Genomic DNA, 57,671 nt, shown 5'->3' on the forward strand with positions numbered 1-57,671 from the left:
GAGGCTTTGTTTGTATTAGTGTCTGTATCTGTATAATGTCTAGCAAGTTCAATATAAATGGTATTGGTAAGGCTTGATAGTTTTTGCTTTTTGTATGGAAGATTATTGTAGTATTCGTTATTGAGATCTTTAAATCTGGCCACAATTAGTTCGATATTTTTTGATGATAATGTGAGTGAAGGTGTATTTTTATTTGAATAATAAAATGGAAATTGCTCAAGCTTACTCTTAGCAAAATGAAGTTCGTAAAAGTCTTGTGTATGAAAGAAAATATAACCTTCAGGCTTACTGTTAAATGTCCAGTAATGTGTTTGTCCTGGTTTTAGAAAAAATACGCTTCCAGGATTTACATTATAAGTATCAAAGTCTATTTCATGGATTCCAGAGCCTTTTGAGAATATTACGCAAAGATAAAAGTCATGTTTATGTGGTTTATGAAAGAAAGCATTGTTGCGTTCTAAATGAGTTTTTAAATCATTACTATAAAAATCAGACATAGGAACATCTTGTTCAAATTGCTGTATATGTAATACTGGAATAATCTTCATAATGCATTGATATGTCCTAAAAGTACAAAAAATAGCGAATTATCTATGAGTATTTAATGAAGATAAGTGTTTAATTTTGTATAGTAATATTTTAATTAATAGTGATGAGATTAATAACAATAGCAAAAGGAAAATGCCCTAAATGTGAGAAAAGTAATATTTTTAGTACCAGAGGTAATTTGTTGTTATTTCAAATTCCGCAGATTAAAGATACGTGTGAAAATTGCAACTTTAAATTTGAAAGAGAACCAGGTTTTTTCTTTGGAGCCATGTTTGTTAGTTATGGTATCGCAATAGTACAATTTGTGGTAGTTTTTATACTGTCCTTTGTTGTAATTGGTTTGTCGCCTTTGTATTCTTTTTTCGCTGTTGTATTAGCCGCAATGTTGTTTAGTACACTTAATTTTAGATTATCAAGAATTATCTGGATTCATTTATTTACAAGTCCAAAGCAGTAAGCCTGCGGTTCTAGTTTTTTTAAAAACCATTAATCCAATGTTTCGCGATTCATAATATTAAGACTCGGTAAAACACTTACATAGTGAAGTTTACCAGTGTTATCAAGAATAACATTGTATGGATAATGCGGACTGTTAATATATAAGTGGTATTACAATTCGTCAATTATTTTTTCAATCAATGTAGTTGTAGTTTCGTAAGAGAGGCCTTCTCCCTTAGCATAATCTATAGCTTCCTTAGCTTTTTTTAATGCAGTAGTGTAATTCCCTGTTTTATATAATAAAGCTGCATGCGTATCAGTGTTATAATAATTTGCTTCTAAGTCTGTAGAGCGTTCAATAATTTTGATTGCTTTTAATAGAGATTTTATATCCTCGTGATCTTCATAAGCATGCCAAGCGAGAGAATTTAAGTTAGAGGAGCTATCCCAGATGTCTTCAAGAACAGAATCGCTAAATTCATTTGTTAACCCATGCATATCATCTGTATCGTAATATGTCGAATTCGATGAGCTAATCGTTGTTGCATCAGAATTATTCATGTGTTTTCTAATGAGAGCTTCCATTTCTTCTTTACTCATTGCGCCTTCTATTTGTTCTAAATTTGAACTATTTTTAATGAATAAATAGGTCGGCATTGCGGTGATTCCTAAGGCATCATCAATTTTGTTTTTATCGACATCAATCTTGTAAAAATCAACAGTATCACTGTACTCGGATTCTAGTTCTTTTATAATTGGATCCATACGTTTACATGGGCCACACCAAGTTGCATAAAAGTCTAAGACAATTAAACGATCATTTTCAACTAAAAGTTTCGATTCTGCATTGGTGTCATCTAGTTCGGTTTGAGAAAAAGCTGAAATGCCAGTCATGCAAATAAATAATAATGTTAGAGTGTTTTTCATGGTTTGAAAGATATATTCAAATATTGATGTTAAATAATTTTTTTTCAATACCCAATAACTGGTATTTTCTTAAATAGAGAGAAAATTCTCGATTAATTGTGCGGTTTACTCTTTAAATTGTAGATTTTCTTGTGAATTTATTCTTCCATTCGATTAAAATTAAAAGTGACAGGTCATTATTTAAAGCAAGTGTTTTAGTGAAACGTAATTTTTCTAGTTTCTTTTTCCCATAATTCTGAAATATAATAGTGTTCTTGAATTTTAGAATCTACCTTCTGAAAGGTCGGATTGTTAATCCACATGGGTTACATGACCAATCTGACTTGATGTAGCAGAAGGTTTTGATTCATTATTTTAATAACCCGTTAATTTTTCGTTTTAAGCGATTCATGATGTTTAGGCTTAAGACTCCACTTACATAATGTAGTTTGCCGGTTTTATCAAGAATAACATTATATGGATAATACGGAATTCTCAAATCCCTAGCTAAAACCGATCCTCTTGGAATGATTGTAAAATCAAACTCATGCGTTTCTAAAAAGGTTTCTAAAGATTTGTTGCTATCCAGAGCAACAGCTAAAAACACAACGTCCTTGCCTTTAAATTTTTGTTTCAAGTCATTTAAATCTGGAATTTCTGCGACACAAGGTTTGCAATGTATAAACCAAAAGTTCATTAGGACGACTTTCCCTTTTAAGCTTTCTAATGTATGAATGTTTCCATTGAGATCTTCTAATTTGAGGGCGCTTAATGTTGTGCCTTTCAATTCTTTTCTGGCAGCTCTTTCAACTTTGTCTTTTTCTTTAAGTCGTTTTACTAAGGCCTTTTCTTCTTCTTTTGTAAAGGTTTTTTTTGGTTTGCTTTGGCCAATAGATAGGTTAAGTGTAAATACTAATATAAGTATTGAGATTGTAGCTTTCATAGGTTATCCATGTATGGATTCTGATTTCCCGTAGCTTTTAATAAGTTCGCCTTCAAACTCAACAAGTGCCGCCCATCGTTTATCAACGTCAATATCTTTACCATATTTTCTAGCAAAGCTGATAAATGTTGTATAGTGTCCAGCTTCGCTCACCATTAAGTCGTAATAAAATTTAGAGAGTTCTTCGTCTTTAATACGTTGAGATAAGAGTTTGAAACGTTCACAACTTCTAGCTTCAATCATTGCTGAGAATAATAAACGGTCTACCATGCTTTGGAGGCGATTTCCGCCTTTATTCATAAACTTATAAAGCTCATTTACATAATGGTCTTTTCGTTCTCTGCCTAGGGTGTAGCCTCGTTTTTTGATAATCTCATGTACCATTTGAAAGTGCTCTAATTCTTCTTTGGCTAATTCTAATAAATCAGTTACCATATCCTCATATTGCGGATTATGAGTAATAATAGTGATGGCGTTAGTTGCCGCTTTTTGCTCACACCATGCGTGATCGGTTAAAATCTCTTCAATATTTTCTTCCGCAATTGTTGCCCAACGCGGATCGGTTTCAAGTTTGAGATGAAGCATGCTCATGGTTTATGTTTTTGATAAAGATACTTATAAAAGCCTTTTTAATTGTTTGAATATGTGTTGAGCACTTCTTACTGCACCTTCCATCTTTCCTGAAGCATAAGGACTTGTTTCTGTGCCAGCAATAAAAAAGCGGTTATCTAAATAACTATTTTGATATAGTGGATGACCATTATTTTGTTGTGGCATTATGAATTCATTGTAACTTGTAGTTGTATAGGCTTCGTCTTTCCATATTAATTCTTCATAGGACAAGAAATCTAAGACTTGATTACCATAATAACTTTGCAGCTGATTTAATGCCATTTCTTGCCTTTCATCTTTTGTGTATTCATAAAATGAATTATCCATGAACCCAGCTAAAGCATGTAAAGTGCCACCTGAACTAGAATGATCATAGAACTCTTGTAGCGGACTAGCGTTACTGTAAATAGTTCCGCTTGTTTTATCGCCTTTCCAGAATGGGGATTTAAATGTGAAACCAACTTTAATTGAATCATGCATCCATGTATGCGTGTTTTGCATTATTTCTATTAATTCTGATGGTAAAGCAGGTTCGATTGCAATAGTTTTTAATAAAAGAAAAGGTGGTAAGGTCGAAATGACTCGTTTACATTCAAATTCATAGTTATTAGATATTACCGAAATGTAACCCTCTTGCTTTTGAATCTTTTTAATAGCACAATTAGTAATAATTTGATGGTTGTCTAATGTCTTGGCTAAAGTTTGAATAACAGTTTCTGTTCCATTTGCGATACGATAACTTGCCGAACTATTAGGGGGTAATCTCACTATTTGCGCTGGATTCGCTTTGTTAGGTTCGTAAATAGCAGTAGGTCCATAATGTTGTTCGAAAACATCTAATTCTAATGATTTTAGAAGACTAAAAAACTCCGAATGCTCTTTTGTAAACCAAGTTGCTCCAAGGTCGATTGGTGCTTGGTTTTTATTCTGTTTGGTGTGAATGCGTCCACCAATGCGACTTCGTGCTTCAGTAATTGTAACTGAAACCTTAAGTTGTCTTAAATAATAAGCAAGTGTTAATCCTGTTAATCCAGCACCTACAATTAAAATATCTGTTTTTCTGTGTAGCATGAATAGGCTATCGAGCAATTTTTAACGAAGATAGCTATATAAATTCTATAGTATATATGTTAATTAACAAGGTTCTAACACAGTGAGATTTGTATTGTTTATATCTTAAACATGAATTTAAACTAATACAATCAAAATCATGAAAATCAAAACAATTACTAAACTGCTTTTGTGTGCAGTGCTATTATTTAGCGCAGACACATTTGCTCAATTAAACGCACCTCAGGGTAGCCAGCAAGCTACTGTTTCGCAAAAAATAGGTATATCCGATGTTTCAATTACATATTCAAGACCAAGTGTGAACGATCGCGAAATTTGGGGAAAACTAGTCCCTTATGGTATGAATAACTTAGGTTTTGGAACTTCCACTGCTGCGCCTTGGAGAGCTGGAGCCAATGAAAATACTACCATTACATTCTCTCATGATGCTAAAGTTGAAGGGCAGCCAATTGAAGCGGGAACTTATGGATTGCATTTTGAAGTCAAACCAGATAACACAGCGACTTTAATTTTATCTAAAGATGCAGATTCTTGGGGAAGTTTTTTCTACGACCAAAGTCAAGATGCCATGCGTGCAGATATAACGACTACAACTGTTACTCATCATGAATTATTGACTTTTGTGTTTAATGATGTTCAAGCTAATTCTGCGACAACGACATTAGCTTGGGGAGAAAAAGCGTTTCCTATTACTATTTCTTTTGATGTAACAGCTATTGTTTTGGCTGATTTTAGAGCCAAATCCAAAGGACAAGCAGGTTTTCAAAGACAAAACTGGGAGCAAGCAGCTAATTTTGCACTTAACAATGGAGGTGATTTAAACGAGGCCTTAGGCTGGATAGATAGTGCCATAGCAGGGAAGTTTTTTAGCCAAAAAACATTTAATAATTTACAAATTAAGGCTCAGGTCCTGAATAAACTTGGTAGGGATGATGATGCCTCAGAGGCCATGGATGAAGCATTGTCGATGGCTACTATTTTTCAAGTGCATCAATATGGTAGAACCCTGATTACCAATGGAAAAATGGATAAAGCATTTGAAGTGTTTTCCTTGAATGTAGAAAAGAATAAGGGTCAGTGGCCAGTACATTATGGTATGGCAAGAGCCTATTCGGCAAAAGGAGATTATAAAGCAGCTCTTAAGCATCTTAATAAAGCATTGGTCAATGCGCCAAACGAAGCAAGTAAATCGAGGGTGCAGGCCAATATCGATAAGGTTAAAAAAGGAGAAGACATAAATTAATTCAAAAAAACCAAATGTTTAGGATAGCTCAAGTGAGGTCTATAAAACTATAGGTACATTGTGATATTTCATCAATCAACTAAATCGATCAAAAACATTTAAAAGATGTTTTAAGCTCAACTTTTTTTAAAAGAAGTTGAGTTTTTTTTATGAAATATAATTCCAGATATTCTTGTATTTACTAAGTTCACGATAGGTTTTTAGAATTGCTTTATGTTCAGATGAACTTAACGAAGGATCGCTATTTAATACACGTTTCGCATGAAATCGAGCGTTCTGTAAAATGTCCTTATCCTTAATGATATCGGCTATTTTTAAATTTAGAACACCACTTTGCTGTGTTCCCATAATATCTCCTGGTCCACGAAGCCTTAAGTCGACTTCTGCAATTTCGAATCCATCACTAGTACGTGTCATGGTTTCTAATCGTGTTTTGCTATCCTGACTTAGTTTGTATCCAGTCATTAAAATACAATAGCTTTGTTCTGCACCACGGCCCACGCGACCTCTAAGTTGATGTAATTGTGCTAAACCAAAGCGTTCGGCACTCTCAATAATCATAACAGAGGCATTGGGAACGTTTACGCCAACCTCAATAACTGTAGTCGCAACCATAATTTGTGTTTGCCCCTTGACAAAACGTTGCATTTCAAAATCTTTATCTGCAGGTTTCATTTTGCCATGAACAATAGAAATTTGATAATTTGGTTGTGGAAATTCTCTCACGATACTTTCATAGCCATCCATTAAATCTTTATAGTCAAAAGCCGAACTTTCCTGAATTAAGGGATATACGATATAAATTTGTCTGCCTTTCTCAATTTCATCACGCATAAATCGCATCACTTTTAGACGATTTTTGTCGAATCTGTGAACCGTTTTTATGGCTTGTCTTCCAGGAGGTAATTCGTCAATAATTGAGATGTCCAAATCACCATAAACAGACATGGCTAAAGTTCTCGGAATTGGCGTTGCCGTCATCACCAAAATATGTGGAGGAGAGGTGTTCTTTTTCCATAATTTTGAACGTTGTGCAACTCCAAATCGATGCTGTTCGTCAATAATTGCAAGTCCTAAATTCTTAAATTTTACCTTATCTTCGAGCAAGGCATGCGTTCCAATTAAGATTTGTAATTCACCATTTTCGAGTGATTCGTGAATTTTTCGCCTTTCTGAAGTGTTGGTTGAACCAGTAAGAAGTTTAACGCTGATATTCAATTCTTTAGATAGGTCATGTAATCCTTGGTAGTGTTGGACTGACAAAATTTCAGTCGGCGCCATTAAGCAAGCTTGGAAACCGTTGTCAAGCGCCATTAACATTGACATGAATGCAACTATGGTTTTTCCCGAGCCTACATCACCTTGCAATAATCGATTCATCTGTGCATTGCTCCCTAAATCTTGTCTAATCTCTTTGATAACTCGTTTTTGAGCGTTGGTTAAATTGAAAGGCAAATGTGCTTTGTAGAAGGTGTTAAAATAATCGCCAACCGACTCAAATGGAAAGCCCTTTATTTTAGATTTATGTATCAGGTTTTTTAAAATTAACTGCAGCTGAATGTAGAATAATTCTTCAAATTTTAATCTGAATTCTGCACGTGATAATAGCTCTTGATTTTTCGGAAAATGAATATTAAAAAGGGCATCGCTTTTTGATAATAATTTGAGTTCAGAAATTTGGTTTTCAGAAAGCGTTTCAGAAAAGCGTCCGTTAGTTTCTAAAAATAAACTTTGCATAATTTTGGTCAATACGCGATTGGTAATTCCTTTATTAGCTAATTTTTCAGTTGATGGATAAACGGCTTGCATCGATGATCGCAAACTTTTTTCGTGCTCACTTTGTAGCTCTAATTCTGGATGCGGCATATTAAAGACACCGTTGAACCAGTTGATTTTTCCGAAGATTACATAAGGTGTATTGAGTTTAATGCTATCGCGAATCCATTTTTGGCCGCGAAACCAAACCAATTCAATAGTCCCTGTATCGTCTTGAAGCTTGCCTACCAAACGTTTGCCGCGTTTTTGAGCGATTTCTTTAAAACCTGTAATTTGACCAACAATTTGAACCTCTGAGCTGTTACGTTGTAATTCGTTGACTTTGTGGTATTTGGTGCGATCTAAATACCGATTTGGAAATAGGTTAATCAAATCCTGATAGGTGTGTATCCCAAGTTCGCTTCGAAGTAAATCGGCACGATTAGGTCCTACGCCTTTAAGGTAATCTATAGGGGTTTGTAAATTAACGCTCATCTAGTCAAAATTATCACTTTTTTCTAACGTATTATTATCAATTATGCTTTTTTGGAATTATTATAATCTATACATTGTAGAAAAATATTTTAAGTCTTATGAAATTAGCTAATTTGAAGAAGAGTATTACTGCTTTAAGTGCTTTGCTTGTTGTGTTGTTTGTCGTTAATTGTAGCAGTGAAGATGATTCTGGCGGGAATTCTAGTTCACCGACCATATTAGTCACGGGATCTATTGGTGCTTTTGGTGAAGTCAGTGTTTTAAGTAGTTCGCCTTCACAAAGCATTCAGGTTAAAGGAGATAATCTGAGTTCAAATTTATCTATTTCGGCTACAGCTAACTTTGAGGTTTCTATAGATAATGCGAGTTTTTCTAGTCAGCTGACAATTAGTAATGATATTGCTAATGCTGGAAATCAAACAGTCTATGTGCGGTTTTCGCCTTTTGTTAGTGCTTCAGGAGCTATTTCGGGAGAGATTTCTATGCAAAGTAATTCGGCAACTACAAAAACAGTCAGCTTGAGCGGTATAGCATTGAGTTCAACTCCAATGATTAATGTAAATGTGTCCAATTTTAATTTTGAAGATACTGCTGTTTCTCAGCAATCGGCTTCATCTACGCTTTTTGTAAATGGAAATAATTTAACTGCAGCAATTGATTTAAGCGTTACAGAAGGTTTTGAGATCTCTTTAGATGGCACTGCGTTTTCGACTGTACTTGAATTACCTTCGGAAACGGCTAATGATCAAACTACAATATTCTTAAGATTTGCACCAACTACCATTGGTAATGTATCCGGAACGTTGAGTTTGGTTAGTTTTGATACCGAAACTGTTGAAGTAACGTTGTCTGGTGAAAGTACGCCTGTGATTTCTAACTATGTAACTTTTAATCAAGAACGCTTGGCGTTTGGATCTGGGTTTAATCAAACGGCTACACAAACCTTTAATTTACATGATGATTTAACGAATATTGAAGCCATTAAAATGTATGTAAAACTAACCTGTCCATCTGGTGGTTGTGACGAATGGGATGTATATGCTAATGTGAAAGTAAAAGATGATGCTTCTGGAGAATTGTATGAGTTAGGTCGTTATATTACACCGTATTGGAATGATAATAGTCAGTTGGAACGTGGTTTTGAGTTTGATGTGACCGATTTTAAATCATTACTCACTGGATCAACCGAATTAAGAATTAGAACAGAATGTTGGAATGACAGAGGTTATGAAGTGACAGTTGATTTTGATTATATTGAAGGAACACCAGATTATCCATATTATGCGATATCAAGAGTTATTGCTTACGATAATTGGTCTACTTCTGGGGTGCCTTATGGTGTTAGTCACGCTTTTGATTTGGATAAAACAATAGCCATTCCTTCAAATGCTGAAAGCACGCACTTAAGAACTATAATCTCAGGCTGGGGACAAGCATCACCTTCTGATGGAGATGGAAGACCTTGTGCTGAATGGTGTTATAGAGCTCATGACGTGAAAATTAATGGCGCTAATATGTTTCAACACGATTTGACGCCTCTTGGTTGTGCTTCTAATCCTGTAAGTAATCAAGCGCCTGGAAATTGGCAGCCAGATAGAGCAGGTTGGTGTCCAGGTATGGTTGTTCCAGTTAGAACTGACGATTTTGCTACTTCTATGGCTGGTAATTCATTTGGATTTGAATATCAGTATGAAGGCGGTTGGACGAATGATAATCAAAATGGAAATGCCTTTTACGCAACATCTACCTTTGTGGTTGTGAAAAGTAATACGCCGATTGAAAAGCCTGTAGTGACAGAATAATTGGTCTCATCTTTGCTATAATCTATCTATGAAATTAGTTGTTCAATTTGTTTTTCTTTTGTTTTTCTTCGGAAACGCTAACGCTCAGCAAACTGAGTATGTTGATTTTAAAACAGCTAAGGTTAACTTATTTAGTGTTCTGTCGGATTTGGATGAATTTGGAGGTGAAGTTAGTTTTACTTTCAGAATACTTAAAGATGTGGATTCGATTTATCTTGATGCTAAAAACTTTCAGCAGAGAGCTATCTCATTAAACGGTAAAGCAAAATTGCATGATTATGATGGAAAGCACATCATTGTTAAGGAAAAATTCAAGTCTAATTCTACTCATACTTTAGATATTAGTTGGGTTACGCATCGCCCTAAAAAGGCTATTTATGCATTTGGTGATCAAATATGGACACAAGGTCAAGGAAAGGATATCAGTAATTGGTTACCAAGTATAGACGATGTAAATGATAAAATTGAATTCGATTTATCCGTTACTTATGATAATGATTATGAGGTTATAGCTAACGGCAAACTTGTAAGTAAAGAGGTTGGTGAGAAATTTACAAAATGGCATTATGATATGCAAAAACCTATGTCGAGTTATCTCGTTGCACTAGCCATTGGTAAATACAGTAAAACAATAGAAACCTCTAAAAGTGGTATTCCTTTAGAATATTACTATTATCCAGAAGATTCATTAAAAGTAGAGCCGACGTATCGCTATACGAAACATATGTTCGATTTTCTAGAAGATGAAATCGGATTTCCGTATCCATGGCAAAATTACAAACAGGTTCCTGTAAAAGATTTTTTGTACTCAGGAATGGAGAATACAAGTCTCACGATATTTTCTGATGGTTTTGTAGTGGATTCTACAGGGTTTAATGATAAAAATTATATCACGGTCAATGCGCACGAATTGGCGCATCAGTGGTTTGGAGATTTAGTAACCGCAAAATCTAGTAACCATCATTGGCTTCAAGAAGGTTTCGCAACGTATTATGCTTTGCTTGCTGAACGTGATATATTTGGTGATGATCATTACTATTGGCAACTGTTTGAAAATGCACAAGAATTAATTGCTCAAGAGTCTGCAGGGCAAAGCACATCGTTATTAAATCCGAAATCAAGCAGTGCAACTTTTTACAAAAAAGGGGCTTGGGCTTTACATGTTTTGAGAGAACAAGTAGGAGACAGCGCTTTTAATTCGGCTGTAAAAACCTATTTAGAAAAACATCAATTCGCTAATGTTGAGACTACTAATTTTATGTCTGAAGTTGAAACCGCTAGTGGTATAGACTTAACTTCTTTTGTTAACGAATGGCTCATAGAAAAGAAGCTTCCGGAAGACGCGATGGTGAATAGTTTAGAGCAATCGCCCTTCATGCAAGAGTACTTTATGGTCGATTGCGAAGTGTATACATCCAAATGCAAAGACTATTTGTCATCTTATATTTCCGATAAGGCAAAAGTAAAGGTGATTAGTCAGATTCCAAATAAAATTGATGCTAGTGCATTTCAGAATAGTATGGAAGTCCGACAAGCTATTGCGCGATATGTCGGTGAGATTCCTTCGGAATTAAAATCACAATACGAGTCGCTTTTAGATGATAAATCCTATATTACTGTTGAGGCAGCATTATATAATTTATGGGCTAATTTTCCGCAAGAACGCATCAAATACTTGCAGAAAACCAAGGATATTATTGGTTTTAACGATTGTAATGTGAAATTACTTTGGTTAGCATTACATTTAAATACAGTTGAATTTCAGCCTGAAAAGAAGCAAGAGGTTTTAAAGGAAATCATTAGTTATAGTTTGCCAAATCAACATTTCGAATTGCGTATGAATGCATTTAATTATCTGAAATTACTTGGCGGATTTGAAACTCAATCCATTGAAAGTCTTTTGGATGCGACTAAACATCACAACTGGCGATTTTCAAAATACGCAAAAAATCTATTACTAGAATTAGAGCAAGAGGATTCGTATAAAGCTATAATTAATACGTTAAAAGAAAAATAAACATGAGAGCACTGGTGATATCTGGAGGCGGTAGTAAAGGTGCTTTTGCAGGAGGCGTTGCGCAGTATTTGATGGAAGTTCAAGGTCGTGAGTATGATATGTTTTTAGGGACTTCTACCGGAAGCTTATTGGTAAATCATTTGGCATTAGGAGATATTGGTAAACTATATAATGTGTTTACTAACGTGCAGCAACATGATATTTTTAGTGTAAGCCCGTTTGTGCAGCGTAAAAAAGGCGATCGTGAATTCGTGTCAATTGATTTTGTGAATTCCATCTGGCAATTCATTAGGCGTAAGCGCACCTTTGGAGAAAGTAAAGCATTGAAGCGCCATATAAAACGTAATTTCACAAAAGAAGAATACGATAAAATTAAGGCGATAAAGGAGGATGTTGTAGTTACTGTCTCTAATCTTTCGATGAATCGTGTAGAATATAAATCCATCAATGATCATACGTATGAAGAGTTTTGTAACTGGATTTGGATTTCGTGCAATTATATTCCGTTTATGTCACTGGCAACCGTAAATGGTTATGAGTATGCAGATGGAGGTTTGGGGTGTGTGATTCCTATTCGAGAAGCTATTTTGCGAGGTGCTACAGAGGTAGATGCTATTGTTTTAGAAGCTGAACAAATGGAGCGCACGAAAATTTTAGGAAAAAATCCATTTTCTTTAATGATGAACTTATTTGGTCATTTATTAGATCAGGTAGAGAAAAACGATATTGTCATTGGAAAGCTTGCGGCTAAAAATAAAGGGGTAAAATTAAATTTATATTATACGCCAGTTAGTTTAACTGAAAACTCTTTAATTTTCAGTAAGCGATTAATGACGAAATGGTGGGCGCAAGGTTTTGACTATGCTAAAAAGAAGCATGATGAAGATGCTAGCTCAGAATAATTTACCAAATATTTGATACTTCTTCTTTGATGAATGATAGGGCTGCGTCGCTAGGAGATCTCTTGTCTATCATGTCTGTTAAAATGACTTCGCGAAGCTTATCAGCAGAATCTACTTTATCAGATAAATTCGCTTTTCTAATCATTTGTATTGTGGCATTTTTAGCAGTAGAAGTTATGCTCCAACACTGGTCTGTAACATAGATTTGTTGTGCTAAATTATGATCGAATTCTTGTTCAATATTTGCTATAAGTAAAGATTCATAATCCTTTTTGCTTGAGGAGGTTGGATGCACTCTAACTAGTAGCTTGGATGGTTTTGTTCTTTCTAAAAAAAGAGATATGCGTTCGTAGGCCTGAAGACGAATAGGTAGACTGTCTTTTTGTAAATCTTTTTGGATTAAATAGTCACGACGTTTGTTTTCATTTTCTACATGTTCTCTAAAAAACAAAAAGGCAATTGCTCCAGTAATTAGGGCTGGAATTATAAACATTAATAGATTAATTAACTGTTGTTCCATAGTTGGGTTTATTTCTTTTGAACTGTAAACTTAATAGTTTTAATATCGGTTCTTACTTAAAATTATTGTAAAAATTAAATAATGATATTTTTATTTGTGCAAAATATAAAAATAAAGTATGGCTTTAAGTTTCGGTATATGTTATTGTTTAATCTGTTTTAACATTTACCACCTAAATACATACAATCTTTTAAATCTTGCATTGACGTAAAAGGCACTTTTGCTTTATGATAGAGATAAGTTCTAGAGAGTTCTTTAGATAAATTATGATCATCTACATTAACGTCTATATCATCCATAGTAAACTGACATGGATGCTCGTAACCTGCAGCGTGTGTTATTTCTATGAACTCTTTTCTAAAGGTTTTGAAGTATTGTGCTAAACGCTCAGATTTTAATGGAATATCAATTCCGTGTTGTAACCATTTACTTTGTGTAGCAATTCCACTCGGACAACGATTTGTATGGCAAATTTGTGCTTGAATACAACCAATACTCATCATGGCTTCTCGAGCAACATTAATACAATCGGCTCCCATAGCAAATGCCATGGCTGCTTTGGCTGGAAAGCCTAATTTCCCACTACCAATAAAAACAATACGCTCAGAGAGACCTTTATTTTTAAACATTTTATATAAATCAGTAAAACCATAAACCCAGGGTAATGAGACGTGGTCAGCAAAACTTGGAGGTGCTGCACCTGTTCCGCCTTCTCCACCATCAACTGTTATAAAGTCTGGGCCTTTACCGGTTTTAAGCATAAGATCAGCCAGTTCTTTCCATTGGTCTAATTTACCTATTGCGGCTTTGATACCGACAGGCAAGCCTGTTTCTTCAGCGATTTCTTCGATAAAATCGACCATTTCTGGAATTGTCGAAAACGCCGTATGGTTAGGAGGAGATAATACGGTTTTGCCAATTTCTACACCTCTAATTTCAGCAATTTCCTTTGAGATTTTAGCTCCTGGGAGCACACCGCCTTTTCCTGGTTTTGCGCCTTGTGAAAGCTTAATTTCGATAGCACGAACAAACGGATTATCTTCAACCAGTTTTTTCAATTTCTCCATAGAAAACCCACCATCATCTGCACGAACACCAAAGTAACCTGTTCCGAAGTGAAACACGACATCTCCGCCATTGGTGTGGTATGGTGAAAGGCCGCCTTCTCCGGTATTATGATATGCGCCAGCTATTTTAACGCCTTTATTTAAAGATTCTATTGCTTTAGCTGAAAGCGAGCCAAAACTCATTGCAGATACGTTAATTATAGATGCTGGACGATAGGGTTTCTTTCGTTTATTAAATTCTCCCATCACTTTAGCGCATGGTAGAAAGCAATGATCGATAGTGTTAGGATGGTTTTTGCCAGTTTTGTATGGGAACATCGCATTATTAATAAATATGTGCTGATGTGCATAGATATTTGTATCTGTACCAAAACCTTCGTAATTGTTTTCACCTTTTGAAGAGGCATAAACCCAACCACGTTCAATACGATTAAACGGTAATTCCTCTCTGTTACTGGCTACGAAATACTGGCGGATTTCTGGTCCAATACTTTCAAACAAATAACGCAAATGTCCAACTATGGGGAAATTATGACTTATAGTATGTTTTTTTTGAAAAAAAATATCACGGATAGCAACTATAATTAAAGCAATAATAATCCACATCCACCACGTAATATTTGAAACAAAATTTAAAAAAGTATCCATAGAATTTAATTGTAGGGTAAAAGTTTTTTTGTCTAAATAAAAGTCCAATATGTGTACCTCAATACTATTGTGACCAACATAACTAATTGTCTTTTTATTGATTTAAATAATCCAATGCTAAATGTGTCATGGTTTTGACACCTAGCAGTAGCCCTTTGTCATCAATCTTAAAATCTGGCGTATGATGTGGAAAAGCTTCTGTGTTTCCAGGTGTCATACCACCTAAGAAGAAATAAAATCCAGGGATCACTTCTTGAAAATAAGAGAAGTCTTCACCGCCAGTTGTGGCTTTTCTTAAACGCACATTTTTAGCGCCAGCGACACGTTGCATTGTTGGAAGCATTTGATCGACTAAATCAAAATCGTTATACGTAATAGTCGTGTTATTTTGAAATGTAATGGTAGCTTCACCACCATAGGCTTTTGCGATATCTCTAGTCATTTCGGTCATACGACGTTCAATAAGTGCTTTCATATCTGGGTCTAAAGTTCTAACGGTTCCGATTAATTCTGCAGTTTCAGGAATGATATTAAAGCGTGTTCCAGCTGTGATTTTCCCAACAGTAATCACTGCAGCTTCGTCTACTAATTTTGACTCTCTACTAATAATAGTTTGCAAACCATCTATGATTTTAGCTGAAATTAGAATTGGGTCAACACCTTGCCATGGTCTTCCACCATGGGTTTGCTTGCCTTTTACTTTAATGACAAAACGTTCTACAGAAGCCATGATGCCTCCTTTTTTGTAGTAGATAGTGCCAACCTCATAGTTAGAGCGAATATGCAACCCGAAAATAGCATCCACTTTTGGGTTTTCTAAAACACCTTCTTTTATCATTAATTTTGCGCCACCTTCTTCACCTGGAGGCGGACCTTCTTCCGCTGGTTGAAATATGAACTTTACAGTGCCTTTTATTTTGTCTTTATGTTTTGATAAGATTTCTGCAACTCCCATTAAAATTGAGGTGTGTGTGTCATGACCACACGCATGCATTACACCAGTTTTCGTGCCTAAAAATTCAGTTTCCACTTCACTTTTAAAGGCCAAATCATTACGTTCAGTTACTGGAAGTCCATCAATATCAGCCCGAAGAGCCACGACTTTTCCTGGCTCGTTTCCTTTTAAAATACCAACGACACCTGTTTTACCAATTCCAGTTTGTACTTCTAGTCCTAATGATTTCAAATGCGCTGCAATTTTTTCAGCCGTTTTAAATTCTCTGTTTGAGAGTTCGGGGTTTTGATGAAAATGATGTCGCCACTCTATGACTTTAGATTCAATATCTATAAAATCTTTCTCAAGATCATTTTGTGATAAAGCAGTTAAACTTCCGAATAGACAACATAAAGTAAGGAGGTATCGCATTTTAGAAAAATTAAGATTGAGCTTAAAGATATTCAAAAAATAGTAAAGCCATTTCGAACAGTAAATTGTTTATAATTATTTATAAAATCGTCTAGTAGAAACAGGAGGTTTGGTTAATTTCACGTTTCATAAAACGGATGAAGTTTGGAGAAGTATTTAAGCCAGTTAAACGACGCACAATTAGCACCAACCCTACAAAAGGACGGACCAATGATTATCATTGCTGGTGCGGGTTCTGGAAAGACACGTGTGCTGACTTACCGCATTGCCTATTTAATGAGTCAAGGTGTTGATTCGTTTAATATTTTGGCACTAACGTTTACGAATAAGGCTGCCAAAGAGATGAAAGGTAGAATTGCAGATATTGTTGGTGATAGCGAAGCCAAAAACCTTTGGATGGGAACATTTCACTCGGTGTTTGCTAAAATTTTACGTTTTGAAGGGCATCATTTAGGATTTCCAAGTAATTTCACCATCTACGATACACAAGATTCTCAAAAGTTATTAGGTTCAATCATCAAAGAAATGGGCTTAGATAAAGATCTTTATAAAACTAAGCAGGTTTACAGTCGGATTTCGTCTTATAAAAATAATTTAATTACCGTAAAGGCTTATTTTAAAAATCCAGAGTTAATTGAAGCGGATACTGCTGCAAGACGACCTCGAATGGGTGAAATTTATAAGAATTATGTAGATCGCTGTTTTAAAGCGGGCGCCATGGATTTTGATGATTTACTCTTGCGTACCAATGAACTTTTGACACGTTTCCCAAATGTATTGGCACAATATCAAAATAAGTTTAGATATATATTGGTCGATGAGTATCAAGATACCAATCATTCACAATATCTAATTATTAGAGCACTGTCTGATCGTTTTCAAAACATTTGTGTTGTTGGTGATGATGCACAGAGTATCTACGCCTTTAGAGGTGCGAACATCAATAATATTTTAAACTTTCAGAAGGATTATGATGACGTTCAGGTTTATAGGCTAGAACAAAATTATCGTTCTACAAAAAATATTGTAGGAGCAGCCAACTCTGTAATTGAGCATAACAAAACGAAATTAGATAAAATCGTTTGGACGGCTAATACTGAAGGTGAAAAAGTAAAAGTAAATCGGTCATTAACCGATGGTGATGAAGGTCGATTCGTAGCAAGCACGATTTGGGAAACCAAAATGAACCAACATGTACCTAATAGTGATTTTGCGGTGTTATATCGTACAAATGCCCAGTCTAGAGCTATTGAGGATGCGTTGCGAAAGCGAGATATTCCTTATCGTATTTATGGCGGACTTTCATTTTACCAACGAAAAGAAATTAAAGATGTGACCGCGTATTTGCGCTTGATATTAAATCCTGCCGATGAAGAAGCTTTAAAGCGTGTGATTAATTATCCTGCACGCGGAATAGGACAAACCACTATAGATCGATTAGTCGTTGCCGCCAACGGCTTTGGGAAAACTATTTTTGAAGTTCTTCAGAATATTGACAAGATTAATATTAATATTAATAACGGAACAAAGAATAAGCTTAAAGATTTTGTGACCCTTATTCAAAGTTACCAAGTGATGAATCAAACAGCAAATGCTTTTGATTTAACTGAGCATGTCACTAAATCTAGTGGTTTAATTAGAGAGGTTAATAAGGACGGAACTCCTGAAGGGCAAGTGCGCTTAGAAAATGTTGAAGAGTTATTAAATGGTATTAAAGACTTTGTTGAAGGGCAAATTGAACTTGCTGATGCAAGTGATACGTTAGCCGAGTTTTTGGAGGATGTGGCATTAGCAACCGATTTGGATGCAGATAAAGGAAATCCTGATCATGTGGCTTTAATGACGATTCATATGTCTAAAGGTTTAGAGTTTTCCCATGTATTTATAGTAGGAATGGAGACAGATTTGTTCCCGAGTGCGATGAGTATCAATACACGAAGTGAATTAGAGGAGGAGCGACGTTTGTTTTATGTGGCTTTAACTAGAGCTGAAAAGCAGGCCTATTTAACCTATACCTTATCTCGTTATCGTTGGGGTAAACTAATCGATGCAGAACCTAGTCAATTTATTGAAGAAATAGATGACCAATATGTAGATATCATAACGCCTCTTAATGATGTACGACAAAACCCAATGTTAAGTGCAGATATTTTTGGTGATGTTGAACCTAATCGTATTCGTTTTAAGAAACCTATCAAACGTAAATCTGATGCAGCTCCACCTAAATTTGTAGCACCAAAAAACTTAAAACGTGTCTCCAAAAGTTCTCCATCTGATAATACCAATTTGTTTGATGGCAAACTCGCAGCAGGTAATATTGTCGAGCATGCACGTTTTGGAAAAGGTGAAGTCACGAAAATTGAAGGCAAAGGTGCCGATGTGAAAGCTGAAATTAATTTTGAAGTTGGAGGTGTTAAGAAACTACTTCTTAGATTTGCAAAATTAGATGTGCTTGGCTAATTACCTTACCATAAACACCGAATTGATGTTCCCTTGCCCATCATATTCTTTAATAGGATTGTCAGGATCTAGCATCCATTTTCCGTCGATTATAAATTTGTAATAATGTTTCCCAGCAGGTAATGGTAAGCGTAGACTCCAGAGACCGTTATCTACTTTTTCCATTTCGATGTCGGATTCGTTCCAATCGTTAAAAGAACCAGTAAGAATGACGCGTTCAGCATTGGCATAGCCTTTAAGTGAAAATGTAACATACTTGCCAACATTTATATAGGAATTGTACTCATCAAATTCGTTAGTATTTTTTGAAGGATTTGAAGGGTCTTCTATCCAATACCCATCAACAATAAATCGATATTCATACTCTCCCGGTTTGATATCTAATTTTAGTTCCCAGCCATTCTCAACCTTATACATTTTAAAATCGTCTTCATTCCATCTATTAAATGAGCCAGAAACTATTATTCTTTTAGCATCTTCATAACCTTTAAGTCTAAAACTCACATTTCCTTTTTTGTCAGGAATTGCAGCTTTTGTATCCATTTTTAGATTATATACATTGAGATGACTTCCTTTTATTGCCGCTAGTTTGATATTTGAATCATACTCTGAAGGTTCTGCCCAATATTGATTATTGATTATAAATTTAAACTCCCAAGTAAACTCATCTTTAAAATCATTGATATGTTTTCTGAGTTCATAAGTGGTCTCATTCACTCTAAGCATTTCCCAGTCGTATTTTGACCAATTGTTGAATTCTCCTGCGACAACAACATTGTCAACGTCTAAGTCTTCAAACTTGATTTTTTCTTTTGAACTATCGTGATAAAATTTTTCGTAATCAAATTTGTTAAATGTAAATACCACGTAATTCCCTTCAAACCGATAGCCTTTATCAGTTTGAGCAGAAGAGATCCATGTTGCCAATGCAATTAGAGAAATTAGGATATGTTTTATTATTGGTTTCACTGTTTATTTAACGGGAACTTTACAAAGTAAAGCTTTTCTTTTTTATAATTAATAATAGTACGCTGTTGTCTAAAAAACTCATAACCCAAAACACCATCTAATGAAGTGCCAAAAGCTTCATTCATTTGGTTAAGGTTTGTTAGTATGGTATTCATAGGTGCAAAATAAATTTTGTCTGATAATTTTACACGATACAATTTTCCTGCCAAAACCTCAATTTTTTTTCCGCTTGCACCAACGAGCATCAAACGTTTAGAAGGGAAGAAGTTTTTTAAAATCTTTTTGCTCGTTCTTTTATTGAGTTGGTTGTATTCTGCAGCTGTATCTAAACCAAACTTTAACTTTTGGTCATTGATGTAGGTTTCTAAAACGATGGTATGGTTTTTTAGTTTAAAATCAACAGTATCGATTATTTTTTCTAAGTAGCCTCTTTGGTCTAATCTTTTCCCTTTGGAATCTACGCGAGAAAGCGTAATTTGATTTAAGTACATATCTATAAAGACTTCGTAGTCTTTCAAAATATTATAACCAATGATGCCTAATAAATGTATTTTCTTGCTGGTTTCAATATGCGATAGGTTAATCACATCAGATTTCTTGTTCTCTAGAATTAAATCTTTGATTATAAATTCTCGCAAACGTTTTTCAAGAGGATTGTCTATAACTGCATTCACTCCAGACGTCACTCGAGATTTTCTGTTATGAGGTGTTCTAGTTTTAAAATGGACTTTATTAAGTATGAGTGTTTCAGAACCCGTGTCAATAATAAAGTTTCCTTTTTGGTCTAAAAGCTCTGCTTCAATAACAATGAGATTGTCAATAAGTCTAAATGGAATTCTTGTAGTATACTCACTTAAAATTTCAGCTTTTGGAAACGTAATCATCTTTGGGTTATCTTTTGAAAACCCATGCATAGACATTACAAATGCTAAAAATAATAGTGTAAAGAGATTCCGCATATTATATAGACTGAAAACTCTGTATAATGTTACACTTTTTTTACTCTAAATGTGTTTCGGTAAATGCTTTTAATTTTGTCCAAGTGTCTAAGAGTTCTATTCCTACCCAACCATGACCAGCATTTGGATATAATGTGAACTGATGTGTTACACCTAAACTCATTAATTTGGCTTCCATGTCTACACCTTGACTTATAGGAATTAGAGGGTCTTCGCCGCCATTAAACAATATAGTTGGCGGTGAAGAAGCCGTAACCTGATGGTAAGGGCTTATTTCTTCTAGGTATGCTGTAGTAGTATCGATACCAAAGGTTTCTAGAGTTTCTAGCAAAAGTAGATCTTCAGATTCTAAATATGCAGGATCAGTAAAATTTGTGGGACCTACGATGCTTGCAACCATTTTTACATGACTTTCGGTATCAAATGCGTAACTCCAAAGCATTGATAAATGCGCTCCTGCGCTTGTTCCTAAAAAACCAATATCATCAGAAATCACATAATCGTTTTGATTGTTTTTTAAGAGATTAATTATCGTTGTGATATCATCAATTTGCATTGGATATGGGGAGTTATTCTCGTCTGCTAATCGGTAATTTATATTTACAATAGCGAGATCTGATAAACCTTGGCGTATCAAATCCTTCAAAGGATTCATTTCAGATTTATCTCCAGACGTCCAACCACCACCATGAACTAAAATCAGGACTTTAGTATCAAGCGTTCTGCCTTCGGGTAAATAGACATCGAAGACTTGGTCGCTATCATTTCCGTAGGAAACATTCAATTCTTGACGAAAGTCTAAAGGAATTCCGTCTTGCGGATCATCTGAGCTTGAATCGTCACTTGAGCATGACGTTATTCCTAAGGAAATAAAAAGAAGTAGTAAAGTATATTTAAATGTCTTCATGTGTTTTTATTTGTTATTTTTCAATGATCACATGCAGTTCGCTATTAACCCATTTTTTGGTTAATAAAGTTTTTAACATGCTCGTGTCATGATGAAATATTTAATTACTTTGTAAACGAAAATGTAAGACACATATTATGGCAGAATTGATAAAAATTTATGAGGAGAATCCCAATCCTAAGGAGATTGCGAAGGTCGTTCGTATATTAAAAAGGGGTGGGTTGATTATTTATCCTACTGATACGGTTTATGGTTTGGGTTGTGATATTAACAATATTAAAGCTTTAGAGAAAATTGCTAGAATTAAAGGTGTAAAGCTTGAAAAATCAAACTTCTCCTTTATTTGTGAAGATTTGAGCAACCTTAGTGATTATGTGAAGCAGATAGACACAACGACCTTTAAGATATTAAAGCGCGCACTTCCTGGGCCATATACATTTATTCTTCCTGGATCTAAGAGTTTACCACATCCTTTTAAAAAGAAAAAAACGGTTGGTATTCGTGTGCCGGATAATGCTATTGCACTTGAAATCGTTAAACAATTGGGAAATCCCATTATTTCAACATCTATTCGTGATGAAGATTACGTTGTTGAATATACTACAGATCCTGAATTAATTGTAGAGAAATGGGACAAACTTGTCGATTTGGTTATCGATGCAGGTTATGGTGGAAATGAGGCATCTACTGTGATTGATTTATCTGAAGACGAGCCGTTAATTGTGAGAGAAGGCAAGGGAAGCTTGGAGATTTTTTAGTTTTGCCAGTTGTTTTGTAAATAAAAAAAGCCCAACCTTACGATTGAGCTTCTTCAATATGTATTTTGTTATCTACTAATTCTCAGCAGATAAGTTTTTCATTTCTTCTTCAATCATTTCATAGAACTGATCAATCTTAGGCAATACCACAACACGTGTACGTCTGTTTATCGCTCTGTTTTCTGCAGTATCGTTATCTGCTAAAGGTACATAACTACTACGTCCAGCTGCAATTAACTGACCAGGGTTTACTCCCAACTCTTGTAAGACGCGAATGATAGATGTAGAACGCTTCACGCTTAAATCCCAGTTATCAATAAGCACACCTTTACTGTAGGTTTTGCTGTCTGTATGACCTTCAATCATCGCTTCAAAATCTGGTTTGCTTTGAATCACCTTTGCTACTTTAGCTAATACATCTTTTGCTTTGGTTGTTACATTATAGCTTCCGCTCTTAAATAATAATTTATCTGCTATAGAAATAAAGACAACACCTTTTTCAACATTAATCTCAATGTCTGGATCGTCGATGCCAACAGCCTTTTTTAAACTAGTTACCAATGCTAATGTGACACTATCTTTTTTAGACAAAGCATCTTGTAAACGTGAGATTTTAAGGTCCTTTTCCTTTAAGCTCTCTAAAGATTTCTCTACATTTTTTGCCCCTTGAGTTGTTAAGACAGTCATGTCTTTAGCAGTCTCTATTAAGGATTCATTTGAAGATTTCATATCTGCTAAACGATTTTTTAATTCTTCTAAACGAGCAGAAGATGCAGCTTCATCAGACAAACACCTGTTTAATTTTACGGTTGCAGAATTTAATAAATCTTGAGTCTCCTTTTGTTGTTCTTCTAGTGCCATATATTCTTTCTTAGACACACATGAAGTCAAAATGAACATCCCAGCAACACTTAATAGCATTAATTTTTTCATAATAAAGTTTAATAATTAGTTGTTATTCAACTTATCAAAATTATGCAAAAGAATAATCCTTCTGATAGTCTTTAACTAAATTTTTAACACTTTTATGAACAATTAGTAATTATAACGTTTTCTGACAAAGTATGACCAGACGATAGATTTGGTGTTGTAGTAGTCTTTTTTCTTCGGAAAGTGTTTACGCTGTATTAAAAGTTCGGATAAATTTCCGTAAAAACTGAAATGTGCCCTTAAAACAGCCACGAAGTGAGCAAATTTAAAACTGAACAGAAATTTCAGACCAGCGATACCATCTAAAACTAATCTTATAAAAATGATTCCGAAGAGAAAGCCAGGCGCATTTTTGGTAATCGTAAACAGGCTATTTCTGAAATTAAGATATGTTTTCTTCGGATTTGTAGCCTTTAATGTTGCACCACCAACATGATAAACGGTGGATGATCCTACATATTTGGTATTGAACCCAGCATTGAACGCTCTCCAGCATAAATCAATTTCCTCAAAGTGAGCAAAATAGCTTTCATCAAAACCATTGAGTGATTCGAAAGTTGATTTCCGAATAAATAAGCAAGCTCCCGAAGCCCAAAAAATAGATGTTGTATCATTATACTGACCATCGTCTTTTTCTATCGTATCAAAAATGCGTCCTCGGCAATAAGCGTAACCATATTTGTCTATAAAACCACCCGCTGCACCAGCATACTCAAAATGGGATTTGTTTTTATGATCTAATAGTTTTGGTTGTATGATAGCTGTACTGATATTCGATTCAAACTCTGAACGAATAGGATTTAGCCAATTTGGAGTGACTTCAATATCACTATTGAGCAAACAAAACACATCTGCTTTGACCTGCTTTAATGCATCATTATAGCCTTTAGCATAGCCACCATTTGTTGTATTCTGAATGATTGTTGCCTTCGGAAAATTTGATTTTAAAAACGCGACAGAACCGTCTGTGGATGCATTATCAGCTACATAAATATCGGCTCCTTCAGAATATTGCATTACCGAAGGCAAAAACTGCTCAAGCAATTGTTGTCCATTCCAGTTTAATATGACGACGGCTATTTTCATTCGTAATTGGGAATATCTTTTAGGAATTCATAACGTTCATTTTCAAAATCCATGACACAATAATAGTGATTAATTCCGTTAGTGACCATCAAGTAACTAGCATCTAAGGCTAAATTATATCGCGCAATCTGGTCGAAAGTCGTTTGGTCAATCTTTATTTTATGTGATTTGCATTCTACAATCAAGTGTATACTTCCGTTAGGATTAAAGACGACGATGTCATAGCGTTTTGATAATCCGTTTACTTTGAGTTCTTTCTCGACATTGATTAAAGATTTCGGATAGTTTTTATGCTGAATTAAATATTGAACACAATGTTGACGTACCCATTCTTCAGGTTGCAAAACGATGAATTTTTTACGAATCTCATCGAAAATGGAAACTTTATTTTCGTTACTTTTGAAACGGAATTTAAACTTTGGAAAATTTAATTCTTGCATAGATGCAAACTAAGGTTTTTTCAAAGTTAACTCACAAAAATCAATTACCAAATCCAAAGCCTCATTTTTGGAATTTGGTATTAAATATTTCAAATTTTCGAACTTGGACGAGGTAAAGCAAATAGTTGCAGATATAAAAAAAGGAAACATTAGGCCTATTTATTTTTTAATGGGTGAGGAGCCATACTACATTGATGCTATTTCAGATTATATCGAAAAAAATGTCCTTTCCGAAGAGGAAAAGGGCTTTAACCAAATGGTGTTGTATGGTCGTGATGTGACTGTAGATGATATTGTGGGCAATGCCAAACGTTACCCTATGATGTCCGAACGCCAGGTAGTGATTGTAAAAGAAGCTCAAGATTTATCACGTACAATTGAGAAATTAGTTAACTATGTTGAAAACCCGCAACCTACAACAGTCTTAGTGGTTAATTACAAGTACAAAAAAATTGACAAGCGTAAATCCTTGTACAAAACGATAAAGAAAGCAGGTGTTGTTTTTGAAAGTAAGAAACTTTATGAAAATCAGGTAGCGGAATGGATTCGTCGCGTATTGTCTGGACAGAACTATACCATTTCTCCAAAAGCATCTCAAATGCTTGTTGAGTTTTTAGGAACGGATCTAAGTAAAATTAATAACGAACTCGAAAAACTTAAGATAATATTACCTGAAGGTACGCAGATTTCCGCAGAACACATTGAAGATAATATTGGGATAAGTAAAGACTACAATAATTTTGAGCTAAGAAAGGCAATTGGTGACCGCGATGCGCTCAAGGCGTTTAAAATTATCAACTATTTTGGCGACAACCCAAAGGATAACCCTATGGTAGTAACGGTGTCTTTATTATTTAACTTCTTTTCTCAGTTATTACATTTTCATGGGTTGCATGATAAGAACCCAAGAAATGTGGCTTCTGCCTTAAAGATCAATCCGTATTTTGTAAATGAATATGTGTCGGCAGCACGTAATTTTCCAATGCGAAAAGTGAGTCAGGTAATATCAATACTTCGCGAATTTGATGTTAGAGGTAAAGGTGTGAACTCTAATGCTGTTCCTCAAGGTGATTTGTTGAAAGAGTTGTTGGTGAGGATTTTTTCTTAGGTTTTGCTACCCCAGTTCGCTTTGTTCATCTTCGAATAGGAGAGAACCTAGCAATGAATTATAAGAGCTGGCAGCTATTTTAACTAACCTAAAAGCCACGATTACTTATTACGTCCAAACCAAGAGAGGCTGTACTTCAATTCAAATGGTCTACGTTCCTTAAATATATTGGGATACTTCAAGTGGATTTGAATTTTACTTAATTCATTCCTTATCAATTCTCTCTGTTCTACAAAAATGGGATCTTCAGGATCGCCTTAGAATTCGAGAAGGATTATTTCTTCTGAGGGTCTTAATATCACTTTAGAGGCTTTGGTAAATGTTGACAAATAGTAGCCATCGGATAGATGAGGCATGAAATCTATAAGGCTATTATTTGAATTGTTATTGGCGCGATTAAATTTGATATCCTTTAAAATTAGTGGGCCAGTTCCTTTATTCTGAAGAATCACCTTAACTGTTTTATCATAATTCACTTTCATTTAATGTTGTGCTAATCCTAAAGGTCGTTGATTGAGTAAAAAAATAGTTTGTAGAATAATCAATGAATCTTATAGTTACGTCAACTCGGCAGAACTAAGTTTCTCTCCATCACGTGGTAAATCGTATTGAATCCACTCACTATTTAGGTGCACATCTACTGAGTCCAAGCGACCAGGGCCGAGGTTTTTATATGCATGAGGTATATTAGCTGGCCCAATGACTATAGCTCCTTCTTCAGCAATGAACTTCTGGTCTCCAACGGTAAACTCAGCTCGCCCTTCAAGGATATGAAACACTTCGTCATAGGGGTGTATGTGCAGGTTCGGACCTTCCCCGATTCCATCCACGGCATAGCGAATTACTACACAATTAATACCATAATGATGGCCTTCAAGAACACCCTTTGGCGGATCTTGGATCTTAATCCATTTTTCCTTAGGGATGAGAGCGGGTTCAATTCTAGATTCTTTTGGCATAATATAAATTTTAAGAGTTATTAATAATTGCAGCTAACATGTTCGTTTATGATTAGTTGCTGTAAACACTAAGATAACAAAAAGGAACTGCGTAAAGGGAATTCGGCATAATTTCCGTGGTAATCATTAAACAGGATCCAATAATGAATTATACACGTTGTTAGCTTTTAGTTGTGACACATAAGAATAATCACGTTTGAATGGAGTATTGAAGCAAGAGTGATTTTCCGGGTATGAGTGAGTGATTTTTTCCGATTGAGTGATCAATTCCACGGACTTGCTCAAATTCCGTAGGAGTAAGAAGTCCGCTTTTATTAAATCAGTTTATTGTACTATGGTGTTATTCCTTTTCTAATATTTCTATGATTGGTGGTTTTAAACCACTTCTACAAACAAACGATCTTCAGCTTTTTTACTTTGCCCAAAAAGGTTTGTACTGATTTCCAGAGCTAGACACTAGTTCACGTAAATTTGTTCCATCTGCATTGATGGTGAATAGTTTTAAATTATCTTCTTTTTTCTGAACAAAGACAATTGATTTTCCATCAGGTGACCAACTTGTACCATACAGATAGGATAACTCATCGACACTATCAGCTGTTTGAGGAAAAGAATTAAAGTTTTTCTCTTCATTTTTAGTTAGATTTTTAAGATTTGTTCCATCAGGGTTAATAGTATATAAATTTAAAAATCCATTCCGAATAGAAAGAAAAGCAATGCGTTTCCCATCGGGAGACCAAGAAGGAGAAGATTCGTGATTTCCATGTTTTGTAATGTTTGTTATATTAGAACCATCACTATCCATTACAAAAACTTCGTAATTCCCCCCATCTCTTGATGATAGGAATGAGATTTTTGACCCATCAGGTGAAAAAGATGGAAAATAATGATGTTTCGAGTTTTGTGTGAGTTGCTTTTTACCTGTACCATCTACTTTGATTTTAAAAACATTACGCATTCCCATACGACCATTTTCGTGTTCATAAAATATTATCCATTTGTTGTCTTTTGAAAAACTTGGAACTCCAGAATAATTTCCAGATTTGCTTACTTGCCTAATATTCGTTCCGTCGATATTAGCAATGGCAGTTTTCCAACCTCCAAAATGATAAGTGTTGAATGTAATCCATTTTCCATTTGGAGAAACTGAAGGACTATTTTCACCTCTAGAGCTCTTTCCTTCTGGAGTGAATTTTTTCAGCTCCTTACCATCATAAGAGACAATGCGAGCATTTTGTTCAGGTTTTTCTCGGAGTGTGAAATAAATCTTATAATCCGAATTGTTAGATGATTGTGCATTTGATTCGATACTAGTGCTCATGGAGAAGACTATAGCTAACAACCACAAACTGATTTTTTTTAATGATTTCATTGGATCTTGTTTTTTCCAAATCTACTTTTGCAAATACTAAATAGTTGTTAAAATGAATAGTTGAGAAGTCTCATTGTATACATTGATACTTTTTTGAGAATGATTTTCTTTAGGAGAGAGACTTCGAAAATTGGCCAGGAGTTTTTCCTGTATGTTTTACAAAAGCTCTATAAAAAGTTGCTTTAGAACTGAAGCCAGATAAAGTACCAATATATTCGACAGTGAATTGTTTCTTTTCAGAATCTCTTAATAGTTTTTGAGCTTCGGCAACCCGTTGCTTATTAACATAATCGAAGAAATTTATTTGAAGTATCTTGTTTATTGCCATAGATAATGTATGTTCTCTAACGGCTATTTTTTCTGCCAACAATGTAAGTGTAAGGTCAGGATTTAGATATAGTTTCTCTTCTACTAATGATGCGTTGGACTTTTGAATGATTTTCTGTAGTTCTTCTTTATCAATCTCAGAACTTGTTTTGTTTTTTAGAACAAGTTTAGACGAGCTTTGCTGACTAAATATTATGAAAGAAATGAAATAAATATGAAGAGGTAATAAGAGATAACTTAGATTTTTTATTAGAATAACATCTACATCAAAAAAACCTGAAAAACGTTGAATTGGAATCAATAACCATATGGTGAGGTATCCATAAAGTATTGTTTTCATCCATCTCACATTGGTCTTTTCGATATTAGAATATTCATTCAATATTTTTTTCTTGTAGGTTAAGAAGAAGTAAAAAGCGATGGCAACATAAATTATTTTGTGAACATCATAGCGTAAAAACCCCGTAAAGATATCAGTAAACCCTCTTGTTTCGAAAAAATATTTTGGATTACTTTCCAAAGATGAATAATAGTAATTTAAAAAGGATAATTTTTGACTAACCGTTTGTAAGTATTTAGGGAGGTTAAATGTATTATACAGCACGAAAGGAATAAAATGCAAAAAATGCAAATACTTTAATTTAAATAAAGGTCGAGTAAGAGAAAGAATATAAAGGAAAATCAATGGACCAATGCAATAAGAGAAAATATTACCTGTACTCAATAAACCTGGAACATAAAGGATAAGCTTTGTATTGACAAAAAAATCATGAATGATTTCAAATAGTAAAACAAAAAGGATAAAAGATAATAATCTATAGGAAATAGATTTGTAATGCTTTGAAGCAATGAAAATCAGCAGGAAAATTCCATGACTAATAGCAACTAGCCCAAATAACGAATAAAAATCAAATTGCAATTGAATATTCATTTACAGTATTATTTATCTGAATAAAGAAAAACTTTCTATAGAATTAAAATTAAAATGTAATGCATTTTTTTTAATGTATGGCAACGTGGGTTACCTTAGCTAGAACTAAATTAGTAAAAGAAAACGAAACAGAGGAATCCCGATGCTCGGGATCCCGAGTACGGGGAAAGGAAACAATGTGTTATAAAGGATGTTTTAACCAGTTGATTTCAGAAACTGAATGAGCGTTCCTGTCTTTTTATTCTTAAATCCATAAAAATCGCTATTCCTATGAGTAAAAGTGCAATAGAAACAACTGCTATTCTTATGTTTAGGTCTATTTTAGGTTGTGTTGTAAATGTAATAGAGAATGGAACTGCAAAACTAATTGCCCAAGTGGTGTAATAATTATTAGGTACAAATCTTAATTTGTTTTTTAAGTACTTTTTAAACTTAGCCAATTTTTGTTTGAACATTTCATTGCCAAATGATGGGATTTTTTCTAGTTCTAGATATTTAAGATAGCTCTCAATTCCTTCTGTCTGATCTGGACTTAAATCTTTCTCTTTAAGTTTATTTAAAATCTCAATGAATTTTTTGAATGTTTTGATTTCAGATTTTTCATTGGTTTTGGAAAGTTCTTTTTTCAGAAAAACAATAGTTGCTTTTAAATCGTTTGTTTCTCTAAGAGAATTAGAACTCACTAATTCATTTATGTTGACATCTAGCGCAACAGATATTCTCTTAATCGTTTCTCCTGTAGGTGCCGATTCATTGTTTTCAATTCTTTGAATCGTCCTTAACCTCACGCGAGATTCCTCAGCTAAATATTCCTGAGACATTCCTCTTAGTGCTCTTAATTCCTTTAATCTTTTTGCTAAACTTTTAGTTTCCATTTTAAATGTATTTATTGTTCAGAGCAAAAGTAAATAGCATTCATAATAAGTTGTTGCGTCAAGTTAACGTCATCTTTACGTCAATTGGTTACAGCGTGTTATATGTTTATAAAGATACGTATTATTCCTTTTTATTTTCTGGTTAAGAAAACTTGTGATCCTCTCTATAAATCTTCAATCTCCTCAAATATAATCGTGTAATCATACTGTAAATCTTCATGAAGATGCATGATTTTTTTTCTGATTGCTATCATATTCCGTTCGTAGATATTGATTAAAGTTGTGTTCCGTTTAATAGAAGGTGACATGGTTCTGAGTTGTTTGCAAAAGTAGAGGAGGAGTTCGACTTCGGTTTCTTTATTGAGCGAGTAACGGATGTATTTTTTTGTATTGCGTAAAATTTTACGAACGCTTTTCTTAATGTAGAAATAACTGTCGGTATTTATAATATCGAACTGCTCATCAATTTCTGATTTTACAGTTTCTATATAACCGTCTTCACTATCAGCTTCAAAAAGTAAGTAGGTGAGCAGTTCTTTGTTTTCTTTTTTAAAACGAGAAAGACGTAAACAAAGTTCTGCCAATTCCTCGTTGGATTTATACTTGAGTTCTTTTCTAATGGTGACTACCGAAACCGCTTTCATATCTTTTACTTTTACAGTGTCAATATACTAAAAAAGGCCACCAAGTTGGTAGCCTTTCTTTATAGGATTACAAAACATTAGTATCAAGTGCTATACGCGTCAATATTAGTTTTTGGGATTTCAAAACCGTGAACCTTCTAGAACGTTTTTTATAAATTATAATGTTTACGAATAGATCTTCTTACTCTGATTAATCGGTAGATACCTATAAACATGAGTATGGCAGAGACTATAATGAGAATAATTCCGTAGGATTTTAAATCTGAAAAAAATTCAAGTTTCAGAATCGTTACACCTGTTCCCAAAATAACAAGAAACGTTCTAAAGTACGCTAGAAATGTACGTTCGTTGGCGAGTTTGGTTCGTTCAATAGCTAACCAATCTCTTGTAATAAGTGTGTTGTCTTTTTCCATTATTTTTTCATGCCATCAATTGAATATTTACCTGCTCCAGTCAAGAATATCACAATAAAAGCGATAAGATATAGTAAAGCTTGTTCTTTTGTACCTAAATCATCTTTAGCATGAACTACAAATGCAGCAACCATCATTGTAATCGCAGCAGGAATCGCGGCCCATTTCGTTTTAAAACCGATAATCAGCAAAATAGGAGCTATGACTTCGCCAATTAGACATAAAATTAATGAAGGCATTGCACCAATTCCTAAAGGATCTGGAAAACCAGATGCGTCTGAGAGTCTATTTATTTTTGGAATTCCGTGAGTTAACAGAAATCCGCCAAAACCTAATCGTAATAGTAATAAGGCCAAATCGGTAAAGTTTTTTTTCATAAGGTATTTAGTTTAATTAGTTGCCTTTTAAAAGATTGACGCTTACTGTTGCCAATTCATTATCTGGAAATTTAGAAAAATAATTTGAATCTGGATGTAATCCTGCTTCTTTGGCTATCTTAATAAATACATCAACTTCTAGGATGTATTGATCGCTATAGCCATGAGTAGCATCATAAGCTGTAGCTGCAGTTTTGCCTATATTTTCAGCTACTAATTCAGGTTTAACAGTATGCAATTCTATAATCAACAAACCAAAACGCTCTACATAAGGTTTCCATTTTGTAAAATGTTCTAAAAGCGAATCTTCAACATGATTATTACTAAGACGTTGTCCTAATGTTGCATAAGCACCAGACGAATCGCTAACTCTATCTGAAGTGGTTTGAGGCACTTCCCAAATACGGTTATGGTCTAAAAAGGTTCTTACGTTTAATAAATCTATCAATTCTATGTTATAATCTTCTTTTAAATCTTTTGCCAATAAGTCTGGTCTTCCAATGTCTCCCCAAATGACTTTTGCCCAAATATCGGCTTTGATCAAATTAGCTCTAGTTACTTTTAGAGCTGCTTGATTGAAGTCGGCACCAACCAATAATAATGGATACTCATCAAGCATTTTTCCACGTTGGGTTTGGTGTTCGATCACATCAAAAATATGTTGGATATATGCACCATTGCCACAACCCATATCCAAAATACCTTTGGGTTGTTCGTCAATCGGTTTATTAAACAGTTTGATAATGACTTTATCTATGACTTTAAAATAGGTAGAATGTGCGCCACCGCTACCCCAAACATTCATTTCACGATGCACATGTTTTTCTGTTTCATCAGGAGATGTGGTTTTCAATATTTTCGCATTTCCGAAGATCAAATCATCTAAATGGATAAAGGTTGGTAAATAAGACACAGTCACACCATAAGCACTTGCGCGTTTTGCAAAGAATAAACCTTCATCTGTAAATTGATAGGTGTTTTTCTTTTTGTTGAACCATCCCAAATGTGCGAAGAAATCGAGGATTTTTTTAAAACTTTCTGGATCTTTATGGTATTCTTCAGCTGTAAATGACGCTTCCATAAAGTATTTGTGGAATAGACCGTTAACACCGAGCAAGACTGCTATTGGACCGACAATACATCCTTCGATGTGCTTTAAAATTTGATGTTCTATGGAATTGTTTTCAACAGATTTGAAACCGTATCCAGACTTATAAACATCAAATATTTTATCAAGAACACTGAATGCATCCGCGCCTATTTTTTCTTCGGGAAAGCGTGCTGAATAGCGAAGTAAGTTCACAGCATCTTCATATAAATGTACTAAAGCAAATGCTGTAGCACTGTTTTTATTTGTCACATAGGTCACGGTATCCTTTTGGTTGTCAATATGTTGCTCGATCCAGCCTTGTGATGAGAGCGTATGTAATGCGACATTAAGATAGCCTTCATTAGCTTTAAATGTAGTGGTAAGCGTATTTATATCTACTGTTTTATGCTGAAGTAAATAGTCTAATATTCCTTTTTTATGAAGCGCATATGCAGAAGTTGCTGTAGCAATGCCATCCAAGTGTCTAAAAATAGTACCTCTTAGTTTTGCTTTATCATCTCTTGAGAGCATAGATTGTTGAGTTTCCTATAAATATAAAAAACCTTTTATAATAAATCTTGATTGGTACTACAAATCAGTCTAAATGTAATTATCTAAGTTCTGGTAAATCAAAAGTGCTCATTTCGTGAATGACTTCTATTTTCGATAGTTTTTAATGTTAGTTGGTGGCTATGACCAAAATTATTCATCAAGAATGGAACGCAGCGACTTATGACGAATGGTTTCTTTGTCTTTTACTTCATAAGGTATACTTTTCAGTATATATTCAAATGCGCTAATTCTAGCACTGGTTTTTCGATTGGCTTTAATCACTTTCCATGGTGCATGTTTTTGAGTCTTTTCAAACATAGCTTCCTTATATTTTGTGTATTCATCCCAAAGCGTCAAAGCTTTTTTATCGACATCACTATATTTCCATTTCTTAATAGGAGAACTAATGATGTCTTTAAATCGCCTTTCCTGCTCTGTTTTGGTAATCGAGAAATAAAGCTTGAGTAGATATATTCCAGAATCTTGAATCATCTTTTCAAATTCATTAACCTGGCTCATAAAGATATTATAGTCTTGTTTTGTGCAAAATCCGTTTACAGGTTCTACCACAGCTCGATTGTACCAACTTCTATCAAAGAATACAATTTCTCCATTATTGGGTAAACGATTAATATAACGCTGAAAGTACCATTGTCCCATTTCTGTTTCGTTAGGTTTCGGTAAGGCTTCAACGCGTATGGCTCGAGGTGGTAAATGTTGAATAACTCGTCGTATAGCGCCACCTTTTCCTGCAGCATCGCGTCCTTCAAATAGGATAATCACTTTTTTGTTGTTATGAGCTATCCATTGTTGCAGAATTAACATTTCTTCTTGGAGCTTTTCAAGGCGCTTCTCATATTTTACATCACGAATGGCCTTTTTTGTGTCCAATCGCTTTTGACGTAATAATGCCTCAAGGCCTTTTTTTGAATTTAAAATAGATAGGTTTTTAGCGGTCATTATTTTGATAAATTTTGTTATCTGTCAAGTTGAATAGTATTTCTAAAATAGCGTTGAACGACATTAGGATCTGGTAAAATGGTTTTGCAATTACACCCTTTATTCTCGTAATCAAAAAGGCTTAAAACATATTTAATGCTTTCTAGTCTTGCACGCTTTTTATTATTTGAATTGATTACAACCCATGGGCAAAAGGAGTTATGTGTTCTTGAAAACATCTGATTTTTATAGATAGTAAAATCATCCCATAGTTCTTGCCCTTTTTCATCAACAGGACTGAATTTCCATTTTTTTAGTGGATTATTTATACGCTTTTCAAAACGACGTTGCTGTTCTTCTTGCGAAACAGAAAACCAAAACTTAATAATCGTTGTACCAGATTCATATAGCATGTTTTCAAACTCTGGTACTTGAATCATAAATCGTTTGTACTGATTTTCATCACAAAAGCCCATAACTGGCTCTACCACAGCTCGATTATACCAACTTCTATCAAAAAACACAATCTCTCCTGCATTTGGGAGCGGAGTGATATATCTATTAAAATACCATTGATTTTTTTCAACCTCAGTAGGTTTATTCAATGCAACAATGCGCATAGCCCTTGGGTTTAGATGTTCTGTAAATCGTTTAATAGTACCTCCTTTACCAGATGCATCTCTTCCTTCAAAAATGATGGCTATCTTTTTATTTTCTTTTTGTACCCAACGCTGAAAATCTACCAGTTCAGCCTGTAGTGGTAATAATTCTTGTTCATAATCATATTTCTCCAGAGCTGATTTATAACTTGGATTATCTTCTTTATGAGAATTTAAATAGTCAATGAGATCTGTATTGGCTTTAAGAGAATTAATCAACTCCTCTGTAATCATATAGTTAAAGTTTAGATGTAATTACTAAAGTTATGGAATATAGAATTGATAATTCATGATTTATGTCAGTTTATACCTTCTAAAACAAAAAAACCTTCCGTTTTATGGAAGGTTTTAATACTATTTAAAATGTGATATATCTATCTTAACTTCGGAAAATCAATAGGACTCATTTCGTGCATTACACTATAAATCGTCTCGAAAATATCTTCAGCGGAAGGTTTAGAGAAATAATCACCATCAGTTCCATAGGCTGGACGATGTGCCTGAGCAGTTAATGTTTTCGGTTGGCTATCTAAATACTGAAATGCATTTTGAGTATTTAATATTTCGTTCAGTATATAAGCTGAAGCTCCTCCAGGAACATCCTCATCAATAACCATCAAGCGATTCGTTTTTGCAACACTTTTAACGATATCGTGATGAATATCGAAAGGTAGTAACGACTGAACGTCAATAACTTCAGCATCGATACCAACTTCGAGCAATTCCTTAGCAGTTTGCTCAACAATTCTTAGCGTTGAACCGTACGAAACTAAAGTAATATCTGTACCTTCTTTGACAGTTTCAACAACACCAATTGGTGTTTTAAACTCACCAATATTATTTGGCATTTTTTCTTTTAAGCGATAACCGTTTAAACATTCTATAATGAGTGCTGGTTCGTCACATTCTAAAAGCGTATTGTAAAAGCCAGCAGCTTTAGTCATGTTTCTTGGTACCAGAACATGTATTCCTCTAATAAGGTTGATGACACCTCCTAATTGCGAGCCAGAATGCCAAATACCTTCCAATCTATGACCACGAGTTCTAATAATTAAAGGTGCTTTTTGTTTTCCTTTAGTTCTGTATTGGAGAGTCGCCAAATCATCACTCATGATTTGTAATGCATATAAAATGTAATCTAGATATTGAATTTCAGCAATTGGTCGCAAACCACGCATTGCCATTCCAATACCTTGTCCAAGAATTGTTGCTTCTCTAATTCCGACATCCGCTACCCTTAATTCACCATACTTTTCTTGTAGTCCTTCTAAACCTTGGTTGACATCTCCAATATTTCCAGAGTCTTCACCAAAAATTAAGGCTTCAGGATACGTATTGAAAATAGCATCAAAGTTATCTCTTAGGATCAATCTGGCATCTACTAATTCGGAATTATCATCATAGGTTGGTTTAACTTCCAAAGCCTGTAAAACCGACAGATTAGATTGACTATGTAAATGAGAACTGTATTTAGGTTGAATTTCGGCTATATATGAGTTAATCCAGTTTTGAAGCGTCGTCTTTTCGTTAGATTCCTCACCAACAAGATAACGCAAGGTTTTTCTAGCTGCCGAAAGGACCTCTTTTCTACCAGGTTCTTTGCTGTCTTTTAAAACAGAAATAATTTTGGAAATGAACACTTTATTGGCACTAATCTGGGCAACTGCTGATATTAATTCTAATGCTTGAGTTTGTTCCTGTAAAACAGGTTTTAAGTAAGCAGTCCAAGCCGCTTTTTTGCCTTCTCGAACCTTCTTTTTTATCGTTCTATCTATTGCATTTAACTCTTCATCAGTAGCAAAATTATTTGCAATCATCCAAATACGCATTTGTGCTATACAATCGTATTGTACTTCCCAAGCTAAGCGTTTCTTACTTTTGTAACGTTCGTGAGAACCTGAAGTTGAATGACCTTGAGGTTGCGTTAACTCTACCACATGAATCATTACTGGTACATGTTCTTCTCGAGCAATTTTAGAAGCATATTGATAGGCCTCTATTAAAGCAGAATAATCCCAACCATTTACTTTTAAAATTTCGTAGCCGTTATTGTCTTCGTCTCTTTGAAAACCTTTTAAGATTTCTGATATATTTTCTTTTGTAGTTTGATGTTTTGCATGAACTGAAATGCCATATTCATCATCCCATATGCTAATTACCATTGGGACTTGTAATACACCAGCAGCATTGATAGTTTCAAAAAACAAACCTTCACTTGTACTGGCATTACCAATAGTTCCCCAAGCAATTTCATTACCTTCAACAGAAAAGTTGGTGGTATCTATACCTTTGACGTTTCTATATACTTTTGATGCTTGTGCCAATCCTAAAAGTCTTGGCATTTGACCTGCGGTAGGCGAGATATCTGCACTAGAATTCTTTTGTTGAGTTAGATTTTTCCAGTGTCCATTGTCATCAAGACTATGTGTTCCAAAATGGCCACCCATTTGTCGACCAGCACTCATAGGATCTGCTTCAATCGATGTGTGCGCATACAAACCTGCGAAAAATTGTTCGATGGTTAGCTCTCCAATAGCCATCATAAAGGTTTGATCACGATAGTATCCAGAACGAAAATCACCATTCTTAAATACTTTAGCCCAAGCTAACTGAGGCACTTCTTTACCATCTCCAAATATGCCAAATTTAGCCTTTCCAGTAAGCACTTCACGACGTCCTAATAAACTACATTCTCTACTGGTCATAGCGATTTTGTAATCGTTTAAGATTTCAATTTTGAAATCTTCGAAAGTCATTTTTGATGTGGCTTTGGTTTCAATTGGCATAGTGGTGAATTATCTTTTGCAAACTTAGCTATTTTTTGCGAATGCTACAACGTTGTAGATTGTTATAATATTGAGAATATATCAAAAAAAACGGTGATTTTCAATGAAATTATCAAAAATCTGTAATAATATAGATTTTTAGTTAAGAATTTGTTAATACCACTTTCGCCTAAATAGACCTAATAAGGCTTGAGGATCAACTGTGAATTTAATTCGTATTTTCTGGTCGTAGTTGGGTTGACCTATTTCCCATCCTAAGTTAGAATATATAGGGAAATAGAGTTCAAAATAATCGGTAACTAAATCTAATTTTATACCTGAATCATAAACAAATGCAGGGTTTAGACCTTTATTTTTTACCAAGCCGATGTCACCATAAACTTCAATGTATTTCCAGATGGTTGTACTCACATTTGCAGTTGTTATCCATTGGTTTGCAAAAGGTGTTTCTAGTTTTGATTTGAAGCCTCCTTCGGCGATGATTATTTGCTGACTAAATATTCCTGAAGCTTCAGATCGTCCTAAATAGTTATAATCAAATAAGTAGTCTGTTGGTCTATCCAAAGCAAAACTAAAATAATCTGAAGACGCGTCTGTATTGTTATATAAAAACGTTCCAGCAAATAAACGGAAGTTAAATTGTCTGTTGTGTTCGGAGAGTTTACGGTATTCGTAATTAATTGCAATTTTTCCGAATTTTCTAGCAAATTGTACATCATAATACCATTTGCTGAAATTTACCAAACCAGGTTTAGAGCTTACATATCTTAAATTTAGAACGCTATAATCTGGTTCTTCGGCAAGTTCATCTATAAGTGCATTTTCGCCAACATCTCTGGAGATATTCAGATATCTTAAATTTAAAAATCGTCGTTGATCAGATCTAAAATCATCATTGTCTCTAAATACAAACGAAAGACTAGGCGTGAAAATTGTCACAAAAGAATCTTCAGCAAATGAATTGTATTTTGCGTTGATTCCGTAAGTAACATTGAACAAGTCTCTATCTTCAATGTTGTGTGTATAAGACACACTGCTACTACCAGTTAAAGATTTAGATTTGGTTGCATACACTGGAGAAATTTTATAATTTAATCGTTTTCTTAAAATGGTTTTATTATAAAATTTCGCACCAAAAGTTAAACCGTCATAGATGTTTCTATACTCAATTTGAGGCATTAAAAATACTTGGTTATAGTTTGGGTCTTCAACATCTTTTATGAGTCTAAACTGAAAGGGTTTATTATTAAAAAAGTAGCCTTTTAAGGATTTGTAATTGTCTCTTAAATTAATTTCAGGAATTGCAGTGTCGTAGTTTAAAGCTAGTCTATCAATACTATCTCTAGGAATTGTTATCGTCTTTAATTCACCTATGTTTTCTATCCATGATTTTGAGACAATAGAATCATTACTTAACGCAAATAACGAAACAGGCATGTTGTTGTTTCGTTTATTCATTATAGTTAATGTAATTGAGTCTTCAGTCTTTTCAATCTTTTTAATTTTGAAATCTATCTTCTCTCTAGTAGCTACATAATCATTAAAAAACCAATCAATATTTTTTTGTGTTTTACTTTTGATAAGTTTCTCGAAATCTGTTGAGTTTGTAAGTTTTAGTTGGTTATTTTTTAGATAGTCGTAAATGGTGGTTTCTACAATATCGGCGTTTACAAAATCGTCCAAATACCGTAAACCGATTCCGGCCTTATATTTTCCAGCGATATTGGCATTAAATTTAAGTAATGAGTCTTTAGGTGTCGTCAATGGCTGATCGAGATTTGTTCGTGCCATCTGCATAAAAAACAAATTAAACTGATCGTTATATCCTAAGTCTGCAGCATGAAATGACCGAATTCCCCATATATTTGCTAAGGTTCCCAAAAGTTTGGTGTCTGGATAATATTCGTCAATATACTTCATTAAAAAGTAAATTTGAATAGCATCTCTTATCCAATAATCTTTTCTTGGATTAATGAGTAATGTGTTTTCTAGATAGTTATTTAAAGCAGTTTTAAGTAGCTTAAGTTCGTATTGAAAATTATCTGGAAAAGGACGAATAAAATCTGGCAATTGATTTAAACCATATAATGGATCTTTCTTGTAATCGTTTTTGGTTATCAATAAACGTTCATGAGGATACTCGCCAAGGTTTTCTGTAATAAATCGGGTTATCTTATCCGTAATTATAGCTTTTTCTTCGGAGGGAACACCATTTGTAGATAAATCGGAGAAAAGGGTGAAATCATCGGTTTGCACAAATTTGAATCCAGACAATTTGGTCAATATCAAATGGGTGTTGACGCGATCTTTTCCATATAAAAAAAACGTCTGCGTGTCTTTAGTCTGTTTGATATCTATAGTGTTGAGTTCTGATATCAACTGATAACTAAGAGGGAATTCAATTTGAAATGTTAGGTCTGCTTTCGCAATGTATAAATCGTTTAAATTTTTGTTGCTGTAATACTGCCACTTTCCATCATAAACAGTAGGAGTGATGTACCAATATTTTAGGTTAAAATCTTTATTTGGGCTAATGCCATAACCTGTAAAACTATCATCTGGCACCACCACATTATATTGGAGTGAGATGTCATAAAATTCGTTTGGGAGAAGCGGTGTTTCTAAATCTACTTTTATGACATCAGGATGTGCTTTTAACGTAGAAAAACTTAAGGCATTGGCATTACTATCTTCCAGTTTTGTGATTATTGTAAATCCTCTTTGTTCACTTTTGGCAAAATGAAATTTATCATTAAACTCTTCTGTAAATCGTTTGGCCAAGGGAGTGTTTTTTGTGGAATAGGCATTATTCCAGTCATTGAGATAGATAGTCGATAAGGTGTCATTACTTGCGTTTTGATACTTGATCTGCTGACTAATTTTTATAGTTTTCGTATATACATCTACAGATGCCCTCAGGTCAATACTATTTTGACCAGATAAAGCGATGCTCCAAAAGAAGAGAAAACTACCTATAACACGATTTAGTTTCAATGCGCAACTACAAATTTTAATGGTTTAAACTGAAATTTTGAACTTGTAATATAATAGATGCCATTTGCAAATTGTGTCGCATCTATAGATATTAACGTATTATTAACGTCAACAGTTTTCACCAATTGCCCAATGTTATTAAAAAGGCTAAGTGACCAATTATTTATTAAGCTGGGTTTTGCTCTTAGTTTTAGTATATCATTTACAATATTTGTTCCTAAAATAGTAATCGCTTGTTCTTCGGAAAAGTCAGGAATACTTAAAGATTGATTGGTTTGTAATTCTAATGTTACTGGAAGGTGATCACTAAAATGGTACAACGCATCTCTAATAGTAAATGAATAGTCGGTTCCTGAGCAATTGCTAGAATTGATTTCTCTGTTGAAGCAATTAGAATTGGCATTATTTCCATAAGCGGCATAGCTATCCGAAACATATGATAGTTCTGGGTTGCCAACCATCATAAAAGATGACGTCATTATAAAATCGAAACGATCATCAAAACCTCCTGTGCTTCCTCCTAAACCTGATTGTGTTCTGGTGGATTGTGTGAATACATCTATATAACTCGGGTTGGTATGCCAATTTCCTATGCGATCTGCTGGATCTTCAAATTTTATAGAATTGTCATTTGCTGTATCAATAATTTCTTGAAATGCGGGTTCTGAGCTTCTATAGATATTAAAATCTCCTGCCAAAATAATATTACTGCTAGCAGGAAATGTATTGAGATATGTTGTTAAATCCTGAACCATTTCTAAACGGAAATCTTCATTGTCTTCACCTTGAGATGCTTTTAAGTGACATACAATTACATCTAAAAATACAGGATTAGTGCCTTGGTTTATAGAGTTAAGCTTTAATTTATAATGATTAAAGTCTCTAAAAATAGTAGTCACTATGGTTTGACTTTCTAAAATAAATTTAGAACTGTCATAATAAATTAATTGTTGTAAATCGTTCTGGTTACCTCCACTATCATCAGATGTGTTTAATTGAAAGGTAGCATTTTGATAATCGGGATTTAAAAATTGCATGACATTCAAAATCGAATTTGCACCATTTTGATTATTTAATTCACACACCATAAAGAGGTCTGGTTTGTAATCATCTAAAATGAGTTGTAACTGATCTAATCGATTAGGAACAGCAGTTTCTGATGGAAAATTAAGTAAATTATAAAACATGAGTTTTAAGTTTTCCTGTGCAACAAGCGACTGAAACATTAAAACACACGCAAAAGCGGTTAACGTTAATTTCTTAATCATAGCGGTAATCTTGAAATTATATTAATATGTGTCTATTAGAAATTCGGACTCAAACCGTATTCCTTATAGAATTTATCAAGTATGCTGATCACATCATCTGCGGTATCAACTACATGAATTAAATCTAAATCTTTGGCACTAATGTTAGAGAATTTTTCTAGAAGCGTACTTTTTACCCAATCCATTAAGCCATCCCAAAATTCTGAACCAACAAGAATGATTGGAAACTTTTCAATTTTATTGGTTTGTATTAACGTAATCGCTTCAAACAATTCGTCAAGTGTTCCAAAGCCTCCAGGCATCACAACAAAGCCTTGTGAATATTTTACAAACATCACTTTTCTCACGAAGAAGTAATCAAAATCCAAACTTTTATCATTATCGATATATGGATTGTCATGTTGCTCAAACGGCAATTCGATATTTAATCCAACCGAAGTTCCACCAGCAATATGTGCACCTTTGTTACCAGCTTCCATGATTCCTGGTCCACCACCTGTGATGACACCATAACCATGATCTACAATTTTTGATGCAACCTCCTCTGCTAATTTATAATATTTGTGATCTGGCTTTGTTCTTGCCGAACCAAAGATTGATACACAAGGGCCAATTTTACTTAATTTTTCGTATCCATTTACAAATTCTCCCATGATTTTAAAAATCGCCCAAGAGTCATTATTTTTAATGGCATTCCAACGTTTATAGTGTTGTTCTGTTTTCATATATTGTATTCCTTTAATTTTTAGTCAACCAGCTAATTTAATTCTTTTTTTAGAAATTTGGCAGTGTAACTCTTTTTATCTTTTATAATCTCTTCTGGAGTTCCTTTAGCAACAACTTCTCCGCCGCCTTGACCTCCTTCATATCCAATATCGATAATATAATCAGACAATTTAATTACATCAAGATTGTGTTCAATAATTAAAACCGTATTGCCTTTGTCAACGAGCTCGTTTAAAACTACCATTAAAACTCTTATATCTTCAAAATGTAAACCTGTAGTTGGTTCATCAAGAATGTAAAAGGTGTTTCCGGTATCGCGTTTGCTTAATTCTGTAGCCAATTTAATCCGTTGTGCTTCACCACCAGAAAGTGTTGTGCTTTGTTGACCAAGTGTAATATAACCCAAGCCGACATCTTTAATAGTTCTTAGTTTTTTATGAATCTTCGGAATATGCTCAAAAAAGTCTACACCTTCAGTAATGGTCATATTCAAAACATCACTTATCGATTTTCCTTTGTAGCGAATTTCTAAAGTTTCACGATTAAATCGTTTGCCTTGACAGGTTTCACATTCGACATAAACATCTGGAAGGAAATTCATTTCAATCACTCTTAATCCACCACCTTGACAAGTTTCACAGCGACCACCTTTCACATTAAAACTAAATCGACCTGGCTTATAGCCTCGAATCATGGCTTCAGGAATCTTAGCAAACAAACTGCGGACTTCACTAAAGGTTCCTGTGTAAGTCGCAGGATTACTTCGAGGTGTCCTACCGATAGGAGACTGGTTAATATCAATAACTTTATCACAATGTTCTAAGCCTTTGATGCTTTTGTATGGCATTGGTTTTTTGACACCATTAAAATAATAGGCATTCATAATTGGATAAAGTGTTTCGTTAATGAGCGTCGATTTCCCGCTACCAGAAACTCCAGTAACACCAATCATTTTTCCTAACGGAAATTCTACGGAAACATTCTTTAAGTTATTACCTGTACAGCCTTTGAGTTGAATTGTTTTACCATTGCCTTTACGTCGTTTCTTCGGAACAGGAATCTCTTTCTTCCCATTGAGATAATCTGCTGTTAAGGTATCATGAGTTAAGAGTTCTTCCGGACTACCAATACTAATAATTTCTCCTCCATATTTTCCGGCTTTCGGACCAATATCAATGACATAATCGGCACGTTGTATCATGTCCTTGTCATGTTCTACAACAATCACCGAATTACCAATATCACGAAGTGACAACAGCGAGTTGATGAGTTTTTCATTATCACGTTGATGTAGACCTATACTTGGTTCATCTAAAATATAAAGGACACCAACCAATTGTGATCCAATTTGTGTCGCAAGCCTTATTCGTTGTGCCTCACCACCAGATAGTGATTTAGAACTTCGATTTAGTGACAAGTAATCCAAACCTACATCTAATAAAAATTGTAGTCTCGTTTTGATTTCCTTGATGATTTCTTCTGCAATTTTGAATTGCTTATCGCTTAAGTTTTTAGTGATGTTATTAAACCAATCGGCTAAATGAACAATGTCTTTTTGTGCCAATTCGGCGATATTCAAACCATTAACTTTAAAGAATAAGGATTCTTTTCGCAATCGTGAACCTTCACAGGTTGGGCATTCCACCTTATCCATATAATCTTTTGCCCAACGTTTAAGCGAAGTCGTTTCTGCATTTTTGTACTGGCTGTCTATAAAATTAGCAACACCTTCAAAATCGATTTTGTACTCACGAGTCACACCTAGAGTTTTACTTTCTACTGAGAATTTGTCGTTGCCACCATACATGATCATTTGCTTGGCATCTTTAGGAATAGACTTATAAGGATCACTTAAGCTAAAATCAAAGCGTTGGGCAATCGTTTCAAACTGCTTGAAAATCCAGCTGTTTTTTTGTTCTCCATGTGGAGCCAAAGCACCCAATTTAATAGATAACGAATCATCAGGAACAATTTTTCTTTCATTAATTTGATACAATGTTCCAATACCATTACAAGTTTGGCAAGCGCCTTTTGGAGAATTGAATGAGAAGTTATTTGGTTCTGGATTTGGATAAGATATACCAGATGAGGGACACATTAGATTCCGACTAAAATAGCGAGTTTCGTCAGTGTCATAATCTAAAACCATGAGTACATCATCTCCATGATACATGGCCGTATTTATGGTTTCTGAGAGACGCTTATCATTATCATCTGTTTCATCAATTTTAAGTCTGTCAATAACGATCTCTATATCATGGTTTTTGTAACGATCTAGTTTCATGCCTTTAACCAAATCCCTTACTTCGCCATCTGTTCTTACTTTCACAAAACCTTGCTTAGCAATTTGTTCAAATAACTCACGATAATGTCCTTTACGAGAACGAACGACAGGAGAGAGGATGTTTATCTTTTTTCCTTTGTAGCTGTCTTTAATTAATTCTTTGATTTGTTCATCATTATAACTCACCATTTCTTCTCCAGTATTATAACTGTAGGCATCACTTGCACGAGCATAAAGGAGGCGAAGAAAATCATAGATTTCAGTAATTGTTCCAACAGTAGATCGAGGTGATTTACTGGTTGTTTTTTGCTCAATGGCAATGACTGGTGAGAGTCCGTCAATTTTATCCACATCCGGACGTTCAAGTCCGCCTAAAAACTGACGAGCATAAGCCGAAAACGTCTCGATATAACGACGTTGACCTTCAGCATAAATCGTATCAAAGGCTAGAGATGATTTACCACTTCCTGATAAACCCGTAATCACTACCAATTGTTCTCGTGGAATGGTTACATCAATATTTTTCAGGTTGTGCACTCTGGCTCCTTTTACCTCGATAGCATTGTCAAATTTGCTCATAAATAATAGAGAATTGCTTGTTTGGATAGCAAAGTTGCAAAAGTACTGATTTTGTGATTAAAAAGTAAATCAGAAGCATTTGTGTATTGTTAAAATATACTTAATCGAAAACAATTGGATTTGGTTGCACACATGAGCCATCTACTTTTTGCATAGGGTTATTGAGAAACGATTTTGCCATTCCGAAGAAACAAGCATTAATAGGACAATGACCATCTGATGGGAAAATAACATGACTCACATTGCTCAGTGATTTTGATGTTTTGTTAGCGTTTGATGGTGGTGTAATAGGGTCCCATTCACCACTTACTAAAAGTGTTGGTATATCTGAAACTACAGGTTCCATTTTCGTGTTCTTATTGTTTTGTGAAGGCCATGATTTTAAAACATCTGGATCTGAAGCAAACAAACTCACACCATTAGTGAGACTTGAATACTTTTCGCCATCCTTTTCTACCATTTTTGTATTATTGAAAGCACCTTCATCCTTAACATTTATCGACCAATATGTGGCAACATTAATAAGACCCAATCTTGATGTAAAAGCTTGAATGGCATACGAAACAGCATTTATATCTTCATTTTTAAAAGCCATTATAAAAGCTGGTGTCTCAGCGATAGTTTGTCTATTATATAGCATTTGTTGAATTAGCAATAAGAAATCCTGCTTATTGATGACCAATTTATAATTGTCTATCTCAAATGTTTGTCCTTGAAGGTCTAGTTGTTTGCAAACCGCTTTAAAGTTTTCTTTCAGGTTTGGATATTTACTAGAGCAATTTGCATCTTTCTCACAGGTATCAAATAACTTTGCTATAGAGCGATTTAAATTAGTATAGATGTTTTCGTAGAGTCTAATTTCAGGTGGAAATAAACCAGATAAAATAGATGACCTTACATGTTTAGGAAACAATTCCATGTATTTCAAGGATAATCGTGTGCCATAAGATGCTCCAAAAAGGTTGAGTTGTTTATAGCCTAAATGTTGCCTCAACGCATCCAAATCTTTAGCGCTTTCCACAGTACCAAAAGCGGTTTTGAAATTCGGATCGTTTAATGATTTGATACAATCAGAACTGACCTCCAAAAGCTTCTCATCTTCTTGATTCAGTGTTATATCTGCTCTCATAACATCCAAAAATGAAGCACTCAAATCTGGACAAATAGCATCAGAAAAACCAATACCTCTCTGGTCATACATGATATAGTCACGATCTTGATCTAACGACAATCTGCTATATGAATTAGCAGAAGGCAAAACACTTCCGCCAGGTCCACCTTGAACAAACACTAGAGGGTCTTCTTGGCGATTTTCGGACTTTGATTTAATAACGACATATGCAATTCTAGTGCTGCCATTTTCTTTTTTACTCCAATTATTTGGAACCTCGACATAGCCACAAAGATCATGTGCGACAGAGATTTCATTTTCAAAAGAGCATTTATGTTCTTCTTGCGATTGACATGTAAACATACCAAGACTTAAGACCAATAATAGGAGTTTATTTTTTTTCATTTTAGTGAGAATTACAAATTGGAAAAGTGTTTGTGAATTTTGATTGGTAATCTCATAAAATTAGTAAATATTAAGCATTATTAGTATCATTGTTATGCTAAAATTAACATCAAATACTCTAACAGCATATGCAATTATTAGGAATAGGTTCAAGAATCAACCACAGCGAATTAGGAAAAGGTGTCGTAACAAATGTTACATCCAAGCATTATTGGGTCACCTTTATTGACAAGGGACTTGAGACTATCGATATTGATAGCGATTTTGAAGTCATTGAAGCCTGCGAAGATGAAGTCGATACGGTTAGTTTTTCTGAAGTTGAAAGTAGTCTAGTTCATATTTTAAAACGTTGGAGTGATATGACTGAAGTTGTTCCAATTGCTGATAAATGGAAAGGCGGAAAGCTCATCATGGAAGCTGGTGACACGAGTCTTCAAGGGAAAGAATTGACAATTGATAGTTTCTTTCATAAAATCACTATGGTTCGTGATCGACTGCGCGTTATGGAACAAAAAATCAATTCAAGTAAGAATCTAGATGAACAAGAAAAAGCAGATTTGCAACAATACATCACACGTAGCTACGGAAGTTTAACTACTTTTAATGTGCTGTTTAAATTAAAGTCTCAACAGTTTGTAGGACAGAAGAGTTAGTAAACTTTATTTATGCTTTTTAAAAAAGTCTTTTTTGATAAGAACAATAGGGATTCATAAGTAAGTGTGAAGATGTCTTTCATCTAAACACTATTTTAGTCGCTAAATCCCACTGTGAAACCTTGTGTCTGCTTTTGTGAATCTTTGTGTAATGTTTTTCACTGAATACTGTCAATCGAAGACTGGTCCAGTTTTAACATCATCAATCTCTAATCCCATAAACAGCAATTTATGAAAGCTTGGTAATTGTGCTCCAGTATCAGTTGTGCTCCAATCACTCCATGAGGCTTCTAAACCATCAATAGGTAAAATATCTACCCACATTTGATAGCTTTTTGGTTTCCCTTTGTCATCAAAATGCCACAAGTATGAATCTCCAGGTGTTGAACCTCCATTAGTGTAAGTCACTAATAATGCGTCTTTATTATCTTCTGTTTTTATGAGTCTACGTTCTACACCAGGATCAAAAACTTTATAAGGTGCAACAAGCCAAAACGTGTCATTATTGAAAAGATCTACTGCTTTTTTGATGTAATCTATGGTTTCATTGCCTATATATTTTTCTTCAGATATGTAAACATGAGAATTATTGTGATTGACTAAGTCCAATTCGACTTTAATATTTTTCCAATAGACCTCGCAAGTATTTCCTGCTTTAAACCATTTAAAATGATGACGCTTTTTAAATGTGAATTCTATATAATCTGTGGTTTTGTAAGCATCGTGATTAAGTACATCTAGCATTTGGGTTGCTAACTGATCTGCTGCTTGCCCTTGTTCTCCAATCGGTAAGTCTTCGTCATATTTGATATACATAAATGCGAAAAATAGTAGTGTGGGTAAGGTGAAGAATATTATGATTCCTCCAATTATTTTTAGAATTTTATTTGGTTTTGGCACTTTAGATTGTTTTTTCAAATGTACGGATTAATGGATTCTGCATCAAGTACGGAATGACAGAATATATTCAACTAGCATGAGATTCTTCACTTTGCTCAGAATGACAATTATTTCAATTTTTCTTTTATTCCTTTAGCAAATACAATTTCTTCTTCCGTAGGTTAGTACTGTTCAATACTTCCACTAAATTCACCTGTTTTTGCTTTTTTTAGAAGTACATGTGTAAAGTTGCCATTAAAAACCACCATTGAGATTTTGCCTTTTGATACAATATTTATTGATATTAGTTGTCGTTTTTATAACCTTCTGGGCGTTTAGAGCGTATAGGAGCAGCAGGTTCTGGCATGAGTTCAAATTCGTTATTTTTCAGTTGTTTCATGGCTACTTCAACAGCACGTTCCAATTGCGGATCTCGACCTTGAGTTACTAGTTTCGGATGCTGAATGACTTCAATATCTGGAGCAATTCCTTCGCCTTCAACTGCCCAATTTCCGTCGACATCGTAAAATCCACCACGAGGCGCCACCATTCGTCCGCCATCAATAAAACGCGGTGTATCCCATGTTCCAACTAATCCTCCCCAAGTTCTGGTACCAACCAAAGTTCCAATATTTGCTTTTTTAAACATATAAGGAAGAAGATCACCACCCGATCCAGCACGTTCGTTAATAATCATCACCTTTGGACCCCAAATTCCGGCCATTGGTGTTGTCCATGGTCTGTTGGTATTGGTCTTACTATTAAAATATCCGAAGAGCTTGCGGTTCATAATGTCAATCATATAATCTGCTGCCGAACCACCACCATTATTTCGTTCATCTATAATCGCACCTTTTTTGTCTTGCTGCGAGAAATAGTAACGGTTAAAAGATGTAAATCCGCGACCGCTAGTATTTGGCACATACACGTATGCTAATTTTCCGTTAGACAATTCATCTACCTTGCGACGATTACCTTCAACCCAATCCACATATCGTAAATTACGTTCGCTACTAACAGGTTTAATTAAAGCTGTTTGTGCACCATCCATAGAGGCTTTGCTATTAAATGTGATATTGATTTCACGCCCAGCAGTTTGTTCTAATAATTGATACGGATTCGTATTTGCAGTTAATTTTTGTCCGTTAATTGCTAAAATATAATCCCCTTCGTTGATATTGATTCCTGGTTGAGCCAATGGAGCTTCTGTTCCTGGATTCCAGCGTTCACCACTAAAAATTTTGGTAATTTGATAGTTGCCATTTGACGATTTGATATCTGCTCCTAATAATCCAACAGGTACAATATCGATATTTGGCATATCACCACCAGACACATAAGAGTGCCCAATAGCAACTTCACCACTCATAATATCTACGACATAATTAAGATCGGTTCTATGACGTACATGATCTATCCAAGGCGAATACCATTTGTACACATCATCCCAAGGCGCACCATGTACATTATCTACATAAAGGAAATCACGCATAAAACGCCAGCCTTCTTTAAAAATTTGGTGATATTCTTCTTTCGGATTTAATTTTAGTTTAAGGTTGGTGTTGATTTTATCTTTTGAAAAATCAGGTTTTCCTTTGGTTTTAGAGATTGCCCATTGTCCGTTTTTATTAATCAATGCTGAATTTCTATCTTCGGAAATAATCATGTCATCAATACCATCTACAAAATCTTTAGCTTCATCTTTTTCGGTATCAAATTTGTGAATTTTTAAGCCATTGTCTTCAGCTTCAGCAACAAATACATGTCCTTTAGGCGCTTTCGCAAGTGAGACATAATTCCCATTAGGAAGACTCATTGCAACAGCTCTGTCAAACAATCCATTGGTGTCAATAGTTACCGTTATGGCTGAAGGTTTATCATCTTTTTTGTCCTCGGAAGGTTTGTCGTCTTTCTCTGCAGAAGTTTCTTCATCTGTTTTAATGTGATTAGGTGCTTTATCTTTTGAGTTTAACACAACAGCATATAAGTTACGCGTTGTATCTGGATCATAAGAACTCATATCAAGCCAGCCTGTTGCTAATCCGTAGTCTGTACTTGCCAACGTATATAGATATTTCCCTGAAGCATCCCAAATTGGACTAATCGCATCAGCAATAGGATCTGTAATTGGAATCACTTTTTTAGAATCTACATTGTAGGCATAAATCGACTTGAAACTCGTATTATTTTGTTTCGCATAGGCAATCCATTTACTGTCTGGTGACCACACAGGATTCATAGAACGATTTGGATGTGCATAACCATCGGTATCTGCAATAATCGCTTTTTTAGATTCTAAATTAATAACCCAAATATTGAAATCGGTATCCGTATAAGCTAGATATTTTCCATCTGGTGACCAGTCTGGCTGAAAGTAAAAGGTGTTATTAGTTAATTTAATGTAGTCTTGATTTTGACCATCTTGATCGGCCAATACTAATTGGTATTCACCACTTTTATCAGAGAACCAAGCAGTTTTATCACCTTTTGGAGACCAAATAGGCGCACGATCTGCAATGCCAGAAGAATTAGTAAGGTTTCTCCATGTTCCATTTTCTTTAGGGACTGTAAATATTTCGCCGCGATGTTCAAAGATGGCACGTTTTCCGTTAGGCGAAATTTTAGCGTTCGACAATTGTCGGCCAGTAACATTTTCCCATCGTGTACGCGAAAAGTTTAAATCGGCTTTGACCTCTATGTTTAATGTTTTTGTGTTTCCGTTTGAAGGATTTAGAGTATGTAGTGATCCGCCTTGCTCGTACACTATTATGTCCTTGTTTGCATCTAAACTTTTTACATCAAATTTCTTATGAAATGTGTGTTGTTTTTCAGCTTTTGTTTTTGGATCGAAAGACCAGATGTTACTGGTGTAATCACGTTCTGATAAATAGTATACAATACCATTAACCCAAACAGGGTCGAGATGACGTTCTTTGTCAGGTTGTGGTGTGGTGATGAGTTCTTTTGTTTTTAAATTGACAATCCAAATCGGCATCGCTTGACCACCACGATAGTTTCGCCATTCTGGATCCCAACCTGTGATTGGTGTATAGGCTACATGTTTACCATCTGCTGAAATTTCTCCAAAAGCAGCTCGAGGAATATCTAAAGCTATAGGTAAGCCTCCTTTAAGAGATACTGTGAAGAATTTATTGTTTTGTGTAGGGTGACTTTCGCGATTTGAACGGAATAAGATGTCACCATCAGGTGTCCAACCTTGCACAAAATCTGCAGAGGAATGGTAGGTGAGTCGTGTTGGTTCACCTCCTGATGCGGGTACTACAAATATGTCTAGATTACCATCGTATTGAGCTGAAAAGGCAATCCATTGTCCATCGTTTGAGAAATGGGGATTTAATTCGTAACCATCATCACTGGTGAGTCTAATCGCAGTGCCACCATTAATTGAAGCTTTCCAAAGGTCGTTGGCATAGACAAATACCACATCATTACCATGCAATGTTGGTTGGCGTAATAATTTGGTTTGGGAATAAACACTAATAGCGAACAAGCCTACAAAGGCTAGAATTAATTGTTTCATATTTTAGCTGGATTATTTTGTACCTAAATATACAAAATAGATGAAACGATTTTTTCTTGGGGATGTTAAAATGAGAATCAAAGTAAAATCAGAAGTAATAAACTATGCAAAGTGTGATCAATGTTTTAGTCTTGTAATTTCGACAATACCGCAAAGTGTCCAAATGTTTTTTCCGGAATAAATATGTCATATATACTATGATATTTTTTTACAAACTCGTCAACAGCAGTCTTTGCTCCAGTTGAAAAGAAATCATAATCATCAACCATTAAAATTGCTCCTTTTTTTGTAACTCCATGTAGGAAATCTAAAGCAATTTGGGTTGGTTCATAAAAGTCAAAATCTATATAAGCAAATGAAACAGCGGTTGGGAATAATTCAAGTTTTCTCTTTATTAATTCTTCAATAAAACTTTTATGGATAACAAATCTGTTTTCTGAGTATTGTATTTTTTCCAAACCATTCCTAACCAAGCTTTCTGAGATGCTAATAGTGCCGGCATAAGCTTTCATACTGCCTAGATTGAAGATATCATCTTTAAGGATGTCTTTTTCTGTGGGTTCGGGAAGACCTTGAAAAGAATCAAATAAATGTAATTTTTTAGTTCCATCTTTCATTTCATTGGCAATGAGTTGAGAGGTTTTTCCCTGTGCAACACCGAATTCACAAATATCCCCTTCGATATTTCTCGTTTGATACAATGAATGGATTATAAAATAAGCTTCTGAAGGAGGAGTTCCCGATAAGTCTTTCATAAGTTCAGTGCGAATTTTATTTGCAGGTATTTTACCGAATTTCTCACCGAAAAGATTTTCATAATTCAAAAGTAATTCCTCAAAATTGTTATTCAGTGCATATATATCTCCCTTAAAACTATTTGATCTGACTACGTCTAATCCAAATCTATTGAAAATGGTTCTCATGATTTTTTTTAATGTTTTCATGTTTGGATTATTGTCAACGTGTTTGTGTTTCGCGTGTTGTTTTTGGATAGACTAAGTTAGTAAAAGAAAACGCACCAGAGGAAAATTCTTAGGATGTTCCGAGTACACACAGACCAAGCAATTTACTATACACGGTGTTGGCAATAACTTTTACTATTGTAATTTACCTAACCATCGAATGCAATTTAAAAATAGCTCTGCATTATCACAATCAGGGTCATGAATTGTAACTGGAATTTTTTCTCCATCCAACAGTAAATCTAGACTTCTAAACATTCCTTGGTCTGTAGCAACAATAACTCTGCCTTTTCCATATTCAAAACCAATCATTCCAGAATATGAATCCGAAGATTCTTCAATATTTAAACCTTCAGACGATCGCGTATAGTTTGTTGTATTGTTAGGGAGTGGTAAGACACTATCCTCCGGATTTCTAAACACTGCTGCGCCACATAAAAATTTTACCGTTTTAGGTAATAGCTCATCAGATAATCGACTTGTGAATATAGGGTGGTTTGTGTTTATCATACCATTCTCTGTAGTCATAATAAACTGGCTACAGACGCTACAGTTATATCCGGGAGATTTAGGGTGGTTAGCATATCCATCTCTAAATTTCACATTGAATGCTTCTAAAAGGGGTAAAGCTCCACTGCCTCCTGGATGATGACTTAAAAAAATTAGCAGGCTTCCTCCATTGTACACATACTTCCCAATACCAACTACCTCATTTTGAACTAATGGAGATTTATAAAGGATCTCGTTTTTTTCACCACTATTCAATATTATTTTATCGTTAGGCATACCATGAAGAATTAAAATATCTGGTTTATGATTATTTAGATTAATTGAATCTAGAACTTTATCGGTAAATTGAACATCAAATCCATCTTCACTCATGATTCTTAACATTTCTCTGGCTGTTTTTTTTCCATAAGGCAGCGAATAGATTGTGTTGTGTGACTCATCAATAAGAATTTTTTTGTTATGCTTGTTTTTTAAAGATTCAAATTGAAAATTAAATATCGTATCAAATTCGGCTTCTACGGTTGGTTCTTGTTTTTGGCAATAGCACAAATTAGAAGCTGCTATAGATATTATTAAGATGAGTAAATGTTTCATTATATTAATGCTTGTTTTGATTAGCCAGATAAAGATTTATTTTTCTACAGTTTTCTTAAGAGCCAAGTTCATATTATTAAATCCATTTTCGGTGTCTTTCCCAATCATTTTAAAAAGTAGGCCAGATAATAAGCTAGTAAAATTTTCGCCTTGAATAAATTATTGCTAAAGTGCTCGTGTATGGCTAGTTGTGTGACAGTCTTTTGACTAATTTTGTTTTGCCGAACTAACCGATAGGCAGGCAGAAAGTGTTGGAAAAGGAGCAAGGCTGTTTTTACTGTTTTTCTAATAATCTAAAGATAGCAATTTGTAGTAGAAATTCCGTGTAATCATTAGGTACTCTCTAGCAATTAATTTTACGCATTTTTACATTTCGGTTGCAATGGTTTTAAGTCTTTTTAATCTTCTTGATTGTTTCTCGCAGATGGACGGTTATCTTTCATTAATCTAAAAAATATTTTTGCATTAATAGACAGTCCTTTAATACCAGAAACATTTTGCGTTACATAGTTTAAAAAACCATTCAATTCTTCACGATTATATAAGCTTCCGTTAAAAAATAGCATGTCTATTGAAGTAGAATTTTTTATATCGATTAATGGATTTTCATTAAGCAAAAGAATGTCAGCTACTTTTCCTTTTTCTAACGTTCCATAATCATTTGAAAGAGAAAAGTATTCCGAAGGATTAATAGTTGCTGTGGCCAGAGCTTCTGCAGGCGATAAGCCTGCTTTCACTAGTTGTTCAAGCTCACTATGTAAGCTGAAACCAGGAAATGAATATGGGTCGTAAGAATCTGTTCCTGCTAGAATTTTCAAACCTCTTTTATGTGCCAAACCAGTTAATTCTAATCCCTTTTTATAGAAATCGGTTAGGAGTTGTTGATCACTTTGTTTTGTTCCATTTATATCATCCTTCCAAATGTTCTTCAATATGTATGGAATATATTTTATTCTGTCATCGTTTAAGAATTCATCGTTATGTACAGATGACTCATAACGTTTGGTAATATGAGTAGGGCAGAAGTAGGTTTCATTTTTTACCATAATATCAACTAATTCATAAAATTTATTGTAATCAAAATTGGCAATTCTTTCTTCATATGATACCCACAATGCTTCATCGGGTTCTTCACCTAGGTTTACACTCCTATTATATTCACGCGACTTATTTGAAGCAGAATGGCTATAATCAATAAATAAATGCGCATGCTCAAAGCTACGTTGTCCAGCATTAGATGCATCTATAGGATTTATTGCGTCTGGATAATGGCCAGCAAAATCAACGTTTTGATTTTTGGCTTGTTTTGCTAATTCAAAATACCTTTCTGATAGTATATTTGAATATATTTTTATAAAAGTACGTTTGTCTTTAGCTGAGCGATTTACAACTTTAGTCACATCCCTTTCGTCATAATTATCGCCAACAATTTCGTCTGCGAATCCTATGAGTCTTGGGCCTAATAATTTTCCAGATTCAATTTGCTCTCTCCATAATCTTCTTTCCTTATTAATGCTAACCACACCTTGCATGTCTCTAATGTTTGTAACTCCATTCGCAATATGAAGTGGCATCACAGTCTGCGGAGCAACTTGAAGAGCTAAATGAGAATGCATATCCCATAAACCAGCCATTGCGTATTTTTTATTTGCATCTATAATTTTATAATTACTTAGGTTTAATATAGAGTCTGCAGGACTAATTTGTGTTATTCTATTATTTTCGACGACTATAGATTTATTAGATATTATAGAATCATTTAATACATCTATGATGTTTACATTAGTTATAATATAATTATCATTTTCTTTTTTTTGCTCTAGTGGTTTTGGCGTTGGAATTATTAATAGGACAAGAATAAAAAGTACTAATAGTGAAATTAAATACCCGAAATATTTTAGAAATTTTAGTAATGATTTTTTCATTTTATAATAATATATGTCAGTTAGGAAGTATAGACGATGTATATTATTTCAGGTTACATATACTAGGGAGTAATTTATTAAAAGCATATAAAACGTATTTGGAATATTGATTTGGACAATTAAATTAATGAAAAAAGTAATTAATTACATTTTACCAATGCATAAGTTGTATATTGAGTTTTAAACCAACACTTTACATAACTATTATGAGAAAAAACACTAGATTATTTGGATTTTTAGTATTTACGGCTTTAATTCTTTCGGCCTGTGCAACTACAGAAAAAGAGGAAGTCATTGATATGGAAAAGGCTAAGGTCGAAATCCAAGCAATGGAAGATGCCTATGCCGCAGGTCAACAAGCAAAAGATGCTGATGCGGTTGCTGTATATTACAGCGACGACGCCATAAGTTATGGCCAAAACAAAAAACCACTTTCAGGTAGGGCAGCTATCAGAGACAATATTGCAAAGGATATAGCAAAAGATACAACTGATAATTATAATGTATATAAAGTTGTAGACTTATTTGCTGAAGGTAATACTGCTATTGAGATTGGTTCCTGGACCGAATTCGATTCTTCTGGTAATGAACAGGAGAATGGAAATTACATGTCCTATTTCCAGAAACGAGATGGTAAATATATTTGTGTGCGAGATATGAGTACGACTACATCTCCTGTCAAGTCAGGTATGTAAGCTAAAAAAATGGTATTGCATTATATAAAAATTTTTGCTAACGTGTTTACATCTAATTAGTTGCGATAGAGCTGAGATAGCAAAAATGGTAAAACCCTTAATTTATTACGTCTGAAAGTCCGAAAGGAATTTCAGACGTAATTATTTATACACGTTGTTGGTAGTTCGTTTTTTTAGTTAGCTTTACTTGGTTTTCGAATTGCTCTTATACACATAAAAGCAGGAAACTCAATTAACTCTTTATAATGCTTTGGGTCATGTTTTTCGAATTCCTTTGTCGGTTTAGGTTCAATCAACTTGTCGATATAAAAGCCATTGCTTGTTAAAGGCAGTATACATGATTCAAGTGGTCTTCTATAGCTATTAACTTCAATAGGTTTTCCAAAACCTTTCCATATGCATTTCACAGCTTCGGTATTAAAATATTGTGTAGAGCTGAAATAGTTAAATTCAAAAAAAGGGTGTTCAATCGAAATTATTAGTTGTCCATCATCTTTTAAAACTCTATGAAATTCTTGAATTGTGGAATTCCAATCTTCAATATAATGCATTGCTAATGCACAAACGATTATATCATACGAATTATCATTCAGTGTCTCGTATGGAGTTGCTAAATCTTGTACGAAAAAAAAACCTGTATTTTTATTTCGTTCTTTCGCTAATTCTATCA

The 57,671-nt window shown here is 34.4% G+C and carries 48 protein-coding genes (2 of these 48 running past the window's edge); 10 read left to right on the forward strand and 38 right to left on the reverse strand.

Features of this window, described 5'->3' with window-relative positions; all coding sequences use genetic code 11:
• Positions 1–548, reverse strand: the 5' portion of a protein-coding gene (locus V7719_RS12835) for an AraC family transcriptional regulator (protein ID WP_335730320.1). It extends 328 nt beyond the left edge of the window; only the first 548 of its 876 coding nucleotides appear in the window; it begins with the start codon at positions 546–548; its stop codon lies off the left edge, out of view.
• Positions 549–652: 104 nt separating this feature from the next.
• Between V7719_RS12835 and V7719_RS12840 the strand changes: the two genes are divergently transcribed.
• On the forward strand, positions 653–1,006 hold the full coding sequence (locus V7719_RS12840) for a DUF983 domain-containing protein (RefSeq protein ID WP_335730321.1): 354 nt from the start codon (positions 653–655) through the stop codon (positions 1,004–1,006).
• A gap of 152 nt (positions 1,007–1,158) precedes the next feature.
• Here V7719_RS12840 and V7719_RS12845 read toward each other — a convergent pair whose 3' ends face one another.
• The 4 genes from V7719_RS12845 to V7719_RS12860 all read right to left on the reverse strand — a co-directional run bounded on the left by V7719_RS12845 (position 1,159) and on the right by V7719_RS12860 (position 4,519).
• The gene (locus V7719_RS12845; protein ID WP_335730322.1) at positions 1,159–1,914 is read right to left on the reverse strand and encodes a thioredoxin family protein; all 756 of its coding nucleotides are present in this window, start codon (positions 1,912–1,914) and stop codon (positions 1,159–1,161) included.
• Between the two features lie 349 nt (positions 1,915–2,263).
• A complete protein-coding gene (locus V7719_RS12850; RefSeq protein WP_335730323.1) occupies positions 2,264–2,836 on the reverse strand; it encodes a peroxiredoxin family protein in 573 nt (190 codons plus the stop codon).
• A 3-nt stretch (positions 2,837–2,839) separates the two neighbouring features.
• Complete coding sequence (locus V7719_RS12855) at positions 2,840–3,421, reverse strand: tRNA-(ms[2]io[6]A)-hydroxylase (protein ID WP_335730324.1); 582 nt, start codon at positions 3,419–3,421, stop codon at positions 2,840–2,842.
• A 30-nt stretch (positions 3,422–3,451) separates the two neighbouring features.
• Positions 3,452–4,519: a flavin monoamine oxidase family protein gene (locus V7719_RS12860; RefSeq protein WP_335730325.1), complete on the reverse strand. Its 1,068-nt coding sequence runs from the start codon at positions 4,517–4,519 to the stop codon at positions 3,452–3,454.
• A gap of 139 nt (positions 4,520–4,658) precedes the next feature.
• Between V7719_RS12860 and V7719_RS12865 the strand changes: the two genes are divergently transcribed.
• Positions 4,659–5,762 (forward strand): DUF2911 domain-containing protein, encoded by a 1,104-nt coding sequence (locus V7719_RS12865; protein WP_335730326.1) that lies wholly within the window; start codon positions 4,659–4,661, stop codon positions 5,760–5,762.
• Between the two features lie 147 nt (positions 5,763–5,909).
• Here V7719_RS12865 and recG read toward each other — a convergent pair whose 3' ends face one another.
• Positions 5,910–8,012: an ATP-dependent DNA helicase RecG gene (recG, locus tag V7719_RS12870; RefSeq protein WP_335730327.1), complete on the reverse strand. Its 2,103-nt coding sequence runs from the start codon at positions 8,010–8,012 to the stop codon at positions 5,910–5,912.
• A gap of 98 nt (positions 8,013–8,110) precedes the next feature.
• On the opposite strand from recG, the gene V7719_RS12875 reads away from it, so the two are divergent.
• From V7719_RS12875 to V7719_RS12885, 3 genes are read left to right on the forward strand one after another with little or no spacing between them, the layout of a single operon-like run.
• Positions 8,111–9,814 (forward strand): peptide-N-glycosidase F-related protein, encoded by a 1,704-nt coding sequence (locus V7719_RS12875; RefSeq protein ID WP_335730328.1) that lies wholly within the window; start codon positions 8,111–8,113, stop codon positions 9,812–9,814.
• 28 nt (positions 9,815–9,842) lie between these two features.
• Positions 9,843–11,831 (forward strand): M1 family metallopeptidase, encoded by a 1,989-nt coding sequence (locus tag V7719_RS12880; protein WP_335730329.1) that lies wholly within the window; start codon positions 9,843–9,845, stop codon positions 11,829–11,831.
• Between the two features lie 2 nt (positions 11,832–11,833).
• Positions 11,834–12,733, forward strand: coding sequence for a patatin-like phospholipase family protein (locus V7719_RS12885; RefSeq protein WP_335730330.1), 900 nt, complete (start codon positions 11,834–11,836; stop codon positions 12,731–12,733).
• 1 nt (position 12,734) lies between these two features.
• Here the strand turns inward: V7719_RS12885 and V7719_RS12890 are convergent, their stop codons facing one another.
• The 3 genes from V7719_RS12890 to V7719_RS12900 form a co-directional block, all read right to left on the reverse strand.
• Positions 12,735–13,253: a DUF7935 family protein gene (locus V7719_RS12890; RefSeq protein WP_335730331.1), complete on the reverse strand. Its 519-nt coding sequence runs from the start codon at positions 13,251–13,253 to the stop codon at positions 12,735–12,737.
• 158 nt (positions 13,254–13,411) lie between these two features.
• Entirely contained in the window at positions 13,412–14,968 is a 1,557-nt protein-coding gene (locus tag V7719_RS12895; RefSeq protein ID WP_335730332.1) for an FMN-binding glutamate synthase family protein, read from the reverse strand.
• Between the two features lie 94 nt (positions 14,969–15,062).
• Positions 15,063–16,334 carry an amidohydrolase gene (locus V7719_RS12900; RefSeq protein ID WP_335730333.1) on the reverse strand — a complete coding sequence of 424 codons (1,272 nt, stop codon included), beginning with the start codon at positions 16,332–16,334 and terminating at the stop codon, positions 15,063–15,065.
• A 144-nt stretch (positions 16,335–16,478) separates the two neighbouring features.
• Here V7719_RS12900 and V7719_RS12905 point away from each other — a divergent pair, with 144 nt between their 5' ends.
• The gene (locus V7719_RS12905; protein WP_335730334.1) at positions 16,479–18,794 is read left to right on the forward strand and encodes an ATP-dependent helicase; all 2,316 of its coding nucleotides are present in this window, start codon (positions 16,479–16,481) and stop codon (positions 18,792–18,794) included.
• On the opposite strand, the gene V7719_RS12910 is transcribed toward V7719_RS12905, so the two are convergent.
• The 3 genes from V7719_RS12910 to V7719_RS12920 are packed head-to-tail and all read right to left on the reverse strand — an operon-like array spanning position 18,795 to position 21,629.
• The gene (locus V7719_RS12910; RefSeq protein ID WP_335730335.1) at positions 18,795–19,763 is read right to left on the reverse strand and encodes a hypothetical protein; all 969 of its coding nucleotides are present in this window, start codon (positions 19,761–19,763) and stop codon (positions 18,795–18,797) included.
• Complete coding sequence (locus V7719_RS12915) at positions 19,760–20,722, reverse strand: hypothetical protein (RefSeq protein ID WP_335730336.1); 963 nt, start codon at positions 20,720–20,722, stop codon at positions 19,760–19,762. Before V7719_RS12915 ends, V7719_RS12910 begins: the two co-directional genes overlap by 4 nt.
• A 40-nt stretch (positions 20,723–20,762) precedes the next feature.
• Complete coding sequence (locus V7719_RS12920; protein ID WP_335730337.1) at positions 20,763–21,629, reverse strand: alpha/beta hydrolase; 867 nt, start codon at positions 21,627–21,629, stop codon at positions 20,763–20,765.
• 137 nt (positions 21,630–21,766) lie between these two features.
• Here V7719_RS12920 and V7719_RS12925 point away from each other — a divergent pair, with 137 nt between their 5' ends.
• Positions 21,767–22,387, forward strand: a complete 621-nt coding sequence (locus V7719_RS12925; protein WP_335730338.1) for an L-threonylcarbamoyladenylate synthase — start codon at positions 21,767–21,769, stop codon at positions 22,385–22,387.
• 75 nt (positions 22,388–22,462) lie between these two features.
• On the opposite strand, the gene V7719_RS12930 is transcribed toward V7719_RS12925, so the two are convergent.
• From V7719_RS12930 to V7719_RS12940, 3 genes are all read right to left on the reverse strand, one after another.
• Complete coding sequence (locus V7719_RS12930) at positions 22,463–23,320, reverse strand: OmpA family protein (RefSeq protein WP_335730339.1); 858 nt, start codon at positions 23,318–23,320, stop codon at positions 22,463–22,465.
• A gap of 102 nt (positions 23,321–23,422) precedes the next feature.
• Entirely contained in the window at positions 23,423–24,403 is a 981-nt protein-coding gene (locus V7719_RS12935; RefSeq protein WP_335730340.1) for a glycosyltransferase family 2 protein, read from the reverse strand.
• Positions 24,400–24,843: a type I restriction enzyme HsdR N-terminal domain-containing protein gene (locus V7719_RS12940; RefSeq protein ID WP_335730341.1), complete on the reverse strand. Its 444-nt coding sequence runs from the start codon at positions 24,841–24,843 to the stop codon at positions 24,400–24,402. The genes V7719_RS12935 and V7719_RS12940 overlap by 4 nt, the downstream gene beginning before the upstream one ends.
• A 103-nt stretch (positions 24,844–24,946) precedes the next feature.
• Between V7719_RS12940 and holA the strand changes: the two genes are divergently transcribed.
• Positions 24,947–25,951 carry a DNA polymerase III subunit delta gene (holA, locus tag V7719_RS12945; protein ID WP_335730342.1) on the forward strand — a complete coding sequence of 335 codons (1,005 nt, stop codon included), beginning with the start codon at positions 24,947–24,949 and terminating at the stop codon, positions 25,949–25,951.
• Between the two features lie 257 nt (positions 25,952–26,208).
• Here holA and V7719_RS12950 read toward each other — a convergent pair whose 3' ends face one another.
• The 17 genes from V7719_RS12950 to V7719_RS13030 all read right to left on the reverse strand — a co-directional run bounded on the left by V7719_RS12950 (position 26,209) and on the right by V7719_RS13030 (position 47,242).
• Positions 26,209–26,433 (reverse strand): hypothetical protein, encoded by a 225-nt coding sequence (locus tag V7719_RS12950; protein WP_335730343.1) that lies wholly within the window; start codon positions 26,431–26,433, stop codon positions 26,209–26,211.
• 75 nt (positions 26,434–26,508) lie between these two features.
• A complete protein-coding gene (locus tag V7719_RS12955) occupies positions 26,509–26,910 on the reverse strand; it encodes a cupin domain-containing protein (protein ID WP_335730344.1) in 402 nt (133 codons plus the stop codon).
• 412 nt (positions 26,911–27,322) lie between these two features.
• On the reverse strand, positions 27,323–28,282 hold the full coding sequence (locus V7719_RS12960; RefSeq protein ID WP_335730345.1) for a DPP IV N-terminal domain-containing protein: 960 nt from the start codon (positions 28,280–28,282) through the stop codon (positions 27,323–27,325).
• Positions 28,283–28,391: 109 nt separating this feature from the next.
• The gene (locus V7719_RS12965; protein ID WP_335730346.1) at positions 28,392–29,540 is read right to left on the reverse strand and encodes a helix-turn-helix domain-containing protein; all 1,149 of its coding nucleotides are present in this window, start codon (positions 29,538–29,540) and stop codon (positions 28,392–28,394) included.
• 209 nt (positions 29,541–29,749) lie between these two features.
• Entirely contained in the window at positions 29,750–30,415 is a 666-nt protein-coding gene (locus V7719_RS12970; RefSeq protein ID WP_335730347.1) for a helix-turn-helix domain-containing protein, read from the reverse strand.
• A 164-nt stretch (positions 30,416–30,579) separates the two neighbouring features.
• The gene (locus tag V7719_RS12975; protein ID WP_335730348.1) at positions 30,580–31,059 is read right to left on the reverse strand and encodes a hypothetical protein; all 480 of its coding nucleotides are present in this window, start codon (positions 31,057–31,059) and stop codon (positions 30,580–30,582) included.
• Between the two features lie 149 nt (positions 31,060–31,208).
• The gene (locus V7719_RS12980) at positions 31,209–31,472 is read right to left on the reverse strand and encodes a DUF202 domain-containing protein (RefSeq protein ID WP_335730349.1); all 264 of its coding nucleotides are present in this window, start codon (positions 31,470–31,472) and stop codon (positions 31,209–31,211) included.
• Entirely contained in the window at positions 31,472–31,849 is a 378-nt protein-coding gene (locus V7719_RS12985) for a DoxX family protein (RefSeq protein WP_335730350.1), read from the reverse strand. Before V7719_RS12985 ends, V7719_RS12980 begins: the two co-directional genes overlap by 1 nt.
• A 16-nt stretch (positions 31,850–31,865) precedes the next feature.
• On the reverse strand, positions 31,866–33,470 hold the full coding sequence (locus V7719_RS12990; RefSeq protein ID WP_335730351.1) for a class I SAM-dependent methyltransferase: 1,605 nt from the start codon (positions 33,468–33,470) through the stop codon (positions 31,866–31,868).
• Between the two features lie 171 nt (positions 33,471–33,641).
• Complete coding sequence (gene ppk2, locus V7719_RS12995; protein ID WP_335730352.1) at positions 33,642–34,451, reverse strand: polyphosphate kinase 2; 810 nt, start codon at positions 34,449–34,451, stop codon at positions 33,642–33,644.
• 17 nt (positions 34,452–34,468) lie between these two features.
• Positions 34,469–35,323 (reverse strand): polyphosphate kinase 2, encoded by an 855-nt coding sequence (ppk2, locus tag V7719_RS13000; protein ID WP_335730353.1) that lies wholly within the window; start codon positions 35,321–35,323, stop codon positions 34,469–34,471.
• A 140-nt stretch (positions 35,324–35,463) separates the two neighbouring features.
• Positions 35,464–37,875, reverse strand: coding sequence for an alpha-ketoacid dehydrogenase subunit alpha/beta (locus tag V7719_RS13005; protein ID WP_335730354.1), 2,412 nt, complete (start codon positions 37,873–37,875; stop codon positions 35,464–35,466).
• Positions 37,876–38,028: 153 nt separating this feature from the next.
• On the reverse strand, positions 38,029–40,869 hold the full coding sequence (locus V7719_RS13010) for a metalloprotease (protein WP_335730355.1): 2,841 nt from the start codon (positions 40,867–40,869) through the stop codon (positions 38,029–38,031).
• Positions 40,866–42,137 carry a hypothetical protein gene (locus V7719_RS13015; protein ID WP_335730356.1) on the reverse strand — a complete coding sequence of 424 codons (1,272 nt, stop codon included), beginning with the start codon at positions 42,135–42,137 and terminating at the stop codon, positions 40,866–40,868. The genes V7719_RS13010 and V7719_RS13015 overlap by 4 nt, the downstream gene beginning before the upstream one ends.
• 35 nt (positions 42,138–42,172) lie before the next feature.
• Complete coding sequence (locus tag V7719_RS13020) at positions 42,173–42,862, reverse strand: TIGR00730 family Rossman fold protein (protein WP_335730357.1); 690 nt, start codon at positions 42,860–42,862, stop codon at positions 42,173–42,175.
• Between the two features lie 32 nt (positions 42,863–42,894).
• Complete coding sequence (gene uvrA / locus V7719_RS13025; RefSeq protein ID WP_335730358.1) at positions 42,895–45,726, reverse strand: excinuclease ABC subunit UvrA; 2,832 nt, start codon at positions 45,724–45,726, stop codon at positions 42,895–42,897.
• A gap of 100 nt (positions 45,727–45,826) precedes the next feature.
• Positions 45,827–47,242, reverse strand: a complete 1,416-nt coding sequence (locus V7719_RS13030; RefSeq protein ID WP_335730359.1) for an alpha/beta fold hydrolase — start codon at positions 47,240–47,242, stop codon at positions 45,827–45,829.
• 128 nt (positions 47,243–47,370) lie between these two features.
• Here V7719_RS13030 and V7719_RS13035 point away from each other — a divergent pair, with 128 nt between their 5' ends.
• A complete protein-coding gene (locus V7719_RS13035) occupies positions 47,371–47,895 on the forward strand; it encodes a hypothetical protein (protein ID WP_335730360.1) in 525 nt (174 codons plus the stop codon).
• Positions 47,896–48,066: 171 nt separating this feature from the next.
• On the opposite strand, the gene V7719_RS13040 is transcribed toward V7719_RS13035, so the two are convergent.
• The 5 genes from V7719_RS13040 to V7719_RS13060 form a co-directional block, all read right to left on the reverse strand.
• Entirely contained in the window at positions 48,067–48,813 is a 747-nt protein-coding gene (locus V7719_RS13040) for a hypothetical protein (protein ID WP_335730361.1), read from the reverse strand.
• A gap of 265 nt (positions 48,814–49,078) precedes the next feature.
• Positions 49,079–52,315 (reverse strand): S41 family peptidase, encoded by a 3,237-nt coding sequence (locus V7719_RS13045; RefSeq protein ID WP_335730362.1) that lies wholly within the window; start codon positions 52,313–52,315, stop codon positions 49,079–49,081.
• Between the two features lie 125 nt (positions 52,316–52,440).
• Positions 52,441–53,259: a TylF/MycF/NovP-related O-methyltransferase gene (locus V7719_RS13050; RefSeq protein ID WP_335730363.1), complete on the reverse strand. Its 819-nt coding sequence runs from the start codon at positions 53,257–53,259 to the stop codon at positions 52,441–52,443.
• 153 nt (positions 53,260–53,412) lie between these two features.
• Positions 53,413–54,381, reverse strand: coding sequence for a hypothetical protein (locus V7719_RS13055; protein ID WP_335730364.1), 969 nt, complete (start codon positions 54,379–54,381; stop codon positions 53,413–53,415).
• Positions 54,382–54,779: 398 nt separating this feature from the next.
• The gene (locus V7719_RS13060) at positions 54,780–56,306 is read right to left on the reverse strand and encodes an amidohydrolase family protein (RefSeq protein ID WP_335730365.1); all 1,527 of its coding nucleotides are present in this window, start codon (positions 56,304–56,306) and stop codon (positions 54,780–54,782) included.
• A 206-nt stretch (positions 56,307–56,512) separates the two neighbouring features.
• On the opposite strand from V7719_RS13060, the gene V7719_RS13065 reads away from it, so the two are divergent.
• A complete protein-coding gene (locus tag V7719_RS13065; RefSeq protein WP_335730366.1) occupies positions 56,513–57,001 on the forward strand; it encodes a YybH family protein in 489 nt (162 codons plus the stop codon).
• A gap of 173 nt (positions 57,002–57,174) precedes the next feature.
• Here V7719_RS13065 and V7719_RS13070 read toward each other — a convergent pair whose 3' ends face one another.
• Positions 57,175–57,671, reverse strand: partial view of a class I SAM-dependent methyltransferase gene (locus V7719_RS13070; protein WP_335730367.1) — the 3' portion only. 229 nt of this gene lie beyond the right edge of the window; the window shows 497 of its 726 coding nt (coding positions 230–726); the start codon falls outside the window, past its right edge — the gene reads right to left on this strand; its stop codon occupies positions 57,175–57,177.

Source organism: Psychroserpens sp. (assembly GCF_036960315.1).
Taxonomy (GTDB): Bacteria; Bacteroidota; Bacteroidia; order Flavobacteriales; family Flavobacteriaceae; genus Psychroserpens.

Coding starts and splice junctions, on each gene's coding strand:
- V7719_RS12840 (WP_335730321.1), top strand. CDS start 653: ATGAGATTAATAACAATAGCAAAAGGAAAATGCCCTAAATGTGAGAAA.
- V7719_RS12845 (WP_335730322.1), bottom strand. CDS start 1,914: ATGAAAAACACTCTAACATTATTATTTATTTGCATGACTGGCATTTCA.
- V7719_RS12850 (WP_335730323.1), bottom strand. CDS start 2,836: ATGAAAGCTACAATCTCAATACTTATATTAGTATTTACACTTAACCTA.
- V7719_RS12855 (WP_335730324.1), bottom strand. CDS start 3,421: ATGCTTCATCTCAAACTTGAAACCGATCCGCGTTGGGCAACAATTGCG.
- V7719_RS12860 (WP_335730325.1), bottom strand. CDS start 4,519: ATGCTACACAGAAAAACAGATATTTTAATTGTAGGTGCTGGATTAACA.
- V7719_RS12865 (WP_335730326.1), top strand. CDS start 4,659: ATGAAAATCAAAACAATTACTAAACTGCTTTTGTGTGCAGTGCTATTA.
- recG (WP_335730327.1), bottom strand. CDS start 8,012: ATGAGCGTTAATTTACAAACCCCTATAGATTACCTTAAAGGCGTAGGA.
- V7719_RS12875 (WP_335730328.1), top strand. CDS start 8,111: ATGAAATTAGCTAATTTGAAGAAGAGTATTACTGCTTTAAGTGCTTTG.
- V7719_RS12880 (WP_335730329.1), top strand. CDS start 9,843: ATGAAATTAGTTGTTCAATTTGTTTTTCTTTTGTTTTTCTTCGGAAAC.
- V7719_RS12885 (WP_335730330.1), top strand. CDS start 11,834: ATGAGAGCACTGGTGATATCTGGAGGCGGTAGTAAAGGTGCTTTTGCA.
- V7719_RS12890 (WP_335730331.1), bottom strand. CDS start 13,253: ATGGAACAACAGTTAATTAATCTATTAATGTTTATAATTCCAGCCCTA.
- V7719_RS12895 (WP_335730332.1), bottom strand. CDS start 14,968: ATGGATACTTTTTTAAATTTTGTTTCAAATATTACGTGGTGGATGTGG.
- V7719_RS12900 (WP_335730333.1), bottom strand. CDS start 16,334: ATGCGATACCTCCTTACTTTATGTTGTCTATTCGGAAGTTTAACTGCT.
- V7719_RS12915 (WP_335730336.1), bottom strand. CDS start 20,722: ATGCGGAATCTCTTTACACTATTATTTTTAGCATTTGTAATGTCTATG.
- V7719_RS12920 (WP_335730337.1), bottom strand. CDS start 21,629: ATGAAGACATTTAAATATACTTTACTACTTCTTTTTATTTCCTTAGGA.
- V7719_RS12925 (WP_335730338.1), top strand. CDS start 21,767: ATGGCAGAATTGATAAAAATTTATGAGGAGAATCCCAATCCTAAGGAG.
- V7719_RS12930 (WP_335730339.1), bottom strand. CDS start 23,320: ATGAAAAAATTAATGCTATTAAGTGTTGCTGGGATGTTCATTTTGACT.
- V7719_RS12935 (WP_335730340.1), bottom strand. CDS start 24,403: ATGAAAATAGCCGTCGTCATATTAAACTGGAATGGACAACAATTGCTT.
- V7719_RS12940 (WP_335730341.1), bottom strand. CDS start 24,843: ATGCAAGAATTAAATTTTCCAAAGTTTAAATTCCGTTTCAAAAGTAAC.
- V7719_RS12950 (WP_335730343.1), bottom strand. CDS start 26,433: ATGAAAGTGAATTATGATAAAACAGTTAAGGTGATTCTTCAGAATAAA.
- V7719_RS12955 (WP_335730344.1), bottom strand. CDS start 26,910: ATGCCAAAAGAATCTAGAATTGAACCCGCTCTCATCCCTAAGGAAAAA.
- V7719_RS12960 (WP_335730345.1), bottom strand. CDS start 28,282: ATGAAATCATTAAAAAAAATCAGTTTGTGGTTGTTAGCTATAGTCTTC.
- V7719_RS12965 (WP_335730346.1), bottom strand. CDS start 29,540: ATGAATATTCAATTGCAATTTGATTTTTATTCGTTATTTGGGCTAGTT.
- V7719_RS12970 (WP_335730347.1), bottom strand. CDS start 30,415: ATGGAAACTAAAAGTTTAGCAAAAAGATTAAAGGAATTAAGAGCACTA.
- V7719_RS12975 (WP_335730348.1), bottom strand. CDS start 31,059: ATGAAAGCGGTTTCGGTAGTCACCATTAGAAAAGAACTCAAGTATAAA.
- V7719_RS12980 (WP_335730349.1), bottom strand. CDS start 31,472: ATGGAAAAAGACAACACACTTATTACAAGAGATTGGTTAGCTATTGAA.
- V7719_RS12985 (WP_335730350.1), bottom strand. CDS start 31,849: ATGAAAAAAAACTTTACCGATTTGGCCTTATTACTATTACGATTAGGT.
- V7719_RS12990 (WP_335730351.1), bottom strand. CDS start 33,470: ATGCTCTCAAGAGATGATAAAGCAAAACTAAGAGGTACTATTTTTAGA.
- ppk2 (WP_335730352.1), bottom strand. CDS start 34,451: ATGACCGCTAAAAACCTATCTATTTTAAATTCAAAAAAAGGCCTTGAG.
- ppk2 (WP_335730353.1), bottom strand. CDS start 35,323: ATGATTACAGAGGAGTTGATTAATTCTCTTAAAGCCAATACAGATCTC.
- V7719_RS13005 (WP_335730354.1), bottom strand. CDS start 37,875: ATGCCAATTGAAACCAAAGCCACATCAAAAATGACTTTCGAAGATTTC.
- V7719_RS13015 (WP_335730356.1), bottom strand. CDS start 42,137: ATGATTAAGAAATTAACGTTAACCGCTTTTGCGTGTGTTTTAATGTTT.
- V7719_RS13020 (WP_335730357.1), bottom strand. CDS start 42,862: ATGAAAACAGAACAACACTATAAACGTTGGAATGCCATTAAAAATAAT.
- uvrA (WP_335730358.1), bottom strand. CDS start 45,726: ATGAGCAAATTTGACAATGCTATCGAGGTAAAAGGAGCCAGAGTGCAC.
- V7719_RS13030 (WP_335730359.1), bottom strand. CDS start 47,242: ATGAAAAAAAATAAACTCCTATTATTGGTCTTAAGTCTTGGTATGTTT.
- V7719_RS13035 (WP_335730360.1), top strand. CDS start 47,371: ATGCAATTATTAGGAATAGGTTCAAGAATCAACCACAGCGAATTAGGA.
- V7719_RS13045 (WP_335730362.1), bottom strand. CDS start 52,315: ATGAAACAATTAATTCTAGCCTTTGTAGGCTTGTTCGCTATTAGTGTT.
- V7719_RS13050 (WP_335730363.1), bottom strand. CDS start 53,259: ATGAAAACATTAAAAAAAATCATGAGAACCATTTTCAATAGATTTGGA.
- V7719_RS13055 (WP_335730364.1), bottom strand. CDS start 54,381: ATGAAACATTTACTCATCTTAATAATATCTATAGCAGCTTCTAATTTG.
- V7719_RS13060 (WP_335730365.1), bottom strand. CDS start 56,306: ATGAAAAAATCATTACTAAAATTTCTAAAATATTTCGGGTATTTAATT.
- V7719_RS13065 (WP_335730366.1), top strand. CDS start 56,513: ATGAGAAAAAACACTAGATTATTTGGATTTTTAGTATTTACGGCTTTA.